General features: G+C 68.8%; 43 protein-coding genes. 32 read left to right on the forward strand and 11 right to left on the reverse strand.

Going from position 1 to position 46,424, the window contains the following annotated elements; all coding sequences use genetic code 11:
* Positions 1 to 177: 177 nt before the first annotated feature.
* From QP045_RS18635 to QP045_RS18645, 3 genes are all read left to right on the forward strand, one after another.
* Complete coding sequence (locus tag QP045_RS18635) at positions 178 to 954, forward strand: histidine phosphatase family protein (protein ID WP_422516507.1); 777 nt, start codon at positions 178 to 180, stop codon at positions 952 to 954.
* Entirely contained in the window at positions 951 to 1,835 is an 885-nt protein-coding gene (locus QP045_RS18640) for an NAD(P)H-hydrate dehydratase (RefSeq protein WP_422516508.1), read from the forward strand. The genes QP045_RS18635 and QP045_RS18640 overlap by 4 nt, the downstream gene beginning before the upstream one ends.
* 66 nt (positions 1,836 to 1,901) lie before the next feature.
* Positions 1,902 to 2,921, forward strand: coding sequence for a glycosyltransferase family 2 protein (locus QP045_RS18645; RefSeq protein WP_422516509.1), 1,020 nt, complete (start codon positions 1,902 to 1,904; stop codon positions 2,919 to 2,921).
* 7 nt (positions 2,922 to 2,928) lie between these two features.
* Here the strand turns inward: QP045_RS18645 and QP045_RS18650 are convergent, their stop codons facing one another.
* Together QP045_RS18650 and QP045_RS18655 are read right to left on the reverse strand one after the other, a co-directional pair.
* Positions 2,929 to 3,660, reverse strand: coding sequence for a class I SAM-dependent methyltransferase (locus QP045_RS18650; RefSeq protein ID WP_422516510.1), 732 nt, complete (start codon positions 3,658 to 3,660; stop codon positions 2,929 to 2,931).
* Between the two features lies 1 nt (position 3,661).
* Positions 3,662 to 4,045 (reverse strand): GtrA family protein, encoded by a 384-nt coding sequence (locus tag QP045_RS18655; RefSeq protein WP_422516548.1) that lies wholly within the window; start codon positions 4,043 to 4,045, stop codon positions 3,662 to 3,664.
* 138 nt (positions 4,046 to 4,183) lie between these two features.
* On the opposite strand from QP045_RS18655, the gene QP045_RS18660 reads away from it, so the two are divergent.
* Entirely contained in the window at positions 4,184 to 6,007 is a 1,824-nt protein-coding gene (locus QP045_RS18660) for an AcrB/AcrD/AcrF family protein (RefSeq protein WP_422516511.1), read from the forward strand.
* A gap of 3 nt (positions 6,008 to 6,010) precedes the next feature.
* Here QP045_RS18660 and QP045_RS18665 read toward each other — a convergent pair whose 3' ends face one another.
* The 3 genes from QP045_RS18665 to QP045_RS18675 all read right to left on the reverse strand — a co-directional run bounded on the left by QP045_RS18665 (position 6,011) and on the right by QP045_RS18675 (position 9,894).
* On the reverse strand, positions 6,011 to 6,394 hold the full coding sequence (locus tag QP045_RS18665; protein ID WP_422516512.1) for an acyl-CoA thioesterase: 384 nt from the start codon (positions 6,392 to 6,394) through the stop codon (positions 6,011 to 6,013).
* Between the two features lie 31 nt (positions 6,395 to 6,425).
* Positions 6,426 to 8,537, reverse strand: a complete 2,112-nt coding sequence (locus QP045_RS18670; RefSeq protein WP_422516513.1) for a RelA/SpoT family protein — start codon at positions 8,535 to 8,537, stop codon at positions 6,426 to 6,428.
* Positions 8,538 to 8,685: 148 nt separating this feature from the next.
* Entirely contained in the window at positions 8,686 to 9,894 is a 1,209-nt protein-coding gene (locus tag QP045_RS18675) for an LL-diaminopimelate aminotransferase (RefSeq protein ID WP_422516514.1), read from the reverse strand.
* 169 nt (positions 9,895 to 10,063) lie between these two features.
* Here QP045_RS18675 and QP045_RS18680 point away from each other — a divergent pair, with 169 nt between their 5' ends.
* The 4 genes from QP045_RS18680 to murA all read left to right on the forward strand — a co-directional run bounded on the left by QP045_RS18680 (position 10,064) and on the right by murA (position 14,641).
* Positions 10,064 to 11,848 carry a PHA/PHB synthase family protein gene (locus QP045_RS18680; protein ID WP_422516515.1) on the forward strand — a complete coding sequence of 595 codons (1,785 nt, stop codon included), beginning with the start codon at positions 10,064 to 10,066 and terminating at the stop codon, positions 11,846 to 11,848.
* A gap of 157 nt (positions 11,849 to 12,005) precedes the next feature.
* Positions 12,006 to 12,725 carry a TIGR01841 family phasin gene (gene phaP / locus QP045_RS18685; RefSeq protein ID WP_422516516.1) on the forward strand — a complete coding sequence of 240 codons (720 nt, stop codon included), beginning with the start codon at positions 12,006 to 12,008 and terminating at the stop codon, positions 12,723 to 12,725.
* A 187-nt stretch (positions 12,726 to 12,912) separates the two neighbouring features.
* Positions 12,913 to 13,272, forward strand: coding sequence for an ATP-dependent Clp protease adapter ClpS (clpS, locus tag QP045_RS18690; protein WP_422516549.1), 360 nt, complete (start codon positions 12,913 to 12,915; stop codon positions 13,270 to 13,272).
* A gap of 85 nt (positions 13,273 to 13,357) precedes the next feature.
* On the forward strand, positions 13,358 to 14,641 hold the full coding sequence (murA, locus tag QP045_RS18695; protein WP_422516517.1) for a UDP-N-acetylglucosamine 1-carboxyvinyltransferase: 1,284 nt from the start codon (positions 13,358 to 13,360) through the stop codon (positions 14,639 to 14,641).
* 59 nt (positions 14,642 to 14,700) lie between these two features.
* Here murA and QP045_RS18700 read toward each other — a convergent pair whose 3' ends face one another.
* From QP045_RS18700 to QP045_RS18715, 4 genes are all read right to left on the reverse strand, one after another.
* A complete protein-coding gene (locus tag QP045_RS18700; protein ID WP_422516518.1) occupies positions 14,701 to 15,669 on the reverse strand; it encodes a cation diffusion facilitator family transporter in 969 nt (322 codons plus the stop codon).
* 62 nt (positions 15,670 to 15,731) lie between these two features.
* Positions 15,732 to 16,241 (reverse strand): pantetheine-phosphate adenylyltransferase, encoded by a 510-nt coding sequence (gene coaD, locus QP045_RS18705; protein ID WP_422516519.1) that lies wholly within the window; start codon positions 16,239 to 16,241, stop codon positions 15,732 to 15,734.
* Positions 16,238 to 17,143: a polyprenyl synthetase family protein gene (locus tag QP045_RS18710; RefSeq protein WP_422516520.1), complete on the reverse strand. Its 906-nt coding sequence runs from the start codon at positions 17,141 to 17,143 to the stop codon at positions 16,238 to 16,240. The genes coaD and QP045_RS18710 overlap by 4 nt, the downstream gene beginning before the upstream one ends.
* 1 nt (position 17,144) lies before the next feature.
* Entirely contained in the window at positions 17,145 to 17,390 is a 246-nt protein-coding gene (locus tag QP045_RS18715; RefSeq protein ID WP_422516521.1) for an exodeoxyribonuclease VII small subunit, read from the reverse strand.
* 100 nt (positions 17,391 to 17,490) lie between these two features.
* On the opposite strand from QP045_RS18715, the gene QP045_RS18720 reads away from it, so the two are divergent.
* The gene (locus QP045_RS18720; protein WP_422516522.1) at positions 17,491 to 18,894 is read left to right on the forward strand and encodes an NAD-dependent succinate-semialdehyde dehydrogenase; all 1,404 of its coding nucleotides are present in this window, start codon (positions 17,491 to 17,493) and stop codon (positions 18,892 to 18,894) included.
* Positions 18,895 to 18,899: 5 nt separating this feature from the next.
* Here QP045_RS18720 and QP045_RS18725 read toward each other — a convergent pair whose 3' ends face one another.
* Positions 18,900 to 19,481, reverse strand: coding sequence for an NUDIX domain-containing protein (locus QP045_RS18725; protein WP_422516523.1), 582 nt, complete (start codon positions 19,479 to 19,481; stop codon positions 18,900 to 18,902).
* 163 nt (positions 19,482 to 19,644) lie between these two features.
* Here QP045_RS18725 and QP045_RS18730 point away from each other — a divergent pair, with 163 nt between their 5' ends.
* From QP045_RS18730 to QP045_RS18745, 4 genes are all read left to right on the forward strand, one after another.
* Positions 19,645 to 20,055 (forward strand): phasin family protein, encoded by a 411-nt coding sequence (locus tag QP045_RS18730; protein ID WP_422516524.1) that lies wholly within the window; start codon positions 19,645 to 19,647, stop codon positions 20,053 to 20,055.
* A 134-nt stretch (positions 20,056 to 20,189) separates the two neighbouring features.
* A complete protein-coding gene (gene modA / locus QP045_RS18735) occupies positions 20,190 to 20,969 on the forward strand; it encodes a molybdate ABC transporter substrate-binding protein (RefSeq protein WP_422516525.1) in 780 nt (259 codons plus the stop codon).
* Entirely contained in the window at positions 20,966 to 21,664 is a 699-nt protein-coding gene (gene modB / locus QP045_RS18740) for a molybdate ABC transporter permease subunit (protein ID WP_422516526.1), read from the forward strand. Before modA ends, modB begins: the two co-directional genes overlap by 4 nt.
* Entirely contained in the window at positions 21,654 to 22,274 is a 621-nt protein-coding gene (locus QP045_RS18745) for an ATP-binding cassette domain-containing protein (protein ID WP_422516527.1), read from the forward strand. Before modB ends, QP045_RS18745 begins: the two co-directional genes overlap by 11 nt.
* Positions 22,275 to 22,282: 8 nt before the next feature.
* Here the strand turns inward: QP045_RS18745 and QP045_RS18750 are convergent, their stop codons facing one another.
* Entirely contained in the window at positions 22,283 to 24,346 is a 2,064-nt protein-coding gene (locus QP045_RS18750) for a TonB-dependent receptor (protein WP_422516528.1), read from the reverse strand.
* A gap of 150 nt (positions 24,347 to 24,496) precedes the next feature.
* Between QP045_RS18750 and QP045_RS18755 the strand changes: the two genes are divergently transcribed.
* The 19 genes from QP045_RS18755 to QP045_RS18845 form a co-directional block, all read left to right on the forward strand.
* Positions 24,497 to 25,498: a cysteine synthase A gene (locus QP045_RS18755; protein ID WP_422516529.1), complete on the forward strand. Its 1,002-nt coding sequence runs from the start codon at positions 24,497 to 24,499 to the stop codon at positions 25,496 to 25,498.
* 48 nt (positions 25,499 to 25,546) lie between these two features.
* Positions 25,547 to 25,864, forward strand: a complete 318-nt coding sequence (locus QP045_RS18760) for a hypothetical protein (RefSeq protein ID WP_422516530.1) — start codon at positions 25,547 to 25,549, stop codon at positions 25,862 to 25,864.
* 389 nt (positions 25,865 to 26,253) lie between these two features.
* Complete coding sequence (locus QP045_RS18765; RefSeq protein ID WP_422516531.1) at positions 26,254 to 26,736, forward strand: division/cell wall cluster transcriptional repressor MraZ; 483 nt, start codon at positions 26,254 to 26,256, stop codon at positions 26,734 to 26,736.
* Positions 26,733 to 27,680: a 16S rRNA (cytosine(1402)-N(4))-methyltransferase RsmH gene (rsmH, locus tag QP045_RS18770; protein ID WP_422516532.1), complete on the forward strand. Its 948-nt coding sequence runs from the start codon at positions 26,733 to 26,735 to the stop codon at positions 27,678 to 27,680. Before QP045_RS18765 ends, rsmH begins: the two co-directional genes overlap by 4 nt.
* Positions 27,680 to 28,420, forward strand: a complete 741-nt coding sequence (locus QP045_RS18775) for a hypothetical protein (protein ID WP_422516533.1) — start codon at positions 27,680 to 27,682, stop codon at positions 28,418 to 28,420. Before rsmH ends, QP045_RS18775 begins: the two co-directional genes overlap by 1 nt.
* Positions 28,421 to 28,440: 20 nt before the next feature.
* Entirely contained in the window at positions 28,441 to 30,126 is a 1,686-nt protein-coding gene (locus QP045_RS18780) for a peptidoglycan D,D-transpeptidase FtsI family protein (protein WP_422516534.1), read from the forward strand.
* Positions 30,123 to 31,544, forward strand: coding sequence for a UDP-N-acetylmuramoyl-L-alanyl-D-glutamate--2,6-diaminopimelate ligase (locus tag QP045_RS18785; protein ID WP_422516535.1), 1,422 nt, complete (start codon positions 30,123 to 30,125; stop codon positions 31,542 to 31,544). The genes QP045_RS18780 and QP045_RS18785 overlap by 4 nt, the downstream gene beginning before the upstream one ends.
* Positions 31,541 to 32,911, forward strand: a complete 1,371-nt coding sequence (locus QP045_RS18790; protein ID WP_422516536.1) for a UDP-N-acetylmuramoyl-tripeptide--D-alanyl-D-alanine ligase — start codon at positions 31,541 to 31,543, stop codon at positions 32,909 to 32,911. Before QP045_RS18785 ends, QP045_RS18790 begins: the two co-directional genes overlap by 4 nt.
* A complete protein-coding gene (gene mraY / locus QP045_RS18795) occupies positions 32,911 to 33,981 on the forward strand; it encodes a phospho-N-acetylmuramoyl-pentapeptide-transferase (RefSeq protein WP_422516537.1) in 1,071 nt (356 codons plus the stop codon). Before QP045_RS18790 ends, mraY begins: the two co-directional genes overlap by 1 nt.
* On the forward strand, positions 33,978 to 35,267 hold the full coding sequence (gene murD / locus QP045_RS18800; RefSeq protein WP_422516538.1) for a UDP-N-acetylmuramoyl-L-alanine--D-glutamate ligase: 1,290 nt from the start codon (positions 33,978 to 33,980) through the stop codon (positions 35,265 to 35,267). Before mraY ends, murD begins: the two co-directional genes overlap by 4 nt.
* Positions 35,264 to 36,481: an FtsW/RodA/SpoVE family cell cycle protein gene (locus QP045_RS18805; protein ID WP_422516539.1), complete on the forward strand. Its 1,218-nt coding sequence runs from the start codon at positions 35,264 to 35,266 to the stop codon at positions 36,479 to 36,481. The genes murD and QP045_RS18805 overlap by 4 nt, the downstream gene beginning before the upstream one ends.
* On the forward strand, positions 36,481 to 37,635 hold the full coding sequence (murG, locus tag QP045_RS18810; protein ID WP_422516540.1) for an undecaprenyldiphospho-muramoylpentapeptide beta-N-acetylglucosaminyltransferase: 1,155 nt from the start codon (positions 36,481 to 36,483) through the stop codon (positions 37,633 to 37,635). Before QP045_RS18805 ends, murG begins: the two co-directional genes overlap by 1 nt.
* Positions 37,632 to 39,059, forward strand: coding sequence for a UDP-N-acetylmuramate--L-alanine ligase (gene murC, locus QP045_RS18815; RefSeq protein ID WP_422516541.1), 1,428 nt, complete (start codon positions 37,632 to 37,634; stop codon positions 39,057 to 39,059). The genes murG and murC overlap by 4 nt, the downstream gene beginning before the upstream one ends.
* Positions 39,056 to 39,979, forward strand: coding sequence for a UDP-N-acetylmuramate dehydrogenase (murB, locus tag QP045_RS18820; RefSeq protein ID WP_422516542.1), 924 nt, complete (start codon positions 39,056 to 39,058; stop codon positions 39,977 to 39,979). Before murC ends, murB begins: the two co-directional genes overlap by 4 nt.
* 43 nt (positions 39,980 to 40,022) lie before the next feature.
* Complete coding sequence (locus QP045_RS18825) at positions 40,023 to 40,964, forward strand: D-alanine--D-alanine ligase (RefSeq protein WP_422516543.1); 942 nt, start codon at positions 40,023 to 40,025, stop codon at positions 40,962 to 40,964.
* Positions 40,961 to 41,935, forward strand: a complete 975-nt coding sequence (locus QP045_RS18830) for a cell division protein FtsQ/DivIB (protein ID WP_422516544.1) — start codon at positions 40,961 to 40,963, stop codon at positions 41,933 to 41,935. Before QP045_RS18825 ends, QP045_RS18830 begins: the two co-directional genes overlap by 4 nt.
* A gap of 11 nt (positions 41,936 to 41,946) precedes the next feature.
* Positions 41,947 to 43,206: a cell division protein FtsA gene (gene ftsA / locus QP045_RS18835; protein WP_422516545.1), complete on the forward strand. Its 1,260-nt coding sequence runs from the start codon at positions 41,947 to 41,949 to the stop codon at positions 43,204 to 43,206.
* Positions 43,207 to 43,319: 113 nt separating this feature from the next.
* Positions 43,320 to 44,810, forward strand: coding sequence for a cell division protein FtsZ (gene ftsZ, locus QP045_RS18840; RefSeq protein WP_422516546.1), 1,491 nt, complete (start codon positions 43,320 to 43,322; stop codon positions 44,808 to 44,810).
* 137 nt (positions 44,811 to 44,947) lie between these two features.
* Positions 44,948 to 46,424: tetratricopeptide repeat protein (locus QP045_RS18845; RefSeq protein ID WP_422516547.1), on the forward strand; the 1,477-nt coding region annotated here is incomplete at its 3' end.

The following is a 46,424-nucleotide window of genomic DNA, read 5'->3' on the forward strand; positions in this document are numbered from 1 at the left end:
CCGCTCGGGCGCGCCGCCGTCAAAGCGAATGCGAGATTCGGGCGGGCTGTAGCAAGGGGGTGCGGTTGAGGGAAGGGCAGGCGGACAACTGCGAAAGGGTCGCAAAAAGGCGCTTTTCGGAACTCGCGCGCCGGTTCGCCGCTTGAATGCGGAACCCCCTGACCCTGGAGTGCGCCGATGCCAAATGCTTCCCTTGTCTGGCCAGAACGTTTGTGGATCGTCCGACACGGGGAAAGCGCAGGCAATGTCGCACGGGACGCGGCGCATGCGGCAGGTGCGGCGCGAATCGCGATCGGCACCCGCGACGTCGACGTGCCGCTGTCCGAACGCGGCGAGGAACAGGCACGCGCGCTCGGCCAATGGTTTGCGCGCGGAGAGGCGCACGGCCGGCCGGATGCCCTGCTCGCCTCCCCCTATCTTCGAGCCATGGATACCGCGCGACTGTTTCGCGAGAACGGCGGCACCGCCTTCCCCGACGAGCCGATCTGCATCGACGAGCGCCTGCGCGAAAAGGAGTTCGGCATCCTCGACGGACTGACGACCAGCGGCATTACCCAGCTGTTGCCGGAACAGGCGGAATTCCGGCGGCTGCTGGGCAAATTCTATCACCGGCCGCCCGGCGGAGAGAGCTGGTGCGACGTGATCTTCCGCCTGCGATCGCTGATGGACACCGTCGGCCTCCATTACGGAGAGCGGCGCGTGATGATCGTCGCGCACCAGGTCGTCGTGCTCTGCCTGCGCTATGTGATCGAGCGGATGAGCGAGGCGGAGATCCTGGAAATCGACCGCCAGGGCGACGTCGCCAACTGCTCGGTCACGGAATATCGCTTCGATCCCACGCAGGGCCGCGACGGCGGGCTTTCGCTCGTTCGCTACAACGAGACGGCGCCGGTGGAGGAAAGCACGGTATCCGTCACCAGCGAGCCGGACCGCAGCGCAGGAGTACGGGGATGAGCGAGCCGACGCCGATCGACAGCGCCTGGCTCGCCGCCAATCCGGTACCCACCCATGGGGAGGGGACGAACAAGAACAGCCGAGGCCGCGTGCTCGCGATCGGCGGTTCGCGGCGGGTGCCGGGCGGGCTGCTGCTCACGGGCGAGGCGGCGCTGCGCGCGGGTGCGGGCAAGCTGATGCTGGCCACCATCGCCTCGGCCGCCCCGCTGCTCGGGGTGGCGATGCCGGAGGCGGGGGTCACGGCGCTCGCGGAAGATGATGCGGGTGAGATCGCGACCGAGACGGAGGTTCTGGCTGCCCAGACCTGCCGGTGCGACACCATGGTGGTCGGGCCGGCAATCTCCGATCGGGATGCCGCCGCCCGGCTGGTCGAGCAGCTCCTCGCCGATCCCACGCCAGAGGCCGGGATGGTGCTCGATGCCGCAGCCGTGGCCTGTGCGGCGCCGCTGTGCGAGCGGCTGGCGTCGACGTTCGGCGGGCGGCTCGTCCTGACGCCCCACCTGGGCGAAATGGCCGCCCTGTGCGAATGCGACGAGGAGGAGATCACCCGCGACCGCGAGGCCGTCGCGCTTGCGACTGCAAAGCGCTTCGGCGCCGTGCTGGTGCTCAAGGACAGCAGCACGCTGGTCGCAGCCCCCGACGGCAAGACGTTGCTGCGCTATGCCGGCGGCGGCGTCGGCATGGCGACGGGAGGTTCGGGCGATGTGCTGGCAGGCGTGATCGCCGGGCTCATCTCACGAGGGGCGTCGCCGCTGGTGGCCGCGGCCTGGGGCGTGTGGCTCCACGGCGAGGCCGGGCGCGCGCTGGCAATGACGCTGGGCCCGATCGGCTTTCTGGGACGTGAGCTGCTGCCGCAGATCCCGCGCTTGCTGCCGCGCTGATCGTGCGGACGAAGTTGATCGCGGGGGAATTCCGTTCGGGCCGCAGTTAGAGTATCGCGCCGGGCCATGAACCGCCCTGCGCTCTCGATCGTGATCCCCTGCTACAACGAAGAAGCGTGCCTGGAGGCGCTTCACGCCCGCGTGTCCGCCGCGGCGCGGGCGGCGGTGGGGGCAAGCCATGAGATCGTGCTGGTCAACGACGGCTCACGCGATGGCAGCTGGCCGGTGATGCAGCGGATCGCCGCGGCCGACCCGTGCGTGGTTGCGATCAACCTGTCGCGCAACCACGGCCACCAGCTCGCGCTCACCGCGGGACTGGACCTGTGCGCGGGCGAGCAGATCCTGATCCTGGATGCCGACCTGCAGGACCCGCCCGAGCTCCTCGCCGACATGCGCGAGACGATGGTGCGCGAGAGCGCGGATGTCGTCTACGCCGTGCGCCGCAAGCGCGAGGGCGAGTCGCTGTTCAAGAAGCTGACGGCGGCGATCTTCTATCGCGTGCTCGATCGCGTCACCGACACGCCGATCCCGCTCGACACGGGCGACTTCCGCCTGATGAGCCGGCGTGCGCTCGATGCGTTCCTGTCGCTCCCGGAACAGGCCCGCTTCATCCGCGGCATGGTCGCCTGGGTCGGCTTCCGCCAAGTGCCGTTCCTCTACGACCGCGCCGAGCGGCATGCGGGCGAGACCAAATACCCGCTCGCCAAGATGATGCGCTTCGCGTTCGATGCGATGACCGGATTTTCCACCGCGCCGCTGCGGCTGGCCAGCCATATGGGGCTGGTGCTGACCGGCGCCTCGGTGCTGCTGATGGCCTATATCGCGATCGGCTGGGCGATGGGGAATGCGGTGCAGGGCTGGACCTCAACCATGCTGGTGGTGGTGTTCCTGGGGGCGGTGCAGATGTTCGTGCTCGGCATGATCGGCGAATATCTCGGCCGGCTTTATGTCGAATCGAAGCGCCGGCCGCTGTACCTCGTGGCCGATGTCGCGGGGCCGGTGCAGGGCCGCGCGTCGCTCGGCTACCGCGCCGGGGAGCCTGGAGAAGTCACCTATGCGCCACGCGGGCCGGGTCTCGACGGCTAGGTGGCGCTTACGCCGGCCGCGACAGCAGCGTGATCAGCGACAGGCCAGGCGGCAGCGGCATGCGGCCGACCAGGTGCCGCTCCAGTGCAAAGATCTTCTCGAACGCGAGGTTGAGCGGCTTTGCCGGCGGCGAATCGTCGCTGTCGTCCTTGCCGGTCAGCTTGCCGACCACCCGCGCCGCAAGCGCCGCCGGGAACAGCAGCGAGTTGAAATAGCGCAGGCCATTGTGGGTCAGGCCCGCATCCGCCACCGCCTTTGCCAGGGTCGCCTTGGAATAGCGCCGGTGGTGGTGGTTCACGACGTCGTGCGCGCTCCACATCCACTGGTGCGCGGGCACCGTCACCAGGATCTTGCCGCCCGGCTTCAGGCGTCGCGCCATGCCGGCGAGTGCGGCCACGTCGTCCTCGATATGCTCGACCACGTCGAGCACGGCGATCAGGTCGTAGCACGCTTCGGGCACGCCCGGCAGTTCCGGCAACGGGGCCTCGCCCACCGCTTTGCCGAGCCGGGCACTCGCGATGTCGCGGGCCGCTTCGTCGATCTCGATGGCATCCACCTCGCCGAACGCCGCCAGCATCGGCAGGTTGTGGCCGGTGCCGCACCCGATCTCCAGGATGCGGGCGTCCGCGGGAATTGCGGCATAGCGGGTGATATAGTCGGCAAGGATGTCGCGGCGGGCGCGGTACCACCAATGGGTGGAATCATGCGCGGCCATGCGGTCGTAGATGACACGGTCCATATCAGCCAAACACCAGCCAGCGATTGAGGATGAAGGTAAAGATCGTCGCCAGCGCCACCGCCGGCAAAAGCGGCGCCCACGCCGGGAGGTCGAACACCGCCGTCCCGACCCAGGTGATCGCCGCGTTCAGTGCCATGCCCGATCCCTGCACCGCCACGAACTGCAGCTGCTGGCGCATGCCGGGGTGGCGGACGCCGTGGCCCTTGAAGCTCCAGCGGCTATGCAGGAAGAAGCCCGCCGTCACCGCGACGGCAAAGGCGAACGGAACCGCGTAGACCGCGTGTTCGCGCGGGAAGACCCAGGTCGTGAGCGGCAGATAGACTGCCGCATAGATCAGCGTAGAGATCCCGCCCGCGATGCCGAATCGCACGAGCTGGCCGAGCATTCCGCTCGCTCGCATCGTCTCGACCCGTCTCAGGATGGTGTCCACGCCTGTCTCGCCCTTGCCCTTTGCGCGGCCGCCATTAGAGCCGGCGCCGAGCGCGCGGGCAGTATCGTGCCCGTGGGGGTGAGGAAAGCGGTTTTGAACGACAGGTCCGTCAAGCTCGAGCTCCTGGATCGACTGGATCGCTACTGGCTGCGCCGCACGCTGCTGCTGTGGGCGGTCATCGCGGGTGTATATCTGTCGCAGCGCTGGCCGCAGATCCACTGGCTGGTGCTGAACGACACCGACGACAACATGCGGCTGATGCAGGTGCGCGGGTTGCTCGCCGGCCAGGGTTGGTACGACCTGCGCCAGTACCGCCTCAATCCCCCTGCCGGGCTCGACATCCACTGGTCCCGCCTGGTCGACCTGCCGATCGCCGGGCTGTTCCTGTTGTTCAAGCCGTTCACCGGCGCGGCATTGGCGGAGCGGCTCGCGTGCGGCATCGCGCCGCTGCTCCCGCTCTCGATCGTGATGGTCGCACTGGCCGCGACCGTCCGGCGGCTGGTGTCGCCGGTGGCGTGGCCGCTGGCGATCCTGTTTATGTTCGGCTGCTCCGCGATGCTGCCGATGTTCATGCCGATGCGCATCGACCACCACGGCTGGCAGCTTGCGTGCCTCAGCCTCACGGTCGCCGGGCTGACGGACCCCCGCAAGCGCAGGGGCGGTGCCATGGTCGGCCTGTCGAGTGCCGCCTCGCTCACCATCGGGCTCGAACTGCTGCCCTATTGCGCGATGGCCGGTGGGCTGGTGGCGCTGCGCTGGGTCTGGGACCGGGCGGAGGCGCGGCGGCTGGCCGTCTATGGCGCGACGCTTGCGGGCGGCAGCGCGATCGGCTTCATCGCATTCGCGTCCCACGCCAATTACGCGATGCGTTGCGACGCACTGACGCCGGTGTGGCTGTCGGTGACCGTCGCCGGTGGCGCGGCGCTGTTCGGGCTGTCGCGGCTGCCCCTGAAGTCGCGGCTCGCGCGCCTCGCGGCAGGCGCGGGGGTGGGCGTCGTCATCGCGGGCGGGTTCGCCGCGCTGTTCCCCAACTGCCTCTCCCGTCCCGAGGGGGTTTCGGACGAGCTCGCCCGCACCTGGCTGAACAATGTCCGGGAGGCGAAGCCGATCTATCAGCATCCGCTGCGGCTTGCGGTGCCGATCGCGATCGTGCCGGCGCTGGGGCTGATTGGGGCGTGCGTCGCCTGCTGGCGGTCGCGGCGGAATGCCGAGCAATTCGCAGGCTGGGCCGCCATCGCGCTGTTTACGGCCTTTGCCGGGGCGATGCTGCTGTGGCAGATCCGCGCGGGTCCGGCGGCGCAGCTGCTGGCGATCGCGGGCGAAGTTTCGCTCGCCTGGCTCATCCTGTCCTGGTTCTTCGCCCAGCGGTCCATCGCGATCAAGGTCGGGGGCGCCGCGCTCATGGTGGTGCTGGCTTTGGCGGGGCTGTTCTCGGCGAGCCTGGTCCAGCGCCTGCGCCTCGATCCCCCGGATGCCCGCACGCTCGCCGTGAACCGCGCAAGCGCGCGCTGCATGAGCTTCTCCGCGCTCCAGGAACTTAACCGCATCCCCGCCGCGACGATGTTCACCCACGTCGACCTGGGGCCGCGCCTGGTGGTCACGACGCACCATGACGGCATTACCGGGCCCTACCACCGCAACGGCCAGGCGATTCTGGACGTGCATCACGCGTTCCAGGGGAGCCCCGACGCGTTCCGCGGGATCGCCGGGCGGCACGGCGCGACCTATCTGCTGACATGCCCGAACATGGCGGAGACGACGCTGTACCGCTCGCGTGCGCCCAACGGCTTCTACGCGCAGCTGTCCAAGGGGAAGGTGCCGGACTGGCTGGAGCCGGTAGCGCTGTCGAAGCGCGCGCCGTTCAAGCTGTGGCGGATCCGCTATGACGGAGGCGTGCCGGCGACGCCGGCGCGCTGACGATCAATTCGGAAGGAAGCGGCTGACCACGTCGGGGTCCAGCCGCGCAGGCCGGAGCGTGCCGGAATCGAGCGAGCACCAGGTGCTCTTCACTTCCGCCAGTACGTCCTCGCCGCGCTTGATCAGCGTGGAGAAGAACGCCCGGGCGCCCTGCACGCGCTCGGCGACGACGGTGGCCATGATCGCGTCGTCCAGGAACGCGGGTCGGCGATAGGTGATCTCGTGCTTCAGCGCGACCCACAGGTGGCGGGCGACGGCCTCGCTGGGCGCGACCTTTTCCCAATAGGCGACGACCGCCTCCTGCACCCAGGTCAGGTACACGGCATTGTTCACATGGCCCATGTGGTCGATGTCGGCAGGTGCCACGGCGAGCGGATGCAGGTGCATGGCCCGTGTCTGTTCATTGCCTACAACCATGTCAATTGCCTTGGGGTAACCCATCCATGCGTTGCGCGTCATTGACCACGTCTGCCGCGCGCAACGCCGCCAGCAGCCGCATCAGGTGCGTCGCGTCGCGCACCTCCAGATCGATCGTGTTGGTGTGGAATGTCGTGTCCCGGTCATCGAGGCGCAAGCCAAGGATGTTCGCCTTGTGCGCGCCGATGATGGTGGCGATCGCGCCCAGCGCGCCGGGCTCGTTCTTGAGCGTCACCGCAATGCGGGCGGTCCCGCCCTCGGCGCCGTCGCCCCAGGTCACGTCGATCCAGTCCGCATCGTCGCGCTCGGCAAGCGAGGGGCAGCTGATCGCATGCACTTCCATCGCGCCATTCGGCTTGCGCAGCGCCACGATCCGGTCACCCGGCACCGGCCGGCAATCCTCGGCAAGGTCGAAGGCGATCCCGGGCGTCAGCCCCTCGATGACGATCGGCGCGCGCTGGCCCAGCAGCTGCTTGGCGCGGGCGCCTGCGGCCGTGCCCGGCATCAGCGCCTCGATCACCGCTTCGTCGCTGAGCTTGCCCTTGGCGATCGCATCGCGCAGCGCGTTCTCGTCCGACAGACCCAGCCGCTTGAGCGCCTCGTCGACCGCGCCGGCCCCCAGTGCCACCGGCAGCCGGGCGACGATGTCGTCATAGAGCTTGGCACCCAGCGCCAGCGTCTCTTCGCGCTCCTTGTGGCGCAGGTGCCGGCGGATCGCCGCCTGCGCCTTTCCGGTCGCGGCGAAGTTCAGCCAGTTGCTCTGCGGCTCCTGCGCCTTTGACCGCAGGATCTGGACCTGGTCGCCGTTGCGCAATTCGGTGCGCAGCGGCACCACGCGCCCGTTGACCTTGGCACCCACCGCCTGGTCGCCCAGGTCGGTGTGCACGGCATAGGCGAAGTCGATCGGCGTCGCGCCCTTGGGCAGCTGGTGCAGCTCGCCCTTGGGGGTGAAGGCGAAGATGCGATCCTGGTACATCGCCATGCGGGTATGCTCGAGCAGCTCTTCCGGGCTCTCGGCAGTGTCCAGGATCTCTACCAGGTCGCGGATCCAGGTGACCTGGGTGTCGGGGCGCACCGCATCCTGCTTGTACGCCCAGTGCGCGGCCATGCCGAACTCGGCCTGGGCATGCATCTCGCGCGTCCGGATCTGGATCTCCACCCGCATATTTTCGGAATGGATGACGCTGGTGTGGAGCGAACGATAGCCGTTGCGCTTGGGCGTCGAGATGTAATCCTTGAACCGCCCCGGCACCATCGGCCAGCGCCGATGGATGATGCCAAGCGCCCGGTAGCATTCCTCTTCGGTATCGACGATCGCGCGGAACGCCATGATGTCGGTCAGCTGCTCCATGCTGACGTGGCGTTCCGACATCTTGCGCCAGATCGAATAGGGGTGCTTCTCGCGGCCGGAGACTTCGGCCTCGATGCCGCTGCGCTCCAGCAACTGCTTGATGCCGCCGGCGATGCTTTCGATGCGCTCGGCGCCGCCGGTCTGCAGCTGTTCCAGCCGGCGCGTGATCGACTCATACGCTTCCGGCTCCAGCTGCTGGAAGGCGAGCGTCTGCATCTCGTTCATGAATTCGTACATGCCGATCCGCTCTGCGAGCGGGGCATAGATATCCATGGTTTCCCGCGCGATCCGACGCCGCTTCTCGGGCTTCGAGATGTGGTGCAGCGTGCGCATGTTGTGCAGCCGGTCGGCGAGCTTCACCAGCAGCACCCGGATGTCGTCGGACATGGCCAGCAGGAACTTGCGCAAATTCTCTGCTGCACGCTGGTTCTCGGTCTGCGCCTCGATCTTCGACAGCTTGGTCACGCCGTCCACCATGCGGGCGACGGAGGGTCCGAACTTCGCCTCGATCTCCTCGGGCGTGGCGACCGTGTCCTCGATCGTGTCGTGGAGGATCGCGGTCGCGATCGTCTCGTCGTCGAGGTGCAGGTCGGTCAGGATGCCCGCCACCTCGATCGGGTGGCTGAAATAGGGATCGCCCGAGGCCCGCTTCTGGCTGCCATGGGCATGCATCGAAAAGACATAGGCGCGGTTGAGCAACGCCTCATCGGCCTCCGGGTCATAGGCTTTGACCCGCTCCACAAGTTCATATTGTCGCAGCACGGGTTCTAGATGGGGCGGCGGCCTGTTGCTTTGCAACGAAATTCAGCGGTTTTCGGTGGGAATTTACGCGCTGTGCCGCGCTGATGCGGCGCAGCATGAGCACCACCGCGCCGGAAGGGCGGGGCGGACGGATCCGCCCCGCTGCCGATCACCCCGCCGCCTGGCCCGGCGTGTTGACGCCCATCGACTGCAAATAGCGCTTCACGTTGCGTGCGGCCTGACGCAGCCGCTGCTCGTTCTCGACCATCGCGATGCGGACATAGCCTTCGCCATTCTCGCCATAGCCGACGCCCGGCGCCACTGCGACCTTGGCGTGAGTCAGCAGCTGCTTGGAAAACTCCAGGCTGCCCAGGTGCGCCAGCGCCGGCGGCAGCGGCGCCCAGGCGAACATCGATGCCGGCGGGGAGGGGATGTCCCAGCCTGCACGCGCAAAGCTCTCGACCATCACGTCGCGGCGCTTGTGATAGAGCTGGCGGTTGCGCTCGACGATGTCCTGCGGGCCGTTGAGCGCTGCGCAGGCAGCGGCCTGGACCGGCGTGAACGCGCCATAGTCGAGGTAGGATTTCACCCGCGTCATCGCGGCGATCAGCTGCTTGTTGCCGACCGCAAAGCCGATCCGCCAGCCGGCCATCGAATAGGTCTTCGACAGCGAGGTGAACTCGATCGCAACGTCCTTTGCGCCCTTCACCTGCAGGATCGAGGGGGTCGGCTTGCCGTCGAAATACAGCTCCGAATAGGCAAGGTCGGAGAGGATCCAGACCTTGTTCTCCTTCGCCCAGGCTACCAGCCGCTCGTAAAAGGCGAGGTCGACGGCTTCCGCCGTCGGGTTCGACGGATAGTTCACGACCAGGATGCTCGGCCGCGGCACCGTGAAGTTCATCGCCCGCTCGAGGCTCTCGAAATAGGCCTCGTCCGGTGTCGTCGGCACGGCGCGGATCGTCGCGCCCGCGATGATGAAGCCAAAGGTGTGGATGGGGTAGCTGGGGTTGGGCGCCAGCACCACGTCGCCCGGCGCCGTGATCGCGGTCGCAAGGCTCGCCAGCCCCTCCTTCGACCCCATGGTCACGACGACCTCGGTCTCGGGATCGATGTCGACGCCAAAGCGGCGGCCATAATAATTGGCCTGCGCCCGGCGCAGCCCCGGGATGCCCTTGGACGCGGAATAGCCGTGGGCGTCGGGCTTGCGCGCCACTTCGCACAGCTTGTCGATGACGTGCTGCGGGGGCGGCAGGTCCGGATTGCCCATGCCCAGGTCGATGATGTCCTCACCGCCCGCGCGCGCCGCCGCTCGCATCGCGTTCACTTCGGCGATGACATAGGGCGGCAGTCGCTTGATGCGGTAGAATTCCTCGGACATCGGTCCCTCGTTGCTTGATGGAGCGTTCTTCTACGTCATTCGGCGGCCTGCGGAAACAAACTTGGGGTCCGCGGACCCATAACCGCAACGAAATCACGCAAAGCTCGTGCCTGACGCGCGGCCCGGCATAGGTTAGGCTGCCGCGACGGCATCAGATGGAGAGACGCTCATGGCAGATAATGCCGCACCCATGCCCCCGGAACAGCCGGCGATGCCGTCGCTCGCCGACCTGCAGCATTGGACGGCGGTCTTCGGCCGCGCCCAGCAGATGCTGATGGAGCACGGCTTCGCCTTTCCAGGAGAAAAGCCCACGGAGGCGGCGGCTGCCCCGACAGCTGCGACGCCAGCGCTGCCGGGCTGGGTGGATCCGTTCGCGCTTGCCCAGGCCAGCGCCGATTTCTGGACCGATTCGTTCAAGCTGTGGCAGCGTTTCGTCGATCCCGCGCACGCCGAGCCCTATGTCGAGCCGGACGAACAGGCGCGCGACCGCCGGTTCAAGGCGCCGCAATGGCATGAGCAACCCGTCTTCGACTTCATCCGCCAGAGCTACCTGCTGGCGTCGCAGCACCTGATGAAAAGCGTAGATGCCTTCGAGGGCATTGACGAGCGTCAGAAGGAGCGGCTGCGCTTCCTGACACGCGGGTTCGTCGACGCGATGAGCCCGTCCAATTTTCCCATTACGAACCCGCTGGTGCTCGAGCGCATCGTCGAGACGCGCGGCGAAAATCTGCTGAAGGGCCTGCAGAACCTGCTGTCCGACATGGCGCGCGGGCAGGTCACCCACAGCGATGCCGCCGCGTTCGAGATCGGCCGGAACATCGCGACGACGCCCGGCAAGGTCATCAAGCGGACCGAGTTGTACGAACTCATCCATTATGAGCCGACCACCGAAAAGGTGCTCGCCACCCCGATCGTCATCTTCCCGCCCTGGATCAACCGCTTCTACATCCTCGACCTCACAGCCGACAAAAGCCTGATCCGTTGGGCGGTGGAGCAGGGGCTTTCGGTGTTCGTGGTCTCGTGGCGCTCGGCCGATGCCAGCATGAAGGACGTGCGCTGGGACGACTATGTCCTGCGTGGCCAGATCGACGCGATCGACACGGTGCGGGAATTGCTCGACGTGCCGGCAGTGCATGCGGTCGGCTATTGCGTCGCCGGCACCACGCTCGCCGCGACGCTGGCGCTGCTGACGGCGCGCGGGGAGGCGGACAAGGTGGCGAGCGCGACCTTCTTCACCGCCCAGGTCGATTTCTCCAAGGCGGGCGAGCTGTCGCTGTTCGTGGACGATGACCAGCTGGAACTGATCCGGTCGCTGTCGGCGGAGGGTTTCCTGGACGGGCGGGTGATGGCCGCGACCTTCAACCTGCTGCGCGGGCGCGAGCTGATCTGGAACTATGTGACGTCCAACTACCTGCTCGGGGAGGATGCGCCGCCGTTCGACCTGCTCCACTGGAATGCCGACGTCACCAACCTGCCGGCAACCTGGCACCTGAGCTATCTGACCGATCTCTACCGCGACAACCGGCTGGTGCAGCCCGGATCGCTCAGCATCGATCATACCCCGCTCGACCTGACGACCGTCAAGACGCCCAGCTATGTCCAGGCCGGGCGCGAGGACCATATTGCGCCTGCCGAAAGCGTGTGGCGGATCACCCATCATTTCACGGGGCCGCTGCGTTTCGTGCTCGCCGGTTCCGGGCATATCGCCGGCGTGGTCAACCCGCCTTCCGCCGGCAAGTATCAATATTGGCGCAACGATGCCCCGGGGGTCGCCAGCCTTGAGGATTTCGTCGCCGGCGCGCGGGAAGTGAAGGGCAGCTGGTGGCCCGACTGGATCGAGTGGCTGCGCGGGATCGACAATGAAGAGGTGCCTGCAACCGGTGCCCGGATCCCGGGGGAGGGCAAATTGCGCGCGCTTGGCCCCGCGCCTGGAGAGTATGTCCTGAAACGATAAGCCTGCGGTGCGACAGAACGACTTGCTGCAATGTTGCACCGCACAATTACGCATTGCATTGCTGCAAAGGACATCGTATTTGTTGCGCTGCAGCAGCGTTGTGCAGGAGGCCATTCGCGTGACAGGCAAGGAACCCAAAGCTAAGGCCCCCGCGGCAATGGCTCGTAAGGCTCCGGCACGTCGGACGAAGCCGGTCGTGTCCCCGCCGTCTGTTGCCACCGCCGCCGAAAAGAAGCCTGTCCAGGTCCCGTTCGTGGCTCCCGCCGCAACGCCTGCCGAACAGCTCGTGGCTTCGGTGAACGCGCAGTTGGAAACCATCGTCGACAAGACAGCCGATGCCGACCAGCCGGTCGCAGAGGCCGCAGAGACGCTTGTCGGGGAAACCAGCCGGGCTGCCGAGACGGCGACGCCCGCGCCAGAGGAACGCACCATGATCCACACCAACGATGCCACCGAAGCCACCACCGACAAGGCGCAGGCCCTGTTCGCAGACATGAACGCGCGCACCAAGGCCGCGATGGAAAAGAGCGCCAAGACGGTCGAGGAAATGACCGATCTCGCCAAGGGCAATGTCGAGGCACTGGTCGAGGCCAGCCGCATCGCCGCCAAGGGCCTGGAATCGATCGGTCACGACGCTGCCGACTTCGGCCGCCGCAACTTCGAGAACGCGACGGCGACCATGAAGACGCTCGCATCGGTGAAGTCGCCGACCGAGTTCTTCAAGCTGCAGTCCGACTTCTTCCGCTCGACCTTCGACTCGCTCGTTGCCGAGACGTCCAAGAACACGGAAGCGATGCTCAAGCTCGCGAGCGACGCGGCCCAGCCGCTGTCGAACCGCGTTGCGCTTGCAACCGACAAGTTCAAGGTCGTCGGCTGACGAACGTCTCCCACCCCTTGGGGTGAGGGAAGGAAATGGGGCGGCCGCGTGAGCGGGCGCCCTTTTTCATGCCCGCTTCGCAAGCCGTTCGATCGGCGAAGGCGCTGTCGTCAGGGCATCAAATGCGATTTCGCGACAGGGCGTGGCCTTGCCCTTCCATGTGGCCATGCCATATTTGCTGTTCGTGATGATCGATGCCCCAAAGCTGCGTCCCCGCCTTTCCGAAGGTGGCGAGAACGACGACGATTCCGGTTCCGTCTCCGGGGTCGCAACGCGCACCCGCACGCGCACCAAGAAGCCGACGCCGTATCGCGTGTTGATGCTCAACGACGACTATACGCCGATGGAATTCGTCGTCCTGGTCCTGCAACGCTTCTTCCGGATGAACATGGAAGAGGCGACTCGGGTGATGCTCCATGTTCACCAGAAGGGCGTCGGGGTCTGCGGCGTGTTCAGCTATGAAGTGGCCGAGACGAAAGTCGGCCAGGTCATGGATTTCGCGCGCCAGAACCAGCATCCCCTGCAATGCACCTTGGAAAAAGCGTAATCGTTTTTGCGGTGAACTGCGGGCAGCGCGGCTACGCTGCCTAGCGCCCGCTTGCGCGCGGCCGGCAACCGGCTAAAGCCGCGCGATGGACCGTATCCTTATCCGCGGCGGCAATCGTCTGAAGGGCCGCATCGCCATTTCGGGCGCCAAGAACGCCGCACTCACGCTGCTTCCCTGCGCGCTGTTGACCGAGGAGCCGCTGACGCTGCGGAACCTGCCGCGCCTGGCGGACGTCGACAGCTTCGGTCACCTGCTCAACCAGTTCGGCGTCTCGACGATGATCGAGGGCGCGCATCCCAGCGACTTCGGTCGCGTCATGACGATGCGCGCGCAGCGCCTGACCTCGACGGTCGCCCCCTATGACATCGTGCGCAAGATGCGCGCCTCGATCCTGGTGCTCGGCCCGCTCGTCGCCCGCGCGGGCGAGGCGACGGTCTCGCTTCCCGGCGGCTGCGCGATCGGCAATCGCCCGATCGACCTCCATCTCAAGGCGCTCGAAGCACTGGGTGCCCACATCGAGCTCGCCGCCGGCTATGTGAAGGCCAGTGCGCCGAACGGCCGGCTGCCGGGCGGTCGCGTGACCTTCCCGATCGTATCCGTCGGCGCGACCGAGAATGCGCTGATGGCGGCCGTGCTCGCCTCGGGCTCGTCGGTGATCGACAATGCCGCGCGCGAGCCGGAGATCGTCGACCTCTGCCGCTGCCTCGTCGCCATGGGTGCCCGCATCGACGGCATCGGCACCGAGCGGCTGGAGATCGAGGGTGTCGACCGCCTTCATGGTGCGACCTACGCCGTGATGCCCGACCGCATCGAGGCGGGCAGCTATGCCTGTGCCGCGGCAATCACGGGAGGTGCAGTCGAACTCGCCGGCGTCGTTGCCGAAGACATGCGCGCGACCATCGATGCGCTGGTCGAGGCGGGCGTCACCGTCGAGGAACGCCGCAACTCGCTCTTCGTGGAGGCCACCGGACCGATCGGCCCGCTCACGCTCTCGACGGCACCGTTCCCGGGCTTTGCCACGGACATGCAGGCGCAGTTCATGGCGATGCTGACCAAGGCGACCGGTGCAAGCGTCCTCACCGAGACGATTTTCGAGAACCGCTACATGCACGTCCCCGAACTGGCGCGCATGGGTGCCGACATCCAGGTGCGCGGGCGCGTGGCGGTGGTGCGCGGCGTCGACAAGCTGATCGGCGCGCCCGTGATGGCGACCGATCTTCGCGCATCGATGAGCCTGATCATCGCCGGCCTCGCGGCAGAGGGCGAGACCTCGGTCAGCCGCATCTATCACCTCGACCGCGGCTATGAGCGGCTGGAGGAAAAGCTGCAGGCGGTCGGCGCCGACATCGAGCGCGTCGGCGGCGAGTAAGAGGAGAGGGCGGGCCGCCGCCCTCTCGCCACTACCCGGCGCCTTCGCCCGGCGCCGGTTCACACCAGCCGTTCGCCCATGCCGCAGTCCGCATCCTCGGACAGCTCGATCTGCAGCGTCGCATGGCCGATCCCGAAATCATGCGACAGCCGGTGCTGGGTACTCGCCAGGAAGGCGTCGCCGGGATGGCCGCCTGGCATCACCAGATGGGCGGTAAGCGCCGTCTCGGTCGTGCTCATCGGCCAGATGTGCAGGTCGTGCAGCCGGGCGACGCCCGCCAGCCCCTCCAGCATCGTCGCGACCTTGTCAGGATCAATTCCGGGCGGCACCGCCTGCAGCGCGAGGACGGTGGATTCCTTGAGCAGGCCCCAGGTGCTCCACAGGATCACCGCCACCACCAACAGGCTCACCGCCGGGTCGATCCAGGCCGCGCCGCTCCACAGATATAGCGCGCCGGCAATGACCACGCCCGCGGATACCGCAGCGTCCGCGGCCATGTGGAGGAACGCGCCGCGGATGTTCACATCGCCCTTGCGGCCGCGCGCGAACAGCATTGCCGTGCCCAGGTTCACCGCGATGCCGATCGCGGCGACGACCATCATCGGCCCCGCCTCGATGGGCTGCGGATCGGAAAGCCGGCGGAACGCCTCCAGCGCGATCGCTCCCACCGCCACCAGCAGCACCAGGGCATTCGCCAGCGCCGCCAGGATGGACGACCCGCGCAGGCCATAGGTGAAGCGCTTGGACGTCGGCCGCTTGGCGAGCTCCGCGCCGCCCCAGGCGATCAGCAAGCCCAGCACATCCGACAGATTGTGTCCCGCGTCCGCCAACAGCGCGACCGAGTTGGTGAGAAGGCCGGCGGCGCCTTCGAAGGCGACGAAGGCAAGGTTGAGCACGGTGCCGATCGCAAAGGCGCGGCCGAAGTCCGCCGGCGCATGGGAATGACCATGACCGCCATGGCTGTGGCCACCATGGCTGTGCCCGCCATGGCCGTGCGCATGACCGCGATTCGCGTGATCGTGTCCCATCCGCCCCTGCGTAGCGGGGGCAGGGAAGGTGATGCTAGCCCATTGCCCTGACGATCACGTCGTCAGGCGCTGCCCTTGCGTCCGATCTGGTTCACACGGGCCGCGACCTCATCGCGCACCGCGGGGGGCACGAACTTGCTGATGTCTCCGCCGTACAGTGCGATTTCCTTCACCAGCCGGCTCGCGATCGGCTGCAGGGAGACGTCGGCCATCAGGAACACCGTCTCGACCCGCGGATTGATCTGCTGGTTCATGCCGGCCATCTGATATTCGTATTCGAAGTCGGCGACGGCGCGCAGGCCCCGTACGATCACGCTGGCATGTTCGCGCTCGGCAAAGTCCATCAGCAGCGAGTCAAAGCTCACTACCCGGATGTCGCCAGTCACGTCCGCGACTTCCCGCTCGACCATCGCCAGCCGCTCGGGCAGGCTGAACATCGGCGACTTGGACGGGTTCGTCGTCACGCCGATCACCAGTCGGTCGACGAGCTTTGCGCCCCGCCGGATGATGTCCATGTGGCCGCGGGTGATGGGATCGAACGTGCCGGGATAGACACCGATGCGCTGGCTCAACGGTCGCGCTCCAGCACATAGCGGGCGATGTCGCGCAGCAGGTCCGCCTCGGGCCCGAAGCTGCGAAGATGCGCCACCGCCTGGTCGATCAGGATCCGCGCCTGTTCGCGCGCGCGCTCCATGCCCAGCAGCGAGACGAACGTCTCCTTGCCCGCGGCTCCGTCCTTGCGCAGCGCCTTGCCGACGGCGTCCTCGTCGCCTTCGACGTCGAGCATGTCGTCGGCGATCTGGAAGGCCAGCCCCAGGTCATGGGCATAGCCGCGCAGTCCCGTGCGTCCCTCGACCGGGAGCCGGCCCAGGATGGCGCCAGCCTCGACCGAACAGGCAATCAGCGCGCCCGTCTTGAGCGCCTGCAGCCGGGTGACGGTGGCGAGGTCAAAGCGGGTGCCCTCTGCCTCAAGGTCCATCGCCTGGCCACCGGCCATTCCCGACGGACCCGCGGAGCGCGCCAGGTCGGCGATCAGCTCGACGCGAACCCGCGGGTCCGGATGGGTCGCCTCGTCGGCCAGCAGTTCGAACGCCAGTGCGTGCAGCGAATCGCCCGCCAGGATGGCGGTCGCCTCGTCGAACGCCTTGTGCACCGTCGGCTTGCCGCGGCGCAGGTCGTCGTCGTCCATGGCCGGCAGGTCGTCGTGGATCAGGCTATAGACGTGGATGCACTCGATCGCGGTCGCGGCCCGCGCCAGGCAGGTCCGGTCGACCGCGAACAACTGGCCGGTCGCGAATACCAGCAGCGGCCGCAGCCGCTTGCCGCCGCCGATTGCCGCGTGGCGCATCGCCTCGAACAAGGGTGCGCGCGCGTCCTGGGGTACGGGCAGCAGCAGGTCGAACTGGCGGTCGATCTCCGCGCCGACATCACGCAGCGCGCCATCCAGGGAGGACGATGTTTCGACAGTCGGCATATCAGCTCGCGGCAAAGGGTGCGGTACCGGTGGGGCGGCCGTCGGCGCCCAGGCGGATCGCCTCGATCCGCTCCTGCGCTGCATCGAGCCGCTGGGCGCAAAGCTGGCGCAGCTTGTCGCCGCGCTCATAGAGCTGGATCGCCTTGTCGAGCTCTTCTTCGCCGGTCTCCAGCCGACCGACGATCTGCTCCAGCTCCTTTAGCGCTTGCTCGAAGCTGAGCTCTGCGACGTCCTGTTCTTCTGTCATGCGCGAGCTATGCGGCAGGTGCGGCAAACGCGCAACCGCCGGACCGATCCCACATCTGCCGCGTTGACGCGGCAACGCCGAACCTTTCGAGAAAGCTCCCATGTTCACCAGCATCAACCCCGCCACGGGCGAGACGGTCGCCACCTATCCCGAGCACACCGATGCGGAGGTGGAAAAGAAGGTAGCTGCCGCGCACGTCGCGTTCCGTCAGTGGCGGACGACGGACCTTGCCACGCGCACCGCGCTCCTGTCGGCAATTGCCGATCAGTTCGAGGCGAACAAGCAGCGGCTGGCCGAGATCGCCACGCGCGAAATGGGCAAGACGCTCAAGTCTGCCGTTGGTGAGGTCGAGAAATGCGTCAGCGGCTTTCGCTATTATGCCGAACATGGGCCCAAGTTCCTGGAGCCGGTGGAGGTCCCGCTCGCCAAGGGGAGCGGCACCGCGCGCTGGCTGCCCAGCGGCGTCGTGCTTGCGATCATGCCGTGGAACTTCCCCTATTGGCAGGTCGTCCGCTTCCTCGCGCCGTGCATCCTCGCGGGCAATGTCGGCCTGCTCAAGCACGCCTCGCTGACGCAGGGCTGCGCGCAGGCGATCGAGGAGATGGTGACGAACGCGGGCGCGCCGGAGGGCTTGTTCGCCAACCTGGGCATCCCGTCGCGCCGGGTCGCGCCGCTGATCGAGGACGACCGCATCGTCGCTGTCACCCTCACCGGAAGCGAAGGGGCCGGCATCAAGGTTGCAGAGGCGGCTGGCCGTGCGCTGAAAAAGGTGGTGCTGGAACTCGGCGGGTCCGATCCGTTCATCGTCATGCCTTCTGCCGACATCGATGCTGCGGCCAAGGCGGCGGTGACCGGGCGCATCCAGAACGCCGGCCAGTCCTGCATCTGTGCAAAGCGGATGATCGTCCATGCCGACGTCTATGACGCGTTTCTCGACAAGTTCGCCCAGGGCATGCGCGACGCCAAGGTCGATGACCCCATGGAAGAGGGCACGACGATGGGTCCGCTCTCCAGCGTTGAGCAGCGCGACACCGTGCTCGAACAGGTCGCGACCGCGCAGCAGAAAGGCGCTCGACTGCTGATTGGCGCGGAGAAGATCGACCGCCCCGGCGCCTGGATGACGCCCGGCGTGCTGGTCGACGTGCCGCTCGATGACCCCATCGCAAAAGAGGAATTGTTCGGCCCGGTCGCCATGGTGTTCCGCGCCGCCGACATCGATGATGCGATCCGCATCGCCAACGACGTGCCCTTCGGTCTGGGCTCCAGCGTCTGGACCAACGACCGCGCCGAGCAGGAGCGGTTCGTGCGCGATATCGAGGCGGGGATGACGGCGATCAACCAGGTGCTGGCGTCGGTGCCCGAGGCGCCGTTCGGCGGCGTCAAACGCTCCGGCCACGGTCGCGAGCTCGGCCCCTGGGGGCTGCACGAGTTCATGAACCTGAAAGCCGTGCTCGACGCGCCCCAGGCCGCGACCGGAGACGCCGGCAGCGCCGCGAGCGAGTAACGGCCTCAGCCGCCCTGTGCGGGCGCCGGCTCGAACAACTCGGGCCGGCGCAGGCGCAGCGCCTGCAGGAGCAGCAGCGCCTTTGCGTCCGCGAACTCGCCGGCGTGGAGCCCATCCCAGAGCGCGTCGAGCGGCTCCTCACGCACCGTCAGCCGCTCATTCTCTGCCTCCAGTCCGCCGCCTTCGCCGATGCGATCCGCGGGCGTGTACTCGGCGAGGAACAGGTGGACTCGCTCGGTTGAGGAACTCGGGCTCATCCATACCGCCCCCACATGCTCCAGTGCGCGGAGCCGCAGGCCGACTTCTTCCTCCGCCTCGCGCAGCGCCGTCTGGGCGAAGTCCTCGTCCTCGACGACGCCGGCGACGAACTCCATCATCTGGGGCGCCTCGCAATGGAGCACCGCCGCCCGCGTCTGGCGCACGGTCATGGCGACCCGCCGCCCGGCGTCATAGGCAAGCACCGCGGATCCCGAGGGATGCGCCAGCAGCGCGCGCTCCTCTTCCTGTCCGTTGAGGTGCATGCGCAGCACCAGCAGGTCCATCCACCCGCGCCGCAGCGTTCGTGTCTCGAGAATCCTGTCCTTCATGCGTCGGAATTAGCCGTCGCAAGCCCGGCGCGCTACGACGATCCCGCCCGCCCTGCCGGGTGTCGCCCGGTACCAGGGGAACCTTGCCCGGCTTCGCGCGTCGCATGAAGGCGCGGAAGATCCGCTATCAAAACGCGGTCACGGCAGTGAGCAGGAGAGAGACATGGCGGAAGACAATCGCGAGAACAGTGCGCCGGAGTCGGGCGCGGCGGGCAACACCGGCGCTTCCGGCGGCCGCTCGACCGGCGGGTTCGGGGCCACCCCGGATGCGGCAGGCATGGCCGAAGGCCTGCGTGCTGCAGGCGAGCGCATGCGCGCTGCGGGCGGCCAGGTCGCCGAGCAGGGCAGCGAACTCGGCCTCAAGATGCTCGACCAGGCGGAAACCAACACGCGCGAGGCGTTTCGCATGATGCGCGCGGCAGCGCAGGCCAATGACATGACGGAGGTCATGCGCCTCCAGAGCGAGTATCTGCGCGACCAGAGCAACCGCGCCGTGTCCCAGGCGCGCGAGATCGGCGAACTCATCGCCAGCTTTGGCCGGTCTGCCATCGGCCAGATGACCAACAAGTCCTGACCCCAGGCGCTGCGCGGGCCCGTTCCGCGCAGCCAGTCATGCTGCACCCGGCCTTAGGTTTCCCGCGCAGCCGAACGACAGGTGCAACCGCCTCCGTCTGCGGCTAGACCGGCGCGATGGGACGGGAGGCGGCAATGGTAAGGCGACAGGTGCTGGCCGCGTTGGCGGCGCTTGGCCTGGCTGCCGTGGCGCCGCCCTTTTCCGCCGCGGCCCAATCCCGGCCGCCGATCGTGCTTGCGGCTGCGAGCCTGCAGGAATCGATGAACGCGGCAGCCGACGCCTGGGCAGCGCGCGGCCATCCGCGCCCGCTGCTGTCGTTCGCCGCCAGTTCGGCACTGGCACGCCAGGCATCGTCCGGCGCGCCCGCCGACTTGTTCATCTCTGCCGATCGCAACTGGATGGATGCGCTCCAGAAGGCGGGCCTCGTCGTGCCCGGAACCCGCACGGACCTGCTCGGCAACCGGCTCGTGCTGATCGCACCAAAGGCGAGCAGCGTTCGGCTGGCGTTGCAGCCGGGGGTCGACCTGCGCCGCGCGCTCGGCCCGCGCGGGCGGCTGGCCATGGCCAATCCCGATGCCGTGCCCGCGGGCAGGTATGGCAAGGCGGCGCTGGAACGGCTTGGCGCCTGGAACCGGGTCGCGCCGCTGGTGGTTCGCGGGGAGAGCGTGCGCGCGGCGCTGGCGCTGGTCGAGCGCGGGGTTGCGCCGCTCGGCATCGTCTATGCGACCGACGCGCGCGCGTCGGCGCGGGTGCGGATCGCCGGCGTGTTTCCCGCCGGCAGCTACCCGCCGATCGTCTACCCGGCCGCACGGCTGAAGAACGGCACCAGCCCGGGCGCCGAAGGCTTCCGCCGCTTCCTGAACAGTCGTGAGGGCAAGGCGATCTTTGCGCGCTTCGGTTTCCTGACCCTGTGACGGCGGCGCTCTCTCCAGAGGAATGGACGGTCATCTGGCTGTCGTTGCGGGTCGGCGGCGTTGCGGTCGCGGCGGCCCTTCCGATCGCTTTTGCGCTGGCCTGGCTGCTTGCACGCGGACGGTTTCCGGGCCGGGTGCTGCTGGACGCGATCGTCCATCTCCCGCTCGTGCTCCCGCCGGTGGTCACGGGCTGGCTGCTGCTGCTTGCCTTCGCCCCGGCGGGGCCGGTCGGCAGCCTGATCGAGCGATGGACCGGCGGGACGGTGCTGTTCCGATGGACCGGTGCGGCGATTGCGGCAGCGGTGATGGCGCTGCCGCTGATGGTGCGGGCGATGCGGCTTTCGATCGAGGCGGTCGACGGGCGGCTGGAGTCCGCGGCCCGCACCCTTGGCGCAGGCCGCCTGCGCGTGTTCGCGACGATCACGCTGCCGCTGAGCCTGCCAGGTGTGCTCGCTGGCGCCGTGCTCGGCTTTGCCCGCGCGCTCGGTGAGTTCGGTGCGACCATCTCCTTTGTCTCGAACGTTCCCGGCGAGACGCAAACCCTGCCGCTCGCCATCTATGACGCGCTGCAGGTGCCGGGGCGCGAGTCCGTCGTGCTGCGGCTCGCCCTCATCTCGATCGCGCTCGCGGTGGCCGCGCTGGTCGTGTCGGAAGTGCTGACCCGCCGATCGGGCCGGAGGCTGCATGTCCTTTGACCTCGACGTGGCGCTGCGTCGTGGCGACCGCAGCTTCGCATGCCGGATCGCGCCCGCGGCGGGCATCACCGTGCTATTCGGGCCGTCCGGCGCGGGCAAGACGACGGTGCTGAACATGGTGGCCGGCCTGGTGCGGCCGGATCGCGGCCACATCCGGGTGCGGGACCTGACCTTGTTCGACGCCGCCGCCGGGGTCGACCTGCCGATCGCGGCGCGCCAGGCCGGCTATGTCTTTCAGGAGCCCCGGCTGTTTCCCCACCTGCGGGTGCGCACCAACCTGCGCTACGGCAGCCGTCGTGCGGCCAGGGAGGGTGCCCTCATCGATTTCGACGAGACGGTGGCGCTGCTCGAACTGGCGCCGCTGCTCGATCGCTGGCCGCGCACGCTTTCGGGCGGGGAGGCGCGGCGGGTCGCGATCGGACGTGCGCTCCTGTCGGGCGCGCGCTTCCTGCTGCTGGACGAACCCCTGTCGTCGCTGGACCGCAACCGGCGGGAAGAAGTCATGCGCACCATCGAACGGCTCCGCGACGAAATCGCGCTGCCGATGCTGATGGTCACCCACGACCCCGGTGAGGTCGAGCGCCTCGCCGCCACCGTGGTCGCGATGTAGCGCTCGCGCTAGCCGCGATAGCGCAGCCCGACCCACAGCGTGCGGGGGGAGGCGCGCTCGACCACATCGGCGCCGCTGATGCCGGCCTCGACCCGCTCGTTGAGCAGGTTTTCGCCGCGCAGCTCGACGGAGAAGCCCGACCGGAGCGGGGCCGCCAGGAAGGCGTCGACCGTCGTTGCCGGCGCGAGCGCGTCGACATTGGCATCGTCCTCGAACTGGCGCGCGGCATGGCGCAGCGTCAGCGCCGCGCCCCAATCGCCCTGCCGCCAGTCCAGCGTCGCGGAAACGAGATCCCGCGGCGTCTGCGCGGGGCGCAACCCGTTAAGAGCGGCCGCGCTGCCCGATGCCTCGATCCGCGGGTCGGTGTGCGACCACGACACCCGCGCACCCACCGGCCCCGGGCGATAGCTGGCGTCCAGCTCGAACCCCTTGGATTCGATCGCGTCCAGGTTGCGCCGCACGCGATAGACACCTGCCGCGGAGACGAAGCCGACGCCGGGGAAGTTCCCCGGCCCGCGCCCTTCCGTCACATTGGCGATGGCATCCTCCAGCCGGTTCCAGAAGAAGGTGCCCGACAGCTGCATCCCCGGCAGCGGCGTGAACGTGATGCCGCCTTCGGTACCCGTCAGCCGCTCCGGCGCCAGGTTCGGGTTGGCGCCCGTCGCATCCGCCCCCACCCGGAACGGGCGATAGAGCTCGTTGAGCGTCGGCAATCGCCAGCCGCGATAGGCGGCCGCGCGAACCGCGATCGCATCGCTTGCCTGCCACGCGACGCCGGCGCGGCCGGTCGCCTCGCTGCCATCACGATCGGCGAAGCGCGTGTCGGTGAGCGCCGGGCCGCCGGCAAGGGCGCGCTCGTCCAGGAACCCGTTCTCGATCCGCCACCAGTCGACTCGGCCGCCCAATGACAGGGTCAGGTCGCCCAGCCGCGTCGATCCGTCGGCGAACAGGCCCAGCGTCTGCGTCTGCCCCCCGGTCTCGCGGCGGCGGGTCGGGCTGGCGGCGACAAAGCTATACAGTTCCTGCGTCCGCCCCTCGAGCGCGCGCACGTCTCCGCCCAGGCGCAGCGAAAGGTTTGACCCGACCGGCGGCGCGACTTCGAACCGCGCGCCGACGCCGGTGGCAGGCACATTATACTGGTCGAGCGATTGGGTGGCGGTGCTCCGGGTCGCATCGACGCTGGCGAAGCTGCTGGCAAAGGCGCGGGTCTGGACATAGCCGAGCGCAGACCAGCCCCAGCGGCCGCGCCCTACCAGTCGAACGCTGGCATCGGCACCCTCGCTGCTGTTGTCGGTGAAGGCGGTGCCGCGTTCGCGTTTGTCGGTAAAGGCGCTGACGTTGACCTGAAGCTCGGTCTCCGGCGCGATGGCGATGCCGGCGCGGATCGCGCCCGATCCCTGTTCATAGGGGGCGGGGCGATCGGCCGGGCCACGATCCTCGGCCACGGTGGGGATGAAGCCATCGCCGCGCGCATAGGCGCCGGAAACGGTCGCAAAGCCGCTGCCGCGCACCAGCGTTGCGGAGCCGTTGGCCTCCACTGAATCGCGGCTTCCATAGGCGATGCTGCCGGTGAACGGCGACAGCTGGTCCGGCGTCGCGCTTTCCAGCTCCACCGTCCCGGCAAGTGCGCCCGAACCCCAGAAGCCGCTGCCGCCGCCGCGGGTCACGCGGATCCTGCCGAGGCGATCGGTGGCATAGGCGGGGAAGGGAACCCAGCCGCCGAACGGGTCCGACTGGGGAACGCCGTCCAGGATCAGCAGCGCACGGCTGGATGCATTGCCGCCGATCCCGCGCAACGACAGGCCCTGCGAGGTCGGGTTTGCCGACCGGGAGTCCGATCGACGGAACTGCTGCAGGCCGGCAGCATCGGCAAGCAGCGTCTCCAGCCGGTGGCTGGCCTCCGACACGATCCGTGCGCGGTCGATCTCCACCACCGCCACCGTCGCCTCGGCCGGGGTCTCCAGCCCGCGGCCCGTCACCACGATTTCATTTGCCGGCGGTGCGGCATCCTGCGCCCATGCCGCGGCAGGTGCGCACGCGACCAGCGCGGCAATGGAGTGCGACAGCTTCATGCGCGATATTCCCCTCGAGTCCGAACCGAGCCCCTATTGCCTTCCCGGGCCCACGCGAACCGGAAAACCGCAAAATCCAGTGAGTGCCCGTTGGGCAGGGGCTAGCATCGCTTGCTTGTGCCGGCCGCCCGCGGGTCCCATGTAGCCTCGATGCATACCGCTCCCAATTCGCTCGCGCTGATCGGCCACACCCCGCTTGTTCTCCTCAAAGGTCCGAGCGACGCCGCCGGCGCCGAAATCTATGGCAAGTGCGAGTTCGCCAACCCCGGCGCCTCGGTAAAGGATCGCGCGGCACTCTCGATCATCGAGGATGCGGAGGCACGCGGCCAGATCGCGCCCGGCGGCACCATTGTCGAGGGGACGGCGGGCAACACCGGCATCGGCCTCGCCCTGGTCGCCAATGCCAAGGGCTATCGCACCATCATCGTGATGCCCGAGACGCAGAGCCGGGAGAAGATGGACACGCTGCGCGCTCTCGGTGCCGAGCTGGTGCTGGTGCCGGCCGCACCCTATTCGAACCCCGGCCACTTCGTGCACACCTCGCGCCGCATCGCCGAGGAAACGCCGAACGCGATCTGGGCGAACCAGTTCGACAACATTGCCAATCGCCGCGCGCACATCATCGGCACTGCGCCGGAGATCTGGGAACAGATGGGCGGCCGCATCGATGGCTTTACCTGTGCGGCAGGAACCGGCGGCACGATCGCCGGGGTCGGCCTCGGGCTCAAGGAGCTCGACCCGAACGTCACGATCGCGCTCAGCGACCCGCACGGCGCGGCGCTCTACGAATATTATGCGCATGGCGAGCTGAAGTCCGAGGGGACCTCGGTCGCGGAGGGGATCGGGCAGGGGCGGATCACCGCCAATCTGGAAGGTGCGCCGATCGACACCCAGTTCCGCATTTCCGATGCAGAGGGCTATGAATGGGTCCGCCGCCTGCTCGACGAGGAAGGGCTGTGCGTCGGCCTGTCGTCCGGCATCAATGTCGCCGGTGCGGTGCGGCTGGCGCGGGAGCTCGGCGCGGGAAGCCGGGTGGCAACCATCCTGTGCGATACGGGATTCCGCTATCTTTCAACGCTCTACAATCCGGAATGGCTCGCCGAAAAAGGCTTCGCGCAGCCCCGCGAATCCGCACCGGCGGTCGCCGCCTGAGCCCAAAGGTCGACATCGGCCGGCAAATCGACTATCTCTTCTTCAAGCATGCCAAGTGCCAACGAACAGCTAAGCGCGATGCAGCGCGTGCGGGTCGGCATGACGGGTCTAGCCGTCGTGCTCATCCTCATTCTCATGGCGAGTGCGCTGGTGAGTTCCGCTCGCAACGATGCACCCGTCGTCGCCGTGGGCGTCCCCAACGTCGAGACCGTCGCCAACATGACCGGTAACGGCGATGGCGTCAGCACGGCCGAGGCCGGGCGGGAGCCGCTCGCCGAGCTCGGGATCGCGCCCGCCGCAACCAACAGCATCGCCCCGCCAGCCAAGCTCGCGCCGATGGAGCCGCCCGCTTCGCTCACGCAGTGAGCGGTTCCGACCGACCCCGCTGATCCGCTTCGTACACCGCCAGCCCCGACGCTGCCGGCGGTGATCGCACGCATGCTGCGCGCTCCCCGGGGGAGTGCGTCGGCGGCCATCCCATTTCCTCCACCATTTTTTGAACATCTCGGGCGCGGGAAGCGGCCTGCTTTGCCGTGCCCGGTGGCGCGCCATCCCAGATGGGGTGGGAGAAAGTGGCGGTAAATCCCACTCTCGCCCAGGTTAGCCCATTGTGGGCCATTGGCGAATTTGATACGTCCTTGTTCAACGAAGGGGGCAGCACCTCCGCCGCGAAGCCGAAGCGCATGTCATGGCCAGCGCCAGCATCGTACGGTCACAGTGGGGAAGGCGACGCTGCGCGACCGAATTGGGGCAGCGTGTCAGACCGAGAACTCTATCTGAGCTACGGGCTGCAAGCAGTTGACGCCAAAGGGCGAGTCGCTGTTCCCGCAAAGCTGCGTGCCGCACTTGAACGCAATGCCGAGGCACGCGACCTGCTGATCGCGCGCGATTCCACCCACGGCTGCCTGGTCGGGTTCGACGTCAACTGGCCCCGGATCCTGCACGCCCGCCTCGACCCCCGCGAACTGGCGATCGAGGACAGCGGCGAGGCGGTCGACTACAACGTCGCCGGCAACGCGTTCGGCAACCTTGAGTCCGCGCCGTTCGACAGCGCCGGCCGGTTCGTGCTGCCGACCTTCTTCCGCCGTCGCGCGAAGATCGAGAAGTGGGCGTTCTTCCACGGCCGCGGCAACACCTTCAACATCTGGAACCCGGAAGCGCTGCTCGCCAACGAGGGCATCGCCGAGGAGACGCGCGAGCTCGTCGAGTTCTGCATGGAAGAGAAGGGGCTGCGATGAGCGACGCTCCCCACATTCCGGTGCTGATCGACGAAGTGCTCGACGGTCTCGCGATCGAGCCCGGCGAAGTGCATGTCGACGCGACCTTCGGTGCGGGCGGCTATACCCGCGCCATGCTCGGTCGCGGCGCCCGGGTGATCGCGTTCGATCGCGATCCCGATGCGGTCGCGAACGCCGCGCCGCTGCTGGCCGAGGCGGGGGATCGCCTGACCCTGGTCGAGGCGCCCTTCTCTTCGATGGCGGAGGCATTGGAGCAGCTGGGTGTCGTGCCGGTCGATGGCGTGACGATGGACATCGGCGTGTCCTCGATGCAGCTCGACCAGCCCGAGCGCGGCTTTTCGTTCCAGGCCGATGGTCCGCTCGACATGCGGATGAGCCAGTCGGGCCAGACCGCAGCGGAGTTCGTCAACACCGCGGACGAGGCGGAGATCGCCGACGTCCTCTACCATTATGGCGAGGAGCCGCGCTCGCGCCGGGTCGCCCGCGCGATCGTGGAAGCGCGGCCGATCACGCGCACGGCGGAGCTCGCGGCGCTGGTGCGGCGTGCGCTCGGCCACAAGCCGCACGAGAAGAAGGATCCGGCGACCCGCACCTTCCAGGCGCTGCGTATCCACCTGAACGCGGAGCTGGACGAGCTCGAGCGCGGCCTGGAAGCCGCCGAGCGCGTGCTGAAGCCGGGCGGGCGCCTGGCGGTGGTGACCTTTCACAGCCTGGAGGATCGCATCGTGAAGCGCTTCCTTCGGGAACGCAGCGGCAGCACGCCGGCAGGCTCGCGGCACATGCCCGCCCAGGCCGCCGGCCGCGCCCCCAGCTTCGAAACCCCCGCCAAGCCGGTCCGCGCCGGCGAAGCGGAGCTCGCGCGCAACCCGCGCGCACGATCGGCAACATTGCGGACCGCCCGGCGCACCGGCGCCGCGGCATGGACAGAGGCAGGAGTGAAGTGATGGCGGCGTTCGGGTTCAAGACACTCGGCTGGTGCCTCTGCGTCGCGGTCGTGGCGCCCGCCTTCTACCTCGTCACCTCGCAGGTCGCGGCCGAGCGCAGCCGGCTGGAGTCTGTCGAGCGCGCGATCGTCAAGGCGCGCAGTGATATCCGCACGCTGGAGACCGAGTTCGACACCCGCGCGAACCTTGCGCAGCTCGAGCGCTGGAACGGCGACGTGCTGTCGCTGGCAGCACCGCGCGCCGAACAGTTCGTCGGCGGCGAGGCGATGCTGGCCCAGCTTCCCGGCCGTACCCCGGGCGACGACGTCCAGTTCGCCTCTTATGTGGTGCCGAGCGCGCCGGTGGTGCTGACCGCGGCGACGATGGCCCAGTCGCAGGCGGAGGCTGATGCCGCCAAGGCGATCGCTGCCGAGGCGGCGACCGCGCGCGCGCCTGTCGCGACCGCGAGCGTCGCGCCGACCCAGCGCAAGGCCGCTGCCGCGCCGGTTGCCGTCGCCAAGGCCGATCCCGCGCCGCGCAAGCCCGTCGCGGCTCCGGTCGCCGTCGCCAGTGCCGCCCCGGCACCGCGTAAGCCCGCGGCTGCGCCCGTTCGGACGGCGGCGGTCGTGACGGCTGCCCCGGTGCGCCCGGTCGAGCGCAAGGCGCAGGCCGTGGCGATGCTCGACCAGACGCTGCTGAGTGACCGCACCCTGCGCGACCTCGCCCGCGGCGCCCGTGCGGAGGCAGTGAAGAACCGGTGATCGTCGTTGTCGCCCCCCCGATGACTCAGCGCCAGGGTGATGGCGGCCGGCATTCGCTGGTCGCCATTGCGCATGTGCGGCTGATGATCGTGCTGCTGCTGTTTGCAGCCGGGGTGGCGATGGTGCTCTTGCGGCTGGCGACGCTGGCGATTTCGACCTCGCCGGCTTCGTCGCGGGATGCGGCGGCGGCGCTGGTGCCGCTGCGCGCCGACCTCGTCGACCGCAACGGCGCGCCGCTTGCCCGTACGATCGATGCCTGGTCGATCGCGGTCCGGCCCAACAAGGTCATCGGCGACAAGGCGCAACTCGCCGACCAGCTCGCCATCGTGCTGCCCGAGCATGATGCGGCCTATTACCGCCGCATCCTCCAGGGTTCGAGCACGTTCCGCTACCTGCGTCGTCGCGCGGTGCCGGAGCTGGTCGGGCAGGTGAACGCGCTCGGCGAGCCGGGCATCGTGTTCGCGCGGGAGCCGGAACGGCTTTATCCGCAGTCGACGATGGCAGCGCACGCGCTGGGCTATCTCGACATGGACGGCCGCGGCATGCGCGGCATGGAGCGCTACCTCGACGCACGGCTGACCGATGGCGCCGGCCGTGGCGAGGCGATCGCCCTCTCGATCGACGTGCGCGTGCAGGCGGCGCTGGAGAGCGAACTCAGCCAGGCGATGGCACGCTTTCAGGCGGTCGGCGCAGCCGGCGTGATCCTCGACGTGGATACGGGCGAGGTGATGGCGATGACCTCGCTGCCGACCTTCAATCCCAACAAGGTGACGAGCGGCGGGTCCGAACTGAACACGGTGACGCAGGGCGTCTATGAGCTCGGTTCCACCTTCAAGCCGCTGACGGTCGCTGCCGCGATCGAGACCGGCGTCGCCAGCTCGATGAGCAAGCGCTACGACGCGACCCAGCCGTTGCAGATCGGCCGCTTCCGCATCCATGACGATCACGCGCAGCGCCGCTGGCTCAACATTCCCGAGACGCTGGTGCATTCGTCCAACATCGCCACCGCCCGGATCGCGGACGAGATGGGCCAGGAGCGGATGGCGGCGCTGTTCCGCAGCCTCGGCTTCGACAAGCCGCCCAGCATCGAGATCGAGAAGGCCGGCACCATCTGGCCGAGCTTCTGGGCGCGAACCACCACGCTCACCAGCGCCTATGGCCACGGCATCGCGGTGACCCCGCTGCATCTGGCGACCGCCTATGCGACGATGATCAACGGCGGCATCTGGCGCCCTGCCACGCTGCTCAAGCGCGCGCCTGGCGAGGTGCCCGCCGGCCGCCGCGTCTTCAGCGAGGCGACCAGCGCCCGCATGCGCCAGTTGCTGCGGCTGATCGTGCAGGAAGGTACGGGACGCCGGGGCGAGGCGCCGGGCTTCCGCGTCGGCGCAAAGACCGGTACCGCCGAGCGCGCGACGGGCGGCGGCTATTCCAAGAAGGTCAACGTTTCGACCTTTGCAGCGGCTTTCCCCATGGATCATCCGCGCTATGTGGTGATCGCGATGCTCGACTCGCCCAAGGGAACAGCCGAAACCTATGGCTTCACCAGCGCCGCCTGGACGGTCGCGCCGGTGGCTTCGCGCGTGATCAGTCGCACGGGGCCGCTGCTTGGCGTGATCCCGGATGCGCGGGCGGACGTCGACACGTCGGAATTGCGCGGGCTGCTCTGGCGGCCGGCGGGCCAGGACAAGAGTGCGGGACCGGAATGAAGTTGGGAACTCTCCTCGGGAACGATGGCGGCCCGACCGTCACCGGCTTTGCGATTGATCATCGCAAGGTCGCTCCCGGTACGATCTTTGGCGCGTTCGAGGGCGCGACCGTGAATGGCGAGGACTTTATCCCCGCCGCCATCGCCGCTGGCGCCATCGCAGTGGTCGCTCGACCCGAAGCGGTGGTGCAGGGCGCGCTCCACATCGCCGACCGCAACCCGCGCGAACGGTTCGCACGCCTCGCCGCTGCCTTTTTCGCGCCGTTTCCAGAGACTGCCGTTGCGGTCACCGGCACCAACGGCAAGACCTCGACCGTCGAACTCACTCGCCAGCTGTGGCGGATGCAGGGCCATCACGCGGCCTCCATCGGCACCCTGGGGGTCACCACCGCAGACGATCGCGTCTCGACCGGACTGACCACGCCCGACATCGTCACCTTCCTTTCCAATGTGGCAGGGCTCGCGCGGGAGGGGGTCACCCATCTCGCGTTCGAGGCATCGAGCCACGGCCTCTCGCAATACCGTACCGAGGGCGTGCCCGTGCGCGCCGCTGCGTTCACCAACCTCAGCCGCGATCACCTCGACTATCACGGCGACATGGCGACCTATTTCACCGCCAAGCTGCGCCTGTTCTCGGAAGTGCTCGATCCCGATGGCACCGCCGTCGTGTGGGTCGATGATCCCTATTCCGATCGCGTGATCGACCTGGTGCGCATGCGGGGCAACCGGCTGCTGACGGTCGGCCAGCATGGCGAGACGCTGCGCCTGGTCGGGCGCGATCCGACGTTGCTCGGCCAGGCCCTGACGATCGAGGCAGAGGGCGCCACTCACAAGGTCAACCTGCCGCTGATCGGCGCCTATCAGGCGGCGAATGCGCTGACCGCCGCCGGCCTCGTGCTGGCGACCGGGGGCGACCTCAAGGCGACGCTTGCCGGCTTGTCGCGACTGCAGCCGGTTCGCGGGCGGCTCGAACGCGCGGTCATCACTCGCAGCGGCGCCCCCGTCTACGTCGACTATGCCCACACCCCCGATGCGATCGAAGCGGCGATTGCGGCGCTCAAGCCCCATGCCGCCGGCCGCCTGATCGTGGTGGTGGGCGCCGGCGGTGATCGCGACACCGGCAAGCGCAAGCCGATGGGCGCTGCCGCGGCAGCCGGCGCAGACGTGGTGATCGTTACCGACGACAACCCCCGTGGCGAGGACCCCGCCCGCATCCGCGCGCAAGTGCTGGAGGGAGCGCCGGGCGCGCGCGAGATCGGCGGCCGTCGGGATGCCATCGCCGCCGCGATCGCGGAGGCCGGGCCGGAAGACATCGTGCTGCTTGCCGGCAAGGGGCATGAACAGGGGCAGATCGTAGGAGATCTGGTGCTGCCGTTCGACGATGTCGCGGTGGCGCGGGAGTGCGCGGGGGCCGTATGACGCCCCTCTGGACCTCGGCCGAGATCGCGTCTGCCACCGGCGGCACCGCATCGGCCGATTTCGCGGCCAACGGCGTCACGTTCGATTCGCGCGAAGTGACGCGCGGCGACCTCTTCATTGCCTTGAGCGGGGAGGCGACGGACGGCCATCGCTTCCTCGACGGCGCCTTCGCGCGCGGCGCGGCCGGCGCGCTGGTCTCTGCCGATACGCCGCATCCCAGCGTCCGGGTTGCCGACACCATGGCTGGGCTGGAGGCACTGGCCCGCGCCGCGCGCAGCCGCTCCGCCGCGACCGTGATCGGCGTCACCGGCTCGGTCGGCAAGACCGGCACCAAGGAGGCGCTGTTCGCCGCCCTCGACCGCGGTGCGCCCGGCGCTGCGCATCGCTCGGTCAAGAGCTACAACAATCACACGGGCGTGCCCCTCAGCCTGGCGCGCATGCCGGCGGCGACCCGCTTCGGCGTGTTCGAAATGGGAATGAACCACGCCGGCGAACTGGCGGCGCTTACCCGCATCGTCCGCCCGCATATCGCGGTCGTCACCACCATCGCGCCCGCCCACACCGCCTTCTTCCCGTCGGAAGCCGCCATCGCCGACGCCAAGGGCGAGATCTTCCAGGGGCTGGAGCCCGGCGGCACCGCCATCATCCCCTTCGACAGTCCCCATCGCGACCGGCTGATCGCAGCGGCACGGCCATATGCCGGTCGCATCGTCACCTTTGGACTTGGCGACGGCGCCGATGTGCGTGCGGTCGAGCATGTCGCGATCGGCACCGGCGGCACCTTCGTCATCGCAAAGCTGGGCGAGCGCGAGCTGAGCTTCACGCTCGCACCTCCCGGCGTGCACTGGGTCGCTAACGCCATGGCGGTGCTGGCGGCGGTCGATGCTGCGGGCGGCGATCTTGCCCAGGCGGGGCTTGCGCTCGCCGACCTGCCGGGCCTCCCCGGCCGCGGCGCCCGAATCGAGCTGGCGGTTGGCGACGGCAGCGCGCTCCTGATCGACGAGAGCTACAACGCGAACCCCGCCTCCATGCGCGCGACGCTGAAGGTGCTGGCGGAAGAACCGGGCCGCAAGCTCGCGGTACTCGGTGAAATGCGGGAGCTGGGGGAGGCGAGCGCCCGCTTCCACGCAGAGCTCGCCGGCCCGCTCGGTGAGGCGGGCGTTTCCCACGCCATATTGGTTGGCCCGGGCATGGCGCCCCTAGCTGAAGCCCTTGAGGGTGCGGTGGATTTCGTCCATGTGCCCGACGCCGCCGCCGCGCAGGATCGCCTGTTGGCACTGCTTGCGCCGGGCGACGCGGTTCTCGTCAAGGGTTCGAATGGGGTGGGGCTGGCGGCCGTCGTGGCGGCGCTGGCGGAAAGAGGCTGATGCTGTATCTGATCGCCGAGACGCTGGGTTTTCCGGGCGTGCTCAACCTTGTTCGATATCTGAGCTTTCGCAGCGGCGGTGCCGTCGCGACCGCGCTGTTCATCGGCCTTATCATTGGCCCCCGCTTCATCGGCTGGCTGCGCGTGCGCCAGGGCAAGGGTCAGCCGATCCGTACCGACGGGCCGCAGACCCATCTCGCCAAGCGCGGCACGCCCACCATGGGCGGGCTCATGATCCTTACGTCGATGACGCTGTCGATCCTGCTGTGGATGGACCTGCGCAACCCGTTCGTCTGGGCGTGCCTGTTCGTCACCCTGGGCTTTGCGGCCATCGGTTTCCTCGACGACTATGACAAGGTCCGCAAGGCGAGCACCGCGGGCGTGCCTGGTCGCGTGCGCCTGTTGCTGGAGTTCGTGATCGCCGGCATCGCCAGCTGGCTGATCATCCGCGAGACGGGCACCCAGCTCTACGTGCCGTTCTTTTCCAGCGTCGCGATCGATCTGGGTCCGTTCTACGTTGTGTTCGCCGCCTTCACGATCGTGTCGTTCGGCAACGCCGTGAACCTCACGGACGGCCTCGACGGCCTGGCGACCATGCCGGTGATCATCGCCTCGGTCGCGTTCATGGTCATCGCCTATCTCGCGGGCAACGCGAAGTTCGCCACCTATCTCGGTATTCCGTACGTCGCCGGCGCGGGCGACCTCGCCATCCTGTGCGGCGCAATCGCGGGGGCGGGCCTTGCCTTCCTCTGGTTCAACGCACCGCCGGCCGCGGTCTTCATGGGCGACACCGGCAGCCTCGCGCTCGGCGGCGCGCTGGGCGCGATCGCCGTCACCGCGCACCATGAGATCGTGCTCGGCATCATCGGCGGCCTGTTCGTGGTCGAGGCGCTCAGCGTCATCATCCAGGTGTTCTTCTACAAGCGCACCGGCAAGCGGGTGTTCAAGATGGCCCCGATCCACCATCATTTCGAACAGCTCGGCTGGGCCGAGGCGACGGTGGTGATCCGCTTCTGGATCGTGGCCCTCGTGCTGGCACTCGCCGGCCTTTCCACGCTGAAGCTGCGATGATCGTCGCGGGCGTCTGGTCCGGCAAGCGCTATGCGGTGCTGGGGCTCGCACGCTCCGGTGTCGCTACGGTTGACGCGCTGCTGGCCGGCGGCGCCCAGGTTACCGCCTGGGACAGCGATCCCGCGCGGCGCGATGCCGTGACCGGCGCCACCATTGCCGACCCGCTCGAAATCGACCTTGCCGGCTTCGACGGCGTCGTGGTCTCGCCCGGCGTCCCGCTCAACAGCCATCCGATCGCCGCAAAGGCCCGCGCCGCCGGCGTGCCGGTGCTGGGCGACATCGAGCTTTTTGCCGAGGCGCGCCGCGATCTGCCGCCGCACCGCGTCGTCGGGATCACCGGCACCAACGGCAAGTCGACCACGACTGCGCTCATCCACCACATTCTCCAGACCGCCGGCGTGCCGACGCTGATGGGTGGCAACATCGGCCTGCCGATCCTGCAGCAGCAGCCGCTTGCCCAGGGCGGCGTCTATGTGCTCGAGCTGTCGAGCTACCAGATCGACCTGACGACCACGCTCGACTGCGACGTTGCGGTGCTGCTCAACATCACCCCCGATCATCTCGACCGCTACGACGGCTTCGACGCCTATGCCGCGTCCAAGGCCCGGTTGTTCGCGATGCAGACGCCCGGCCATGCCGCGATCATCGGCATCGACGATACGCCTTCGGCCCTGATCGCTCGCCAGATTGCGCAGGCGGGGCGCAGCGCCGATCTCACCAAGATCGCGCCCGGTGTCTGCATGGACCAGTCGCGCTGGCCCTCGCTTCAGGGCCCGCACAACGCCCAGAACGCGCTCGCCGCCATCGCCGCCTGTGAGGCGCTGGGCATCGACAATGCTGCGATCGACGCGGGCCTCGCGAGCTTCGCCGGCCTGCCGCACCGCATGCAGCGGGTAGCGGAGGTGAACGGCGTCGCCTTCATCGACGACAGCAAGGCGACCAATCCCGAATCGGTCGCCCCCGCGCTCGCCGCCTTCCCGCGCGTCCACTGGATCCTGGGCGGCAAGCCCAAGGGCGATGACCTCGACGCCTGTCGCCCGGGCTTCAGCCATGTCGTGCGCGCCTACACGATCGGGGAGGCCGGCCCGCGCTTCGCCGAGATATTGGCGCCCGAACTCGCGGTGGAGGAGGCCGGCACCATCGATGCCGCCGTCCGCGCGGCCGCCGCCCGCGCCAGGCCCGGCGACGTTGTGCTGCTGTCGCCGGCCTGTGCCTCGTTCGATCAGTTCAGCGACTATGCCGAGCGTGGCCGCGCCTTTGCGCGTGCGGTGGAGGACCTGCGATGACCGATTTTGCGCGTTCGGCCGGACCCATCAGCGAGCGCGTCCAGCGCCACGTGAGCCGCGGTACCCGCTCGCCGATCGGCCTTTGGTTTCGCGACATCGACCGCGTGCTGCTGCTGATCGCGATGCTGCTGATCGCGCTGGGGCTGGTCGCGGTCGCTGCTGCCAGCCCGGCGTCGGCCGTCCGCTATTCGAGCGGCGCGGTGAAGATTCCGGCGATGGCCTATTTCTGGCGGCAGGCGCTTTGGGTGGTGCTGTCGTTCCCGGTGATGATCGCCGTATCGATGCTGCCAGCGACGGCGGCGCGCCGCTTTGCGCTGGGCGGCGCCGCGCTATTCCTGTTCCTCCTCATGGCAACGCCGCTGGTCGGCGTGGAAGTGAACGGCGCCCGGCGCTGGATCGGCCTTGGGTTCAGCCAGTTCCAGCCGTCCGAGTTCCTCAAGCCGATGTTCATCGTGACGACGGCCTGGATCCTGTCGTTTCGAGCGAAGGATCCGCACCTGCCCGTCGTGGCGATCACCGGCGCGCTCACGGCACTGGTGGGCGGCATCCTCATGCTGCAGCCCGACTTCGGCCAGACGATCATCTTCGGCGCGGTATGGCTCACCCTGCTGATGATCGCGGGCATCTCGCCCCGGATCATGGCGCTGCTGGGCGCGCTCGGTGCGGGCGGCGTGGTCGCAGCCTATGTCTTTTACTCCACCGCGCGGGTCCGTATCGACAGCTTCCTGTTCCCCAATCCCGATGCTGTCCACACCGACAGCTATCAGACCGACATGGCGCATGCCGTGCTGACGGCCGGCGGGATCACCGGGACGGGCCCCGGCGGCGGCCGCATCAAGTTCAAGCTGCCAGAGGCACACACCGATTATATCTACGCCGTGGTGGGTGAGGAGTTCGGCCTGATCGCCTGTGCGGCGATCGCCCTTCTGTTTCTCGCGCTGGTGGTGCGCGTGTTCGTGAAGCTGCTGGACGAGGAAGATGCCTTCCGGTTGCTCGCGGCAGCCGGTCTTGCCGTGCAGTTCGGGCTTCAGGCGCTGATCAACATGGCGGTGAATACGGGCATCGCCCCGTCCAAGGGCATGACCTTGCCCTTTATCTCCTATGGCGGTTCTTCGATGGTGGCGCTGTCGATTGGCATGGGACTGCTGCTCGCTTTCACGCGCAGGAACCCGTATCTGACGCGCTCTCCTTACGGTACCCGGTGGAACGGTTGATGCGCGGATCGAAACATTACGTCCTGGCAGCTGGCGGCACGGGGGGACACATGGTCCCCGCGGCGGCCCTTGCGACGGAGCTTGCGGCGCGCGGGCACCGCGTGGCGCTGGTCAGTGACGAGCGCGGCGTGCGCTTCCCCGGCCTGTTCGAAGATGTGCAGACTCATGTGTTGCCCGCTGGCCGGCTCCAGGGCGGGCCGCTGGGCTGGCTCCGCGCCGGGCGGCAGATGCTTGCCGGGCGGGCGATGGCGATGACGCTGTACGACACGTTCCAGCCATCCGCTGTCATCGGCTTTGGCGGGTATCCCGCGCTTCCCGCGCTGGCCGCCGCCTTTGCTCGCAAGGTGCCGACCATCATCCACGAGCAGAACGCCGTGCTCGGCCGGGTCAATCGCCTGGTCGCCGGCCGCGTCAACGCGATCGCCACCTCCTATGAGGACGTCCAGCGGCTAAAGCCGGGCTATGCCGCCAAGGTTTACCTGGTCGGCAATCCGGTGCGGGAGTCGGTGCTGGCACTGCGCGACCGCCCGTTCCCGACGCCGGAGGAGGACGGCCTTTTCCGCGTGCTCGTCACCGGCGGCAGTCAGGGTGCCAGCATCCTCAGCCAGGTCGTGCCCGACGGCCTCGCGCTGCTTCCGCTCCACTTCCGCCGCCGGCTTCAGGTTACGCATCAGGCACGGATCGAGGACATCGACCGCGTCCGCGCGCAATATGCCGAGCACGGCATCCCGGCGGAGATCGCGACCTATCTGCCCGACCTGCCCGAGCGCCTGGCCTGGAGCCATGTCGTGATCGCGCGCGCCGGTGCCTCCACGATTGCGGAACTGACCGCCGCGGGTCGCCCGGCGATCCTCGTGCCGCTACCCAGCGCTACCGATGATCACCAGACGGCGAACGCGCGGGAGATCACTCAGGCAGGCGGCGCGCGCACCATCGCGCAGACGTCGTTCACGCCGACCGAACTCGCCAAGCAGATCCAGAAGCTCGGCCTGGAGCCGCTGGCGCTCGAGAATGCGGCATTGCGTGCGCGCAGCTGCGGCCGCCCATATGCCGTGCGCGACCTCGCCGACCTGGTCGAGAGTATCGACGCGCCGCCCGCAAAGGTCCCGCCGCGCGCCGTCAAAGCCGCTCCGGTTCGGGAGGCGCTGGCATGAAGGGCGTCGCAACCGACATCGGGACGATCCACTTCGTCGGCATCGGCGGCATCGGCATGTCCGGCATTGCCGAGGTGATGAAGAACCTGGGCTATCGCGTGCAGGGCTCTGACGTTGCCGAGGGCTATGTCGTGCAGGGCCTGCGGGATCGCGGGATCCCTGTCGCGATTGGCCACGCCGCCGCGAACCTTGGCGATGCGGTCGTCGTAGTCACTTCGACGGCGATTCAGCGCGGCAATCCGGAGGTCGAGGCGGCACTCGCCCGGCGCGTGCCGGTGGTGCGCCGCGCCGAAATGCTCGCCGAGCTGATGCGCCTCAAATCCACGGTCGCGGTCGCGGGCACCCATGGCAAGACCACGACGACCTCGCTGATCGCGGCGCTGCTCGACGCGGGCGGTGTCGATCCCACCGTCATCAACGGTGGCATCATCAACGCCTATGGCTCCAACGCCCGGCTCGGCGCGAGCGACTGGATGGTGGTGGAAGCCGACGAGAGCGACGGCAGCTTCCTGCGGCTTGACGGCACCATCGCCGTGGTGACCAACATCGACCCCGAGCATCTGGACCATTACGGCTCGTTCGACCGGGCCAAGGACGCCTATGTCGAGTTCGTGGAGAACGTGCCCTTCTATGGCGCGGCGGTCCTGTGCCTCGACCATCCCGAAGTGCAGGCGATCATTCCGCGCGTTCGCGACCGGCGCATCGTGACCTATGGCTTTGCGGCGCAGGCCGATGTGCGCGGCACGAACATCGAGTCCAAGGACGGCTGCAACCGCTTCGACGCGGTCGTTCGCCATCGCGACGGTAGCCAGCGCACCATCGCCGACATCGTCCTGCCGATGGCGGGCCGCCACAACGTCCAGAACGCGCTCGCCGCGATCGCGGTCGCGATCGAGATGGGCATCGACGATGCCACCATCGCCAGCGGCTTTGGTGCTTTCGGTGGCGTGAAGCGCCGCTTCACCAAGGTCGGCACGGTGGCGACACCGGCGATGACGGTGATCGACGACTATGCCCATCATCCCGTCGAGATCCGCGCCGTGTTGTCCGCCGCCCGTGAAGCATCGGCGGGGCGGGTGATCGCGGTCGTCCAGCCGCATCGCTATTCGCGGCTCGGCGCGTTGATGGACGACTTCGCACAGGCGTTCAACGACGCCGACGCGGTCTACGCCCTGCCGGTCTATGCCGCAGGCGAGGCGCCGGTCGAGGGCGTGACGGGCGAGGCGCTGGCCGAGCGCATCTGCCGCCGTGGCCATCGCTCCGCGCAGTCGGTCGCGGACGCGTCCGCCCTGGCGCAGGTGCTGGCGGCGGATGCGCGGGAGGGCGACCTGATCGTCTGCCTGGGCGCGGGTGACATCACCAAGATCGCTGCCGGCCTCGCCACCGCCATCGTCGAGGCGAGCCGGGTGGAGCAGGCTGCATGAGCGACGCCGCCCTCCGTTCTGATGTCCCCACCGGCGCGCTGCCGTCAGTCGCGGGGAAGGTCGAGCCGCAGGGTTCGCTCGCCGAGTTCATCTGGTTTCGCACGGGCGGCCATGCGGAGTGGCTGGTGCGCCCCGATACGGTCGAGGCGCTGGCATCGCTGCTGGGCGCGCTCGATCCCGATACGCCGGTGCTGCCGGTGGGAGTCGGCTCCAACCTGATCGTGCGCGACGGCGGCGTGCCGGGCGTGGTCGTACGCCTGCCCAAGGCGATGGCCAGGGTCTCGGTCGAACCCGGCAACCGGGTGCGGGCAGGGGCCGGCGCGATGGGCATCACCGTCGCATCGGCGGCCCGCGACGCCGGGATCGCCGGTCTCGAGTTCCTGCGCGGCATCCCCGGCACGGTCGGCGGTGCGGTGCGGATGAACGCGGGCGCCTATGGCCGCGACACCAGCGACATCCTGATCGAGGCGACCGTGGTTACCCGCGTCGGCGCGATCGAGACCTGGCCGGCCGAGCGGCTCGGCTACACCTATCGCCACTCCGAACTGCCGGCAGGCGCCGTCGTCGTGGAGGCGCTGTTCGCGGGTACGCCCGGCGATCCCGCGACCATCGGTGCCGAGATGGACCGCATCGCCGCCGAGCGTGAGGCTTCGCAGCCGCTGCGCAGCCGCACCGGCGGCTCCACCTTCAAGAACCCGGCGGGGCACAAGGCATGGGCGCTGATCGATGCCGCGGGTTGCCGGGGTCTGCGCCGCGGCGATGCGCAGGTGAGCGAAAAACACTGCAACTTCCTCCTCAACCTGGGGAACGCCAGCAGCGCCGACATCGAGGCGTTGGGCGAGGAAGTGCGGGCGCGGGTAAAGGCCCATTCCGGCGTCGAGCTGGAATGGGAAATCCAGCGCGTGGGGCTGGCCAAGTGATGCCGCAAATCTTTGGATGGGCCGTGCGCCTGGGAGTGTTTCTGTGACCGAGCCTAGCCTTCACATCGCCGTGCTGATGGGCGGCTGGTCGTCCGAGCGCCCGGTCTCGCTGATGTCGGGCGCGGGCGTTGCGGATGCGCTGGAATCGGTCGGCCATCGGGTCACGCGGATCGACATGGACCGCGACGTCGCCCTGCGGCTTGCCGAGGCGAAGCCCGACGTCGTCTTCAACGCGCTGCACGGTTCGCCGGGTGAGGACGGCACCGTCCAGGGCATGCTCGACCTGATGGGGCTGCCCTATACCCACTCGGGCCTCGCGACCTCGGTGATCGCGATCGACAAGCAGCTGACGAAGCAGGCGCTGGTCCCGCACGGCATCCCGATGCCCGGCGGCCGCATCGTCCGCACCGAGGAGCTGTTCGAGCGCGACCCGCTGCCGCGCCCCTATGTGCTCAAGCCTGTGAACGAGGGCTCGTCGGTCGGCGTCGCCATCGTCACGGACGAAGGAAATTACGGCAACCCGATCGCGCGCGATGCGATCGGGCCGTGGCAGGAATTCGACGAGCTCCTCGCCGAGCCGTTCATCCGCGGCCGTGAGCTTACCACGGCGGTGCTGGGCGACCGCGCGCTCGCCGTGACGGAGCTTCGCCCCAAGTCCGGCTTCTACGACTTCGACGCGAAATACACCGAGGGCCTGACCGAGCATGTCTGCCCGGCCGAGATCCCTGACGACATTGCCGAGGCGTGCAAGGCGATTGCGGTTGCCGCGCACCAGCGGCTCGGTTGTCGCGGCGCGTCCCGATCGGATTTCCGCTGGGATGACAGCCAGGGCGTCGAGGGGCTGTTCCTGCTGGAGGTGAATACCCAGCCCGGCATGACCCCGCTCAGCCTCGTGCCCGAACAGGCGCGCGCGGTCGGCATGTCCTATCCGCAGCTGGTGCAGTGGATCGTCGACGAGGCCCTCACCCATGGAGCGACCGAATGAGCCGCGCAAGTTCCAGGCGGGCCGCGCCCACGCGCACGGTGAAGCCCAAGCGCCGGCCGCAACCCAAGCGCCAGCGCCGGCCCTCGATCCTCGATCACGCCGTCGCCCGGGTGCCGGGCGGCGAGGCGACGGTGCGCAAGGCCGCGGCCTGGGGCATCACCGCCGTCGTCGGCGGCGCTGCCGTTGCGACTGCGGCCTGGCTCGGCGTCTTCGGCCTGGTCGGCACCGCAATGGCAGAGGGCATCGGCAGCCTTGGCTTCCGGGTCGCGCAGATCGAGGTGACCGGCCTCAAGCGCATGGACGCGAACTCCGTCTACGCGGTCGCGCTCGACCAGCGCTCGCGCGCGATGCCGCTGGTGGACCTGAACGGCACCCGCGACCGGCTGCTCGAATATGGCTGGATCGCCGATGCGCGCGTTTCCCGCCGCCTGCCCGACACGCTGGTGATCGACGTGGTCGAGCGCGACCCCGCAGCGGTGTGGCAGAACAACGGCCAGCTGATGCTGATCGACCACAAGGGCGTGCTGCTCGACGAGGTGCCGCCGCACGCGATCCCGCGCCTGCCGCTGGTGATCGGCGAGGGGGCGAATGCGCAGGAGCCCGCCTATCAGCGCCTGATCGCGGCCGCGCCGGCGCTGCGCCCGATGGTCAAGGCGGCGACCTGGGTCGGCAATCGCCGCTGGGACCTGCTGTTCCAGTCCGGCGAGACGCTGGTGCTGCCGGAAGGGGAGAAGGCGGCGGCGCAGGCGCTGGTCCGCTTTGCCCAGATGGACGGCACCATGGGCCTTTTGGGCAAGGGCTATGGCCGCTTCGACCTGCGCGATCCCAGCAAGCTGGTGGTGCGCATGGCACCGGGCGCTGCGGCGCCGGCGACGGAAGACGGCACGCCCGGCAACGCGACCGACGCAGGCGCCGGTACGGGCGGTAACGACACGGGCAGCATCGACGCCGGCAGCAACGGCGTCGTTTAAGGGGCAGGGCGATGGCGAAGGTAGCACCGGAAGGACTGATCACCGCACTCGACATCGGGTCGTCGAAGGTGTCGGCGCTGATCGCCCAAAAGGGCGACGGCGGTGAGCTGGTGGTGCTGGGCACGGGCCAGCGTGAGAGCCGCGGCGTCAAGCGCGGCTATATCGCCGACATGAAGGCGACCGAGACCGCCGTGCGTGAGGCGGTGGAGCAGGCCGAACGCATCGCCGGCCTCAATATCGAGGACGTGTGGGTCAGCTTCTCGGCCGGTGGGCTGCTGTCCGACATCGTCAAGCTCGAGGTCGACCTGGGCGGCCATCGCGTCGAACAGTCGGACGTGGATGCGCTGCTGAAGGCCGGGCGCAACGCCATCGACCCCGGCGCGCTGATGGTGATGCACGCGCAGCCGATGCGCTATTCGCTCGACGGCCTGGGCGGTGTGCGCGACCCGATGGGCCTCCATGCCGATCGGCTGGGCGTGGAGATCCATGTCGTCGCCACCGAGGGGTCGCCGGTCCGCAACCTCGACCTGTGCGTTCGCTCCGCGCACCTTGAGGTGAAGTCGATCATCGCCGCGCCCGTCGCGACCGGCCTTGCCTGTCTGTCCGAGGAAGAGCGCGAGCTGGGCGTCGCGCTGGTCGAGATCGGCGCCGGCGTCACCAACGTGTCGGTGTTCGCGAACGGCGTGCTGACCGGCCTCGCGTCCATCTCGATGGGCGCGGCCGACATCACCGACGACGTCGCCTCCGCCTTCGGCACCGGGCGCAGCCAGGCCGAGCGTCTCAAATGCTTCTACGGCTCCGCCAACATGAGCCCGCGCGACAACCACGACATGATCGACGTGGCCCCGGTCCGCCCCGACGAGGACGCGGAAGGGACGCGGATCACCCGGGCACAGCTGATCGCGGTGATCCGCCAGCGGCTCGACCGGCTGATGGCGGAAATCCAGAAGGAGCTGCGCAAGCTCAACTTCGACGATCCGGTCGGACGGCAGGTGGTGCTGACCGGCGGCGGTGCGGAGTTGAAGGGGATCGCGGACTATGCGCAACAGGCGCTTGGCCGCACGGTTCGCGTCGGTCGTGCGCGCGGGTTGACCGCGTTGCCGGAGGCGCATTCGGGTCCGGGTTTCGCGACGCTCGCGGGCCTGGCCATGTTCGCCGCGTCCGATCCGGTCGACCTTCGGGCCATACAACCGAGCCATCAGGTGGTCACTCGACCCAGTCCGATGGCGATGTTGCAGCGTCTGATGGCCGCCTTTCGGACCAACTACTGAAGATTTGCTACGGATGGTGGCGATCGGGGCTAGTCCACCCCAAGCCGTTGGTGCAAAACAAGTTACATAAGTGAGCGCTGGCCAGGGGCCGGCCGCGCTTCGGGAGATCAGGAATGAGCATCGAATTTCTTCCGCCGGACCTCGACGATCTGACGCCGCGTATTTCGGTGATCGGTGTCGGCGGTGCGGGCGGCAACGCCATCGCGAACATGATCCGCGCCGACGTCCAGGGCGTGGAGTTCCTGGTCGCCAATACCGACGCGCAGGCGTTGAAGCAGTCCGACGCGCCGCAGCGCATCCAGCTGGGCGTGAAGATCACGCAGGGCCTGGGTGCCGGCAGCCGGCCCGAGATCGGCCGTGCCGCGGCCGAGGAAACCATCGAGCAGGTGCAGGAAGCGCTTCAGGGCGCCCACATGTGCTTCATCGCGGCCGGCATGGGCGGCGGCACCGGCACCGGTGCAGCCCCGGTGATCGCCAAGGCGGCGCGTGAGATGGGCATCCTGACCGTCGGCGTGGTGACGAAGCCCTTCTCGTTCGAAGGCAAGAAGCGCGCCCGCTCGGCCGATGCCGGGATCGAGGAGCTTCAGAAGTATGTCGATACCCTGATCGTCATCCCGAACCAGAACCTGTTCCTGATCGCCAACGCCAACACGACCTTCAAGCAGGCGTTCGAAATGGCGGACGAAGTGCTGCAGCAGGGCGTGCGCGGCATTACTGACCTGATGGTCATGCCCGGCCTCATCAACCTCGACTTCGCCGACGTCCGCTCGGTGATGCAGGAGATGGGCAAGGCGATGATGGGCACCGGCGAGGCCGAGGGCGACAGCCGTGCGATCGAAGCCGCGCAGAAGGCGATTGCCAACCCGCTGCTCGACGGCGTGTCGCTGAACGGCGCCAAGGGCGTGATCGTCTCGATCACCGGCGGCGACGACATGCGCCTGCTCGAAGTCGACGAGGCCGCGAACCACATCCGCGAGCTGGTCGACGACGACGCCAACATCATCTGGGGTTCGGCCTTCAATCCGGAGCTGGAAGGCAAGATCCGCGTCTCGGTGGTCGCGACCGGCATAGAGGCGAGCTCCCCCGCGCAGCAGGCGGCGATCGCGGCCGAGCCGGTGCGCACGTCCTTCTCGTTCGGCGGTACCCGTCGTCCGGGCGGTGCACCGGCTGGCGAGCCGCAGTCGACGGAGGCACCCGTTGCTGCCGCACCGGCACCCGCGCCCGCAGCGGAAGCACCCGCGCCTGCGCCGCTGCCCACGGCCGCTGCACAACCGGCCGCCGCTCCCGCGCCCGCACCCCAGCCGCCGGCAGAGGACAGCGATGAGCTCGTCCTCGGCGCCGACACGATGGTCCCCCCGGCAGCAGCGCCGGCCGGCGCGGCCAAGCCCTCGGCCGACGAGCCGCGTCCGGGCTTTGAGGCACGCCGCCGCTGGCTGACGCCGGGTACCGAGGCGGCTGGCGACGACCAGGGCGGCCGCAGCCGTCCGGGTGGCACGCTGTTCGAGCGGATGGCCAATGCCGGCCGTGCGCCTGCCCGTGGTGACGAGACCGCCAAGGAGCCGCTCGACATCCCGCGCTTCCTGCATCGCCAGAACAACCAGTAAGTTGCCGATGGCCGGGCGCCCGTTCGGGGTGCCCGGCCATGCATCCTCCCGTTCATCCGCCGGGAGCTTCGGCTGGTCGCCCCGTGCACGGCGCGCAATTCCCGTTTCCCGTTTGCGCGTCTAAGGTGGCCGCACCCATGAATCGTTTTCCGAGCATCGGGCGCGGAGCGTTGCTGGCAACGCTGTTCGCTGCCTCCTCACCGGCACTGGCGCAGGGCCTCCTGCACCCTGCCTTGGCGCAAGCGATCGTGCAGCAGGCGACGCCGAACGCGGATCGCCTTTCCGCGCAGATGCGGATCCTCGCTTCCAACCCCAATGATCTTGCCGCACTGATCGAGGCCGGCCGGCTGAGCACCCGCCTTGGCGATCCCCAGGCGGCGGTGCAGTTCTTCGCCCGCGCCGACAAGATCCGGCCCGGCGACCCGCGCGTGCTCGCCGGGCGCGCCTCCGCGCTGCTGACGATGGAGCGCCCGGGTGAGGCGCTGCGGCTGTTCGAGGCGGCGGAACGTGGCGGGCTGCAGCCCAGCTACTTCGCCGCCGACCGCGGTCTCGCCTACGACCTGCTCGGCTACCCCACCAACGCGCAACGCGACTATCGCCTGGCGCTCGCGACGGAGCGCGACGACGAGGTCGTCCGCCGTCTCGCGCTTTCGCTGGGCATCACCGGCGACGTGCGCGCGGCGAACCAGCTGCTCGACCCGCTGCTGCGGCAGAATGACCGGGCGGCGTGGCGCGTCCATGCCTGTGTGCTGGCGATGCAGGGCGATGCCGCCGGCGCCGATCGCATCGCGGCGGCGATGCTGCCGGGGTTCGGCACGCAGCTCGCGCCGTTCTTCCGCCGTTTGCCGTCGCTGTCGCCGGCCGATCGCGCCTTTGCCGTCCATTTCGGGCGGCTGGGCAGCACGCCGGGCCGGATTGCCGATGCCCGGCTCGCCCCGCCGGTGACGCCCGCTCCGCGCACCGAAGCACCGGTTGCCCCGGCTCAGGTGGCGGCGGCTCCGGCGGCGACTCAGGCCACCCCCACCCGGAAGCTTTCCGGCCGCGAACGCCGCGCCGCCGCAGCGGCCGCCCGTCGCGAGACCGAAGCCCGCCAGCGTGAGGCGGAGCTCGCCGCCGCGCGCAAGGCGGAGGCCGATCGCCTCGCCCAGATCGAGGCCGCCCGCGCTGCCGAGGCGGCGCGCGTCGCCCAGGCCGCCAGCCTTGCGGAAGCCGCGCGCGTGGCCGAAGCACGACGCCGGGCGCAGGATGCCGCGCTCGCCGAAGCGCGCCGCCGTGCCGAGGCCGAACGCGTCGCGCAGGTCCAGCGCGCGTCCGAAGCCGCGCGTGCGGCCGAGGCACAGCGCCTGGCCGAGGCAGCCCGGCTTGCGGACGCCCAGCGCGCCGCAGCCGCAGCCGCCGCAGAAGAAGCGCGCAGCGCCGCGGAGGCTCGATCCTCCCGCGCCACGGCCGCGCCGAAGCCGCCGGCACCCGCGAGCAGCAACGCCGCGGCAGCCGCTACGGACACCACGCTTGCGACCATCATCCGCAACCTGACCATCCCGGCGGACGAACTCGGCGTGCCGCCGCTCCCGAACGCGCAGCCGGCCCCCGCGCCCGCCCCGTCCGGCACGGTAG

This window comes from Sphingomonas sp. 3-13AW, from assembly GCF_049311085.1.
Lineage (GTDB): Bacteria > Pseudomonadota > Alphaproteobacteria > Sphingomonadales > Sphingomonadaceae > Sphingomonas.

Coding starts and splice junctions, on each gene's coding strand:
- QP045_RS18635 (WP_422516507.1), top strand. CDS start 178: ATGCCAAATGCTTCCCTTGTCTGGCCAGAACGTTTGTGGATCGTCCGA.
- QP045_RS18640 (WP_422516508.1), top strand. CDS start 951: ATGAGCGAGCCGACGCCGATCGACAGCGCCTGGCTCGCCGCCAATCCG.
- QP045_RS18645 (WP_422516509.1), top strand. CDS start 1,902: ATGAACCGCCCTGCGCTCTCGATCGTGATCCCCTGCTACAACGAAGAA.
- QP045_RS18650 (WP_422516510.1), bottom strand. CDS start 3,660: ATGGACCGTGTCATCTACGACCGCATGGCCGCGCATGATTCCACCCAT.
- QP045_RS18655 (WP_422516548.1), bottom strand. CDS start 4,045: ATGCTCGGCCAGCTCGTGCGATTCGGCATCGCGGGCGGGATCTCTACG.
- QP045_RS18665 (WP_422516512.1), bottom strand. CDS start 6,394: ATGCACCTGCATCCGCTCGCCGTGGCACCTGCCGACATCGACCACATG.
- QP045_RS18675 (WP_422516514.1), bottom strand. CDS start 9,894: ATGTCCGAGGAATTCTACCGCATCAAGCGACTGCCGCCCTATGTCATC.
- QP045_RS18680 (WP_422516515.1), top strand. CDS start 10,064: ATGGCAGATAATGCCGCACCCATGCCCCCGGAACAGCCGGCGATGCCG.
- phaP (WP_422516516.1), top strand. CDS start 12,006: ATGGCTCGTAAGGCTCCGGCACGTCGGACGAAGCCGGTCGTGTCCCCG.
- clpS (WP_422516549.1), top strand. CDS start 12,913: ATGATCGATGCCCCAAAGCTGCGTCCCCGCCTTTCCGAAGGTGGCGAG.
- murA (WP_422516517.1), top strand. CDS start 13,358: ATGGACCGTATCCTTATCCGCGGCGGCAATCGTCTGAAGGGCCGCATC.
- QP045_RS18700 (WP_422516518.1), bottom strand. CDS start 15,669: ATGGGACACGATCACGCGAATCGCGGTCATGCGCACGGCCATGGCGGG.
- QP045_RS18710 (WP_422516520.1), bottom strand. CDS start 17,143: ATGCCGACTGTCGAAACATCGTCCTCCCTGGATGGCGCGCTGCGTGAT.
- QP045_RS18715 (WP_422516521.1), bottom strand. CDS start 17,390: ATGACAGAAGAACAGGACGTCGCAGAGCTCAGCTTCGAGCAAGCGCTA.
- QP045_RS18720 (WP_422516522.1), top strand. CDS start 17,491: ATGTTCACCAGCATCAACCCCGCCACGGGCGAGACGGTCGCCACCTAT.
- QP045_RS18725 (WP_422516523.1), bottom strand. CDS start 19,481: ATGAAGGACAGGATTCTCGAGACACGAACGCTGCGGCGCGGGTGGATG.
- QP045_RS18730 (WP_422516524.1), top strand. CDS start 19,645: ATGGCGGAAGACAATCGCGAGAACAGTGCGCCGGAGTCGGGCGCGGCG.
- modA (WP_422516525.1), top strand. CDS start 20,190: ATGGTAAGGCGACAGGTGCTGGCCGCGTTGGCGGCGCTTGGCCTGGCT.
- QP045_RS18745 (WP_422516527.1), top strand. CDS start 21,654: ATGTCCTTTGACCTCGACGTGGCGCTGCGTCGTGGCGACCGCAGCTTC.
- QP045_RS18750 (WP_422516528.1), bottom strand. CDS start 24,346: ATGAAGCTGTCGCACTCCATTGCCGCGCTGGTCGCGTGCGCACCTGCC.
- QP045_RS18755 (WP_422516529.1), top strand. CDS start 24,497: ATGCATACCGCTCCCAATTCGCTCGCGCTGATCGGCCACACCCCGCTT.
- QP045_RS18760 (WP_422516530.1), top strand. CDS start 25,547: ATGCCAAGTGCCAACGAACAGCTAAGCGCGATGCAGCGCGTGCGGGTC.
- rsmH (WP_422516532.1), top strand. CDS start 26,733: ATGAGCGACGCTCCCCACATTCCGGTGCTGATCGACGAAGTGCTCGAC.
- QP045_RS18775 (WP_422516533.1), top strand. CDS start 27,680: ATGGCGGCGTTCGGGTTCAAGACACTCGGCTGGTGCCTCTGCGTCGCG.
- QP045_RS18780 (WP_422516534.1), top strand. CDS start 28,441: ATGACTCAGCGCCAGGGTGATGGCGGCCGGCATTCGCTGGTCGCCATT.
- QP045_RS18785 (WP_422516535.1), top strand. CDS start 30,123: ATGAAGTTGGGAACTCTCCTCGGGAACGATGGCGGCCCGACCGTCACC.
- QP045_RS18790 (WP_422516536.1), top strand. CDS start 31,541: ATGACGCCCCTCTGGACCTCGGCCGAGATCGCGTCTGCCACCGGCGGC.
- mraY (WP_422516537.1), top strand. CDS start 32,911: ATGCTGTATCTGATCGCCGAGACGCTGGGTTTTCCGGGCGTGCTCAAC.
- murD (WP_422516538.1), top strand. CDS start 33,978: ATGATCGTCGCGGGCGTCTGGTCCGGCAAGCGCTATGCGGTGCTGGGG.
- QP045_RS18805 (WP_422516539.1), top strand. CDS start 35,264: ATGACCGATTTTGCGCGTTCGGCCGGACCCATCAGCGAGCGCGTCCAG.
- murG (WP_422516540.1), top strand. CDS start 36,481: ATGCGCGGATCGAAACATTACGTCCTGGCAGCTGGCGGCACGGGGGGA.
- murC (WP_422516541.1), top strand. CDS start 37,632: ATGAAGGGCGTCGCAACCGACATCGGGACGATCCACTTCGTCGGCATC.
- murB (WP_422516542.1), top strand. CDS start 39,056: ATGAGCGACGCCGCCCTCCGTTCTGATGTCCCCACCGGCGCGCTGCCG.
- QP045_RS18830 (WP_422516544.1), top strand. CDS start 40,961: ATGAGCCGCGCAAGTTCCAGGCGGGCCGCGCCCACGCGCACGGTGAAG.
- ftsA (WP_422516545.1), top strand. CDS start 41,947: ATGGCGAAGGTAGCACCGGAAGGACTGATCACCGCACTCGACATCGGG.
- ftsZ (WP_422516546.1), top strand. CDS start 43,320: ATGAGCATCGAATTTCTTCCGCCGGACCTCGACGATCTGACGCCGCGT.